Genomic DNA, 56,198 nt, shown 5'->3' with positions numbered 1-56,198 from the left:
CGAGGACCTGCGCGGTGAGCGCAAGCGCCGGCGCGCGCGCAAGTACCTGAGCGTCGATGAGCAGTGCCTGCTGCAGCTGCTGGAAGAAGACAGCGCATAGATTGCCCCCTCAGACTGTTCATATTGTGGACGATAGTTCCTCTTTTCCTCATCCATCGAGCACTTGAGCTTAGTTTATTGAGGCCTTTCCCCGTCTTGGCTAGGTTCATTGGTAATGACGAGCGCTTCCACAAGGTGGACGTAGGAGGAAACCATGGCAAGCAAATTCCGGCAGGACGCCACAGCGGCCCTGGCCGAGGTCGTCCAGGACGGGATGACCATCGCCGTCGGCGGCTTCGGTCTGAGCGGGATACCCACCCGATTGATCACGGCACTGCGCGATTCCGGGGCGAAGAACCTGACCATCGTGTCGAACAATATGGGGGTAGACGGCAAAGGCCTGGGCCTATTGATCGAAAATCAGCAGGTCGCCAAGGTCATGGCCTCCTACGTGGGTGAAAACAAGCTGTTCGCCCAGCAGTTCCTTTCCGGCGAGCTCGAGGTGGAGTTCGTTCCCCAGGGCACCCTTGCCGAGCGGCTGCGCGCCGGGGGTGCCGGGATCCCGGCGTTCTACACGCCCACCGGTGTGGGCACCCCGGTGGCAGAGGGGAAACCGGTCATGGAGTTCGACGGGAAGCCGGCCATCCTCGAACGTGGAATCGTTGCCGACATCGCCCTGGTGCGCGCCCACCAGGCGGACGCGGAAGGCAACCTGCGGTACCGGATGACCGCGCGGAACTTCAACCCGCTGGCCGCCATGGCCGGGAAGTACACGTTCGCCGAGGCCGAGCACATCGAGCAGGACTACCTGGATCCGCAGCTGGTGGACACCCCGGGGATCTTCGTGCAGTGCCTGGTCGAGGCGGACCAGATCAAGGACATCGAACAGCGCACCGTGCGGGTGCGGCAGGAGGCATGAGCATGTGGACCAGGGATGAGATGGCAGCCATCGCCGCCAGCGAGCTGGTGGACGGGCAGTACGTCAACCTGGGGATCGGCATCCCCACACTGGTGGCCAATAACCTGCCCGAAGGCGTGTCGGTAAAGCTGCAAAGCGAAAACGGCCTGCTGGGCATGGGACCTTTCCCCTACGCGGGCGAGGAGGATGCGGACCTGATCAACGCCGGCAAGCAGACCGTCACCGTGCTGCCCGGCGGCAGCTTCTTCGACTCCGCCACCAGCTTTGGAATGATCCGCGGCGGCCACGTGCAGACCGCCATCCTCGGCGCACTGCAGGTGGCGGGCAACGGGGACCTGGCGAACTGGACCATTCCCGGCAAGCTGGTCAAGGGCATGGGCGGGGCCATGGACCTGGTGGCCGGCACCCCGCGGGTCATCGTGATCACCGACCACGTGGCCAAGGACGGCACCCCGAAGATCGTGAAACATTGCGACCTGCCGCTGACCGGCGTCGGCGTGGTGGACCGGATCATTACCGACCGCGCCGTATTCGACATCGAAGAAGGGCGGCTGATCCTGCGCCGCCTGGCAGAGGGCGAAAGCCCGGAATCAATCAAAGACATCACCGCAGCAAAGTTCAGCATCGACCTTGAGGAGTCACAGGCAGCATGAGTGTAAAGATCGCCGGATACGCCCGCACCCCCTTCATGCGCTTCAACGGCGCACTGGCCGGCGTTGAGGCCACCGAGCTGGGGGCGCACGCGGCCAAGGCGGCCCTGGAACGCGCCGGGGTTCCGGCCGAAAAGGTTCAGTACGTGATCGCCGGCCAGGTGCTGCAGGCCGCGGCCGGGCAGAACCCGGCCCGGCAGAGCGCGGTCGGGGCGGGGATTGGCCTGGACGTCCCGGCCATCACGCTGAACGCGGTATGTCTTTCGGGCACCGAGGCCGTCGTGGCGGCCACCCGGATGATCAACGCCGGGGAGGCCGACATCGTCCTGGCCATTGGGCAGGAATCAATGTCATTGGCACCCCACGCACAACGCGCGCGGGCCGGTACCAAGTACGGGGCCATCGAAATGGTCGACACCCTGGAGTTCGACGGGCTGACCGACGCGTTTGAACGTCGTTCCATGGGCGCCTCCACCGAGGAGCACAACCAGAAGCTCGGGATGACCCGTGAAGCGCAGGACACCCTGGCCGCCGCCTCCCACCAGCGGGCCGCGGCCGCCGCCCAATTCCTGGCCGGGGAAATTGCGCCGTTGACCATCACCACCCGTAAGGGGCAAAGCGAACACGCCGCCGATGACGGGGTGCGCCCGGACACCACGGCACAGTCCCTGGGCAAGCTGCGCCCCGCCTTCGCCAAGGAAGGAACGATCACCGCCGGGAACTCCTCGCAGATCACCGACGGCGCGGCGGCCCTGGTGCTGGTCAGCGACAGGGCCGTCACCGAGCTCGGCTTGAAGCCGATCGCCGAGATCCTCTCCCACGCCTTCGTGGCGGGCCCGGACCGCACCCTGCACGAGCAGCCGTCCAACGCCATCCAGGCCGCGCTGCAGCGCACCGACTACACGACCGCAGATCTGCAGGCCGTGGAAATCAACGAGGCCTTCGCCGCAGTGGGGGTACGCTCCACCGAGCAGCTGGGACTGAGCGAGCAGATCGTGAACCGCCATGGCGGGGCGATTGCGCTGGGCCATCCGATTGGCGCCTCCGGCGCGCGGATCATCGGTACCCTGGCCCGCCAACTGCAGCAGCAGGGCGCCGGAGCCATCGGTGCCGCCGGAATCTGCGGCGGCGGCGGTCAGGGCAGCGCGGTGGTGCTGCGCGCGGTGTAGCCGGAGCACACACCTCTACAAGCCGTTCCATGCTGTACGCATCTTCACGCCGTGGATGCGTACAGCTGTGTGCTTCCTGACTCATTCCAGACTCTTCCCATTAACCCCTGCGCTTTCGCTACAGTGCATCTCAATCCAGGTCCTTCTTGAAGGAGATGAAATGTCCAGCGTCAAGCATGATGTTGTGGTTATCGGCGGCGGAAACGCCGGCATTTCAGTTGCGGCGAGGATGTTGCGCAAAGGCAATCTGGATGTCGCGATTGTCGAACCCCGCGACCAGCACTTCTTTCAGCCCTTGTTCTCCCACATTGCCGCTGGTGCCGCAAAGATGAGCGAGGCGGTCCGCCCCCAGCATTCTGTAATGCCCAAGCAGGCGCGGTGGATTCAGAACCGGGTCACCCATGTTCAGCCCGAGGAAAATTCGGTGCTGCTGGCAGATGGAACGCAGGTTGAATATAAGCAACTTATAGTCTGTCCCGGGCTGCAGTTGGACTTCAACGCCATCCCGGGACTTCCTCAGGCCATGGATGGAGTGACGGGCAGCTCGGACTATGATCCTGCACTCGTCACCCGAACCTGGTCAATGATTGAGGAGTTCTCCAAGGGCACCGCGGTATTTGTGCAACCGCCCGGACCCGCCAAATGTGCGGGTGCCGCCCAGAAGGTGGCCTACATGGCCTGCGATTATTGGCGTGCTGCCGGGCCTCTGGCGGACATTGAAGTACACCTGGTGGTTCCCTCCCCCACAGTATTCGGCATGCCTGATGTGGACGCCGAGCTCAACCGAAAAATCCGTGAGTACGGCATTGAACTGCACACCTCAAGTACCCTGGAGTCGGTCAATGCAGAAACACGTTCCGTGAACCTGGACGCCGGAGCGGAAAAGGTGACCCTTTCCTATGACCTTCTCCATGTAGTGCCGCCCCAGTCAGCCCCCGACTGGCTGAAAGCTACTGACCTTCCCCGTCCGGAAACTTATGGGGGATTCGTCGATGTCGATGATCAACATTTGCGCCATCGCAGGTATCGGAATGTCTGGTCGCTAGGGGACGCCGCCGGCAGCTCGAACTCGAAGTCCGGCGGAGCGTTGCGCAAGCAGACAAAAGTCGTCGCACTGAACGTGCTGGACGTCTTGGCCGGCAAGGAACCGCGCCATTCGTACAACGGGTATTCGGTGTGCCCCTTTACATTGAGCCGGGGAACAGCATTCTTTGCCGAGTTCGATCAACAGTACCGGCCCATGAAGTCCTACCCGGTATTGAAAATGGCCAAGGAACGACGCTGGCAGTGGGTCATGGACCGGTGGATTTTTCCCCAGATCTATTGGCACATGATCCTCAAGGGTCGCGCGTAGCCTCCCGACGAACGCGCAGCGCGATCAAGGCGAGAGTTGTTCGTAGTCCAACAGCCATCTGCCTTGAACGTCCTGGCACTCGGGCTTCGTTTACTGCTGGACGAACTCGTGCAGGCGGTCGGTATTCAGTTCCAGGATCTGCCCGTTCAGCACGTGGGGGTGCGGGGTGTCAGAAAGCGCGCCGAGCACCAGCCGGATCAGGGTCCCGTGGCAGACAATCACCACACGGGAGTCGCTGTTCTCTGCAACCAGCTTGCGCAGGGCACGCACGGCCCGGACCACAACCTCATCCTCGGGTTCGGTCTGGGCCATCAGCTCTTCAAGTTCGGCGGCACTGAGCCCATCGGTGCTGCGGCCTTCGGCAGCACGGTAGTCGCGCTCCACCAGGTCATCGACCTCCAGGATCCGCCAAATGCCCAGGTAGTCGGCGATGATTTGGGCGGTCTGATGCGCGCGGACCAGCGGGGAACACACAACCAGGTCCCAGGGGCCTTCCTTGGACAGCTCTACCCCTGCGCGTTCGGCCTGTTGTCGCCCGGTCGAATTCAACGGTACGTCGCTGCGGCCCTGCAGCCGGTTGGCCACATTCCAGGCGGTTTCGCCGTGTCGAACCAGAACCCAGCGTTCCTCAACCGGCTCGTGTTCCTCGCTCATGCTGTCTCCTGCCTTTGTCCCAGACGGGCCGGTAAACGATGCCGGTCAACGTCACTACTGCGTTCTGCGGACGGCCGGCAGGCCGTCGCTTCCGCGACTGAAGCGGGCCTGGTCCCGTGGACCGGGCCCGTCTCCTATGGTGATTTGACCATATCGGCTTTGCCGAGACTAGCGGTAGCTCGTGTCACCGCTCTTTCAGGAACCCTCCACCGACGCCTGCTCCCAATGCCGCAACAGTATGCCGCTGAGGATGAGACGCCGCAACGATGTCTGCTTGCGCTAGATCAGGCGGGAACAGGAGCGGCCCTGAAATCTCAACGACCACCGCGCGCCGCACGCACTGTTTGATCCACGTGTTCAGGGTACTTAGTAGTGATACCGCACCTGCAAGATCGTCACTGCGTGGTCATCAGCAATATAGGCGAGCCGATTGACTGCATCGATGCGCCGCGACCATGCGCCAGCCAAGGCGTGTTTTAGGGCTTCGGGTTTGCCGATCCCTTCAAAGGGCTCATCGCCCAGGATGTCTTCGATCAGCGCGTTGATGCGCTTGAGCGTTTTTCTGTCTTGGGTTTGCCAGTAGAGATAGTCTTCCCATCCCGCTTCAGCCCATGCGAGCACTCTGTCGCTCATGGGTCAACGAGCCCATGCTCAGTTGAGTTTCCTTCCTGCGCTGTTTTAAACGCTTCAAGCAGGCGCAGTGCGTTCTTGGGAGACCTCAGCAAGTAGCTTGTCTCAACCAAAGCGTCATATTCGTCTTTCGACATCAGGATCGCCGAGCCCCGCTTGGACACAATCTCAACTTCCGTTTGGTCAAGATTGACCTTCTCAACCAACCCAAACAAATCACGACGCGCTTCACTCGCTGTTATCGCCACAACCCCTCCTAGTCGTACCAGGTGTGGTACCACTCTGGGATCGCTTGGACAGCTCTCAGAGCAGACATTTCTTGGGCAAAGTGTTGGTACGCCGGCGCCAAGCACCTTTGCCTAGTACCGGCTCCAGCCGTCGTGGTGCGTAGTCTCACGGCGCGCAGCCGGTCAACGGACTACTCTTAAGGGGAGAAATCTTTCCCCGCATTTGTAGGAGCCCCTCCATGACCGGCAGCAAAGTTGTTTCCTTCGGCCACTACCAGCCCGATCGGATCGTGCCGAACTCCGAGCTGGAAAAGCTGGTGGAAACGAGCGACGAGTGGATTACTCGCCGCGTCGGGATCCAAGAACGCCGCTGGGCCGGCGAGGGTGAAAGCGTGGACTTCATGGCCACCGAGGCCGCCAAGATGGCCCTGACCAACGCGGAGGGCATCGAGGCCAGCGACATCGATCTGGTCGTGGTGGCCACCTGCACCGCCCTGGACCGCACCCCGAACATGGCAGCCCGGGTGGCACTGGCCCTGGGCATGGAGCAGAACCCGGCCGTCATGGACGTGAACACCGCCTGCTCGGGGTTCAACCACGCCCTGGCCACCGCCCAGCACGCGATTATGGCCGGCAGTGCCACCAAGGCCCTGGTCATCGCCTCCGAACGACTGACCGACGTCACCGACTTCACGGACCGCACCACCTGCGTGCTCACCGCCGACGGCGCGGGCGCCGTGGTGGTGACCGCCTCCCAGGAGCAGGGCATCTCCCCGGTGCTGTGGGGCTCGGTGCCGCAGATGTCCGATGCCGTGCGCATTGAGCACTCGAACAACGACAAGTTCGCCCAGAACGGGCAGAGCGTCTACCGCTGGACCGTCACCCAACTGCCGAAGATCGCCAAGCAGATCATCGAGCGTGCCGGACTGGCCCCGGAGGAGATCGGCGCGATCGTGCTGCACCAGGCCAACCTGCGCATCATCGAACCGCTGGCCGAGAAGATCGGGGCCCCGAACGCACGGGTGGCCACCGACGTGGTCTACTCCGGTAACACCTCGGCCGCTTCGGTGCCGCTGGCGTTGTCCAAGATGATGGCCGACGAGCCGCTGCCCTCGGGCACCAAGGCCCTGCTGTTCGCCTTTGGCGGCGGGCTGACCTACGCGGGCCAGGTCATCACCATTCCGTAACCAGCACCGCGCAGACGCCGGGCCTCTGGCCGGTCCGGTGTCTGAGTTGATTGGAGGGCCCCGCGTGGAGATCCTGAGCAGCCGGGTGCTGCTGCGCCCGGTGGACCCGGTGGCCACCCAGCATTTCTACCGGCACACGCTCGGGCTGGCGGTGGCCCGCGAATTTGGTCCCGCTAACGCACCGGGCCTGGTCTTCCACCTGGGCAACGGGTTGCTGGAGGTTTCCGGAGCGCGCACCGCCAGTGAGCCGTCCTCCCTGCAGTTGTGGCTGCAGGTGCGACAGGTGGGCGAGGAGGTGCGGCGGCTGCGGACCGCCGGGGTGAAGGTGCTGCGCGAGCCGCGCACCGAACCGTGGGGACTGATTGAGGCCTGGATCCAGGACCCGGACGGCACCCGCATCGTGCTGGTGCAGATTCCAGAGGATCACCCGCTGCGTCGGGATCAGCGTAGCTAACGCACCGGCGGCCGGGCCGATAGCCAAACTAGGCGATGGGCGTGGACACCAAGGGTGTCCACGCCCATCCTCGTGCCGCGTTGCGTTCAGGACTTTAGAAGGTGATGACCGGCTTCAGCGTCGACCCGTTCGCCGAGTCGGCGAATGCCTGGTTGATGTCGGCGAAGTCGTACTTCTTGATCAGCTTGTCGAACGGGAACAGGCCCTGCTGGTGCAGGCTGACCAGTCGGGGAATGAATTCCTTCGGTACCGCGTCGCCCTCGATGACCAGGTGCAGGTTGATCCCGGCCAGCAGCTGCGTGCCGATATCCACCTTGGCCTCCGTCCCAAGCTTCGCGGCCCCAACCAGCGCGCCGTGCCCACGGGTCGCCAGTGAGTTCGACATCTGAGTGAAGACCATCGGCACGCCGGTGGTGTCCAGTGCGAATTGGGCACCGCCGGCGGTGATTTCCTTGATCGCCGCGGCCGGGTCGGTCTCCTTGGAGTTGACCACGTGGGTTGCCCCGAGCTCCTTGGCCAGTTCCAGCCGCGAGGGGACGATGTCCACCATGATGATCGTGGTGGCACCCGCGGCCTTGGCGGCCATCATTCCGGCCATTCCCACGGCTCCGGTGCCGAAGATCGCCACGGAGGAGCCGGGGGTCGGCTTTAGCACGTTCAGCACGGCCCCCGAACCGGTCATGATGCCGCAGCCCAGTGGGCCGAGAATGTCCAGTGGCACGTCATTGGGCACCTTCACCGCACCGCGGGCCGGGACGTTGGTGAACTCGGCAAACGAGGACTGGCCAAAGAAGTGCGAGCCAACCGGACCGTTTTCATCAGAGAAGGCCTTGGAGCCGTCCGGGCGCTGGGCGCCGAAGTTCTTGTCGTAGAAGCTCACGCAGTACATGGGGTGTCCGGCCACGCACTGTTCGCAGTGGCCGCAGTAGGCCGGGCCGATCACGACCTTGTCCCCCACGCTGAATCCCTCAACGTCATCTCCGACGGCTTCAATGATGCCTGAGCCTTCATGTCCCAGGACGACCGGCAGCGGGACCGGGTACCACTGGTCGCGGATTATGGCATCGGTGTGGCACACACCGGAGGCGACCATGCGCACCCGCAGTTCATCCGGGCGGGGCTCGTCAAGTTCGAGTTCACGGATTTCCAGGTCGGTTTGTGGGGCCGTGGCTACGGCTGCTCGGGTCTTCATGGACCGCCTCTTTCCTCAGGGTAAGGGCGCTGCCGGACGCGACCGGCAGCGCGGATGCCGGGTCCCGTGACGGCCTGGAAGCAACCACCGGTTCCGGCATGATTTCCATGCCGCCCCCAGCTGTTGTGCCCCGGCCCAACAGGACCCAAGCACAGCCTAAACCGTCAAGGTGAAATTTTCATTGACGCGTCATGTAATTGGGATGAAGCCCCTTCACGCGGCACGGGAGCGCCCACTTCCCCTGACCCCAGCGGCCATCGAAAAAGCCCTCCGGCCCGGCGTCCGCAGCGGTTGCGCATTCACCCGAGCCACGCTCACTTGGGACTTTGCGAACCCCTGCGGTCAGATTTGACGTAGGCAGCATCACATTGTCATACTCGACACCGTGAACCTGTCAGACAGCTGGACACCCGGACAGCAGCCGATCTCCCGCACCAGTGCCTCCGAGGCCGTTTTCCAGTCCCTGCGCACCGCCATTGAAGAACAGCGCATCCCGCTGGGCAGCAAGCTGGGCTCGGAAGCCAGCCTGGCCGCCGACTACTCGGTCAGCCGCTCGGTGATCCGCGAGGCCCTGCGCTCCTGCGCCGCCTTGGGCTTGACCCGCACCGAAACCGGGCGCGGCACCTTCGTGGTCTCCCACCGGCCCAACCGTGAACTGGTCCTTGGCGGGTTCTCCTCCTCCGACCTCTACGAGGCCCGGCCCCACATCGAGATCCCGGCCGCCCGGCTGGCCGCCGACCGGCGCACCGAGGAGGACCTCGAGCGATTGCGCGGGCTGATTGAGCAGATGGAAGTCGAAGACGACGCCGCCGCCTGGGTGGAATTGGACGCCGCCTTCCACGCCGCCGTGGCCCGCGCCAGCGACAACTCCGTCTTCGACCGGGTGGTGGGGGACATCCGTGATGCGATGGCCCGCCAGTCCGAGACCGTCAACCTGGTCACCGGCCGCCGCGGCCCCTCCAACCTGGAGCACCGGCTGATCGTCGAGGCGATCGCCTCCGGCGACGGGGACGCGGCAGGAGCAGCCATGGGTGAGCACCTGAGCAAGGTCCAGCAGGCCGTCTCGCTGATCGTGCGCAGCACCCCGTGAACCAGCCACCGAACAAGCCACCGCAAGCCCACCAGGATGAAGTGAACCAGGACGCCATGACCCCACCGCCTTCCAGCCAGTCCGCGACCGAGCAGGCCGCGGCCACCAGCCACCCCTCCCTGCAGGAACTGGCGGCCTCCGGGCTGCCCGGGCACGTTCCGGTCGCGGCGGTGACCCGCGGTGAGGCGATCGAGTCCGTGCACTACGGTTCGGCCGTGCTGCTGGACCCGCAGGGCCGGATCCTGGCCTCGCTGGGTGACACCAGCTCCCGCTTCTACCCCCGCTCGGCGCTCAAGCCGCTGTTCGCGGTGGGAATGCTGCGCGCCGGGCTGGAACTGGACGACGAACAGCTCGCCCTGGCCGCCGCCAGCCACTCCGGCTCCCAGCGCCACCAGGACGTCGCGCTGGGCACCCTGCACGCGGCCGGGCTGCAGGCGGCGGACCTGGGCAACTCCACCGACCTGCCCTACGGTCCCGCCGAGCGCACCGCCTGGCTGGCCGCCGGGGGCGCAGCCACCCAGCTGGCGCAGAACTGCTCGGGCAAGCACGCGGCGCTGCTGGCCCTGTGCAGGCTCAAGGGCTGGGACACCGCCACCTACCTGGCCCCGGGCCACCCGGTCAGCGAACTGCTGGCCGAGACCGTGCAGGAGCTGACCGGGGAACAGATCACCAGCGCCAGCGCGGATGGCTGCGGCACCCCGGTCTACCCGCTGAGCCTGCCGGCCCTGGCCCGCGGCTTCGCCCGGCTGGCCAACGCCCCGCAGGGCAGCGCCGAGGCCCGGGTGGCCGCGGCGATGCGCCGCCACCCCGAACTGCTGGCCGGGGAGTGCCGGGATGTGACGGCGCTGATTCGCGCGGTGCCCGGGCTGATCGCCAAGGACGGATTCGAGGGCGTCCAGGCCGTGGCCCTGGCCGACGGGACCAGCCTGGCGGTGAAGATCGCCGACGGCTCGGACCGGGCCCGGATGCCGGTGACCGCCAAGCTGCTGCTGGAGCACCTGGGCGGCGCGGCCCCCGCGGGGCTGCGCCAGCTGGCCAGCTCCCCGGCCTACGGCGGCGGAGAAGTGGTCGGCGAGCTGGCCGCACTGTAGCCGGCCGGTCTTTACCGCACCGGTGGCCTGCGGGCTTGTCCCGCCCCACAGTTTTGGCAGCGCGCCCGCGCTGCCCCATGAAGTTTCACGCAACAGATTTCACAAAGGAGTACATCTGCCATGTCCACCACCCTGCTGTCGGGACAGACTCGCACCGAGCATGACCTGATCGGTGACCTGGAAATTCCGGTGGAAGCCTACTGGGGCGTGCACACGCTGCGCGCCAAGGAGAACTTCCACATCACCGGCACCACCCTTGAGGGCAACCCGCACCTGATCAACGCGCTGGCCCGCGTGAAGCAGGCCGCCGCCCGGGCGAACCACGAGCTGGGGCTGCTGGACGCCGAACGCGCCCAGGCCATTGACCGGGCCTGCGAGGCGGTGGCCGGCGGGGCGCTGCACGACCAGTTCATCATCGACCCGATCCAGGGCGGGGCCGGGACCAGCACCAACATGAACGCCAATGAGGTCATCGCGAACCTGGCCCTGGAGATCCTGGGCCATGCCAAGGGCGAGTACCAGTACCTACACCCGAACGACCACGTGAACCTGTCCCAGTCCACCAATGACGCCTACCCGACCGCGGTGAACATCGCCACCTACTTCGCCACCCAGCCGCTGCTGGCCGCGATGCAGCAGCTGGAGGATTCCTGCCTGGCCAAGGCCACCGAGTTCCGCACCGTGGTGAAGATGGGCCGCACCCAGCTGCAGGACGCGGTGCCGATGACCGTGGGCCAGGAGTTCGGCGGCTGGGCGGTGACCCTGCGTGAGGACCGGGACCGACTGGCCGAGTCGCTGAGCCTGGTCACCGAGATCAACCTGGGCGCCACCGCGATCGGCACCGGGCTGAACGCCCCGGCCGGCTACGCCGAGGCCGCCTGCCGCCACCTGCGCGAGCTGACCGGCCTGCCGCTGACCACCAGCCCGGATTTGATCGAGGCGACCAGCGACGTGGGCGCGTTCGTGCACCTGTCCGGTGTGCTCAAGCGCGTGGCGCTGAAGATCTCCAAGATCTGCAACGACCTGCGCCTGCTCTCCTCCGGCCCGCGCGCCGGGCTCTACGACCTGCAGCTGCCGGCAGTGCAGTCCGGGTCCTCGATCATGCCCGGCAAGGTCAACCCGGTGATCCCCGAGGTCGTGAACCAGATCGCCTACCAGGTGGTGGGCCACGATCTGACCGTGACCATGGCCGCGGAGGGCGGGCAGCTGCAGCTGAACGCGTTCGAACCGGTGATCGTGCACTCGATCGGGCTCTCGCTCAAGCACCTGACCAACGGCTGCCTCACCCTGGCCGAACGCTGCATCGACGGGATCACCGTGGATGAGGCGGCGCTGCGCCGCGAGGTGGAGAACTCCATCGGCCTGGTCACCGCGCTGAACCCGCGCCTGGGCTACGCGGCGTCGACCTCGATCGCGATGGAGGCGCTGCACACCGGACGCGGTGTGGCCGAGCTGGTCCTGGAACGCGGCCTGCTCTCCGCTGAGGATCTCAATGAGCTGCTCTCCCCCGAGCGCCTTGCCAATCTTTCCGACTAATCCCCCCACCCAAGGATACTGATGGAGCATTCCACCACTGGGAACACCCCCGTTCCCGACGCCTCGCTGACCGCCGGCGACGCGGACTACCACAAGGGCCTTTCGGGCCGGCAGATGCAGATGATCGCGATCGGCGGGGCGATCGGCACCGGACTGTTCATGGGGGCCGGCGGACGGCTGGCGCAGGCCGGGCCGGGCATCGTGATCAGCTATGCGGTCTGCGGCTTCTTCGCCTTCCTGATCCTGCGCGCGCTGGGCGAACTGGTGATGCACCGGCCCTCCTCGGGCTCGTTCGTCTCCTACGCCCGTGAGTTCTACGGGGAGAAGGCGGCGTTCGCCACCGGCTGGCTGTACTGGCTGAACTGGTGCATGACCTCGATCGTGGACATCACCGCCGCGGCGCTGTACATGAACTTCTTTGGCAAATACGTGCCCTGGATCGGCGCGGTGCCGCAGTGGCTGTGGGCGCTGGCCGCCCTGCTGCTGGTGCTGTCGATGAACCTGATCTCGGTGAAGGTCTTTGGTGAGCTGGAGTTCTGGTTTGCGCTGATCAAGGTGGTGGCGCTGGTCGCCTTCCTGCTGGTGGGCTGCTACTTCGTGATCTTCGGGACCCCGATCGAGGGCCACCAGGTCGGATTCTCGTTGATCAGCGACAACGGCGGGCTGCTGCCCAGCGGCCTGATGCCGGTGCTGGTGCTGATGCAGGGCGTGGTGTTCGCCTACGCCTCGATCGAGCTGATCGGCACCGCGGCCGGGGAGGCGAAGAACCCGGAAAAGGTGATGCCCAAGGCGGTGAACACGGTCATCGTGCGCATCGCGGTGTTCTACGTCGGTTCGCTGGTGCTGCTCTCCCTGCTGCTGCCCTACACCGCCTACAAGGACGGCGAGTCCCCGTTCGTGACGTTCTTCGGCGCGATCGGCGTGCAGGGCATGGATGTGGTGATGAACCTGGTGGTGCTCACCGCGGCGCTGTCCTCGTTGAATGCCGGGCTGTACTCCACTGGCCGGATCCTGCGCTCGATGTCGCTGAACGGCTCGGCCCCGCGCTTTGCGGGGCGGATGAACAAGGCCGGGGTGCCCTACGGCGGCATTGTGATCACCGCGGTGATCGCCGTGTTCGGTGTGCTGCTGAACGCGATCGTGCCGGCCAAGGCGTTTGAGATCGTACTGAACTTCGCCGCGATCGGCATCATCTCCGCGTGGGCGATGATCGTGCTGTGCCAGATGGCGCTGGTGAAGAAGGCCCGCGCCGGCCAACTGCAGCGCCCGTCCTTCCGGATGCCGCTGGCCCCGGTCTCCGGGTGGGTGACGCTGGTCTTCCTGGCCCTGGTGCTGGTGATGATGGCGTTCGACAACCCGGTGGGCACCTGGACGATCGCCTCGCTGGCGATCATCATCCCGCTGCTGGTGATCGGCTGGTTCCTGTGCCGTGACCGGATCAACGAGATCGCCGCCGCCCGCCTGGCGGCCGAACGCCGGGTGCAGGAAGACGAGGCCGAACACAGCCGCCTCTAGGCTGGAGCGGCCCTTGACCCACCCAAGGGGCCCGAATCCGCAGTGCGCTGCGGGTCCGGGCCCCTTCGGCGTTGCTGCGGCACCACGGATGAGCCGGTGATTCTGGGAGAGTGGGCCAAGCCCTTCACTTTCACCCGCCCGCTTGGGATGCTGGGGCCATGACGCTCTTTAATCCCATTATCCGTCCAGGCCAGGCCCAGGCTGCCCGGGTCCTGGTGCAGGTAACCCCGGACTATCTGAGCCAAAAGTCCGGGTTCGATCTGGCCCTGTTGCGTGACTTCGAGGCCGGGCGCGTGGAGCTGGACGCCGACCAGCAGGAGAAGCTTCGCGCCGCCCTGGAGGGCCTGGGCGCCGTCTTCCTGCCCGAGGACGAGGAGTTCGGCCATGGTGTGCGCCTGAAGTTCAACTCCCGCAAGGCCCATTCGATTCGCACCTGGGAAGGTGAGGGCGGCGCGGCCCAGCCCGACGTCGTCTAGGTGCTGCGGGCCGTAACCCGGCACGGTGCACCGGTCCCGCGGCCAGTCGGCGCCCGAAGGGATCCTGCCTTCGGGCGCCGGCTGCAGGCATGCACGGCCTAGGCCGGACGCAGGCTGAGCATGATCTGCCGCACCGTCTGGTATTCGGGGCTCTGCACGATCTGGCGGGCCTGGTCCACGGTGACGTGGTCCTCGTCAATGCCCAGCAGTTCGGGCAGGTCCCCGGTGGATTCCATGACCGAATACAGGTCCTTCTTGGGACTGAAGTAGGACAGTGCCGGCTGCTGCCCGCGTTCGGCGATCATCTCATCGTTGATGAGCATGACCAGGAATTTCTCCTCGGTATCCCCATCGGATTCGGTGCTCACGTAGTGCTCGGCATAGAGGCTGGCCGGTTTGCTGAGCTTGGCCGGCAACGCCTCCTGTTCAATCTTGGTGCGCTGGTACGTGTCCATGTCTCCGTCGGTGTCCTCCGCGGAGTTGGCCTTGAACTCGATCAGGGTTCGGCCCTTCTCGTTCTTGACCTTCCACTCGGTGAACGGGTTGTCCATCGGATCCTCGTTCGGGTCGCAGTGCTCGCAGTCATCGGGAACGACGGTCCAGTCCTTCGGATGCTTGAAGCTCAGGCCCTGGGTGGAAAACTCCTGCCACTGCGACGTCTGGGTTTCGCTGGGCTGCGGGGTCTCACTGGTCGGGGTCTGGGTCTGGGTTGGTTCACTGGACGGGGATGCGCTGCTCGGCGGTGCCGAGGTGGTGGGGGATGGGGTGGCCGGGGCCGAGGTGGGCGAGGGGCCCGGGTCGGCCGGGGTGGTGTTGCAGGCGGCCAGCAGGAACATGGCGGCCGCGGCGCCACCAAGGTACAGGGCGGGGGTCTTTCTCGGATTCATGAAAATCGCCTCCTGGATCCACCTTGCCCGAGCCCCGGCGCAGTTCCAAGACCCAGGGACCGGATTCCGCGCGAACTCCATGAATCGGTGCGGAACCGTTATGAGTCAAGCCCGGGGTAACGAAACCGGAAAGCTGGTCTCTTTGACGCGTGGACTAGTGCCAAGGCGTATTCGGTGGAATGATGTGTGAGGTGGAACACTCTAAGCATTCATTTCATAATCTGGATTCGTATATCGCACTGCAGCGCCTGAACGGGCTGCGCCTCTCCCCCGACGGCAGCCGGCTGATCACCACGGTGGCCGCACTGAACGAGGAAGGCACCAAGTACCTGAACTCGTTGTGGGAGCTGGACCCGGCCGGCCGGCAGCCGGCGCGCCGCCTCACCCACGGGGAGCAGGGCGAATCCCAGCCCCGCTTCAACGCCGCGGGCGACCTTTTGTTCGTGGCCAAGCGTTCGGAGAAGGAGGACGCGACCGCCGGGGTGTGGCTGCTGCCCCGCAACGGCGGCGAAGCCCAGCTACTGGCCGAGCACCCGGCCGGGATCGACACGTTCACCACGCTGCCCCACGCCCCGGCCGGACGCCGCGAGAACCTGGTGATCACCGCGCACTCGTTGCCCGGGGCGCGGGACATCGAGGAGGAAAAGGCGCTGCGCGAGCTGCGCAAGGACAAGAAGGTTGATGCGATCCTGCACACCGGCTACCCGGTGCGCTACTGGGACACCGATTTGGGTCCCCAGCGGCCCAACTACTACACCGCGTCGGTCAGCCAGGACCCCGCCACACCGGCCGAACTGCACAACATCACCCCCGGGGCCGGCGGGCACCTGCTGGAGGCCGGGATGGACGTGGCCCCCAACGGCCAGTTCCTGCTCACCGACTGGAGCCTGCCCGAAGGCCGGGGAAGCATCCACACCGGCATCATGCGCATCGACCTGGAGACCGGGCAGCGGGAGCTGCTGCTGAGCCCGGATGAACGCTACGAATACGAGATGGGCAGGATCAGCCCTGACTCCACCCAGCTGATCTACACCCGCGCCGAACGCTCCACCCCGCAGCGCCCGGTGCACCCCACGCTGTGGCTGATGAACCTGGACAGCGGGGAATCCCACCAGGTCGCCGTCGGCTGGGACCGCTGGGCCAGCTCCATCACCTGGCTGCCCAACGGCACCGGGGTGCTGCTCACCGCCGATGACACCGGCCGGGCCCCGGTGTTCCACCTGGCCCTGGAATCGGACAAGGTCACCCGGCTGACCACCGAGGGCGCCTACAGCGACGTGGCGATCTCCCCGGATTCACGTTCCGCCTACGCGCTGCGCGCCAGCTACGAGTACCCGGCCGAACCGGTGAAGCTGGACCTGGCGCACATCTCGGCGCTGGAGGAGGGCGAGCAGGTGCAGCTGCAGGAGCTGGATTCCCCGGTGCAGCGTCCGCAGCTGCCCGGCACCCTGCAGGAGGTGGACACCACCGCCGCGGACGGAACCAGCATTCGCGCCTGGCTTGCGGTGCCGCATGAGGCCGGAGCGCAAAATCAGGCGCCGCTGCTGTTGTGGGTGCACGGCGGGCCGCTCTCCTCCTGGAACAGCTGGAGCTGGCGCTGGAACCCGTGGCTGCTGGTGGCGCAGGGCTATGCGGTGCTGTTGCCGGATCCGGGGCTGTCCACCGGGTACGGGCAGGAGTTCATTGCCCGCGGCTGGGGCATGTGGGGTGAGCATCCCTACACGGATCTGATGGCAATCACCAACGCCGCGGAACAGCGCCCGGAGATCGACGCCAGCCGCACCGCGGCGATGGGCGGCAGCTTTGGCGGCTACATGTCCAACTGGATCGCCGGGCAGACCCGGCGTTTCAAGGCCATCGTCACCCATGCGAGCCTGTGGGACTTGGACGGGTTCGGCCCGACCACCGATGCGGCGTTCTACTGGGCCCGGGAAATGCAGCCGGAAATGGTCACCAAGTACTCGCCCAGCCGGTACGTGAAGCAGATCCGCACCCCGATGCTGGTGATCCATGGGGACAAGGACTACCGCGTGCCCATCGGCGAGGGCCTGCGGCTGTGGTACGAGCTGCTCTCCCTATCCGGGCTGCCGCAGCAGGCCGACGGTTCGACCGCCCACCGCTTCCTGTACTTCCCGCAGGAGAACCACTGGATCCTCTCCCCGCAGCACGCCAAGCTCTGGTACCAGGTGGTGATCGGCTACCTGGCCGAACATGTGCTGGAGCACGAGCCCCAGCCGCTGCCCGAGGTGCTGGGGCTGCGGCCCCCGCAGAACCCGGAACCCCAGCAAGACTAGGCCGGCTCCGTCCCGGCCCCGGCGGCATGGCCCGGGGCCGGGCCGGCTACTGCCGCACGGCGCGGCGCACCAGCTGGGCGTACACCTCGGGGTCATCCTCATCGACCACGAGGAACCCTGCACCGGGCTGGCCAACCTGGCGCATCGTGATGCCGGGGTTGTGGCTGCTGCTGCCATCGGGCAGGAAAAAGTGCGGGCTTCCCTGTACGTCTTCGCGGCAGTCCAGGTAGGTGCGCATCATCGCTGCCCGGGCCCGGCCGGTATCCAGTGCCTCGCGCAGCCGGTCCACATCGACCCGGTCGCAGTCCGTGGCAATGTCCAGGATTTCGTGGCGCATGCTGATGCACCGGCTGTCGCGCCAGAACCCCAGGCGCAGCGCCATGTCCAGCTGTTCGGCGGCACGGGCGGACTGTTCCTTCGCCGCGTGCACCGCTTCATTGGCCGGCAGGCTGGTGACCGGGTATTCGGAAGGGTCCCGCTGCCAGGGCTTGAACCCGAGTTCCTCGGCCAGCGCGCCGACAACCGGCTTTTCCCCTTCAATGATCTTGGTGTTCAGGGCCATCCGGTTTACGTCCTCCAGCAGGAACAGCTGGGGGTCCAGCGTCAGTTGGTCTTCCAGGCCCGCCGCTTCACGGGCCTGGTAGAAACGATGGAAGGCAAGGGTGGACCAGCCGCACATCACATCGGTGAAGGCGACCACGGTGCCCGGTGATACTTGTGGTGGTGTCATCTGCCCAGCGTGGCAGGATCCCGCCGGCAGGTCACCGGTGTTGCGGCAATTGGCAGGTTCGCCCGGCACCCGTCCCCCGGCAGCGGTGGACGGGTGCCGGCCTGGCCTCCAGAGAGCGCCGGATCAGTCCAGCAGCAGCGCCGGTTCCTCCATGATGGCCGCGACGTCGGCCATGAACCGGGCCGAGAGGTCCCCGTCCACCACGCGGTGGTCGAAGGAGCCGCCCAGGGTGGTGATCCAGCGCGGCACCACTTCCCCGTCCACGACCCACGGCTTCTGGCGGATCGTGCCGAAGGCGACGATCGCCACCTCACCGGGGTTGATGATCGGGGTGCCGGTATCGATGCCCAGCACGCCAATGTTCGTGATGCTCAAGGTGCCGTTGCGCATGTCCTCCGGGGCGGTCTTCCCGGCCCTTGCTGTGGTGGCCAGCTCGTTCAGCGCGATCGCCAACTCCCGCATGGACAGGTTCTGCGCGTCCTTGATGTTCGGCACCAACAGCCCGCGCGGGGTGGCGGCGGCGATGCCCAGGTTCAGGAAGTGCTTCTGGTGGATCTCCGCGCCGTTCTCGGTCTCCACCCAGCTGGCGTTGACCGAGGGGTTGCGGGCCGCCGCCCAGATCACCGCGCGGGCCAGCACCAGCAGCGGGGAGACCTTGATGCCCTCGAAGTCGCGGGACTTCTTCAGCCGGGCAATGTATTCCATGGTCCGGCTGGCGTCCACGTCCACGAAGATGGACACGTGCGGGGCGGTGAACGCCGAGTCGACCATGGCCTTGGCCGTGGCCTTGCGCACCCCGCGCACGGTGATCCGCTCGATGCGGGTTTCCTGACTGGCGCCCTTCTGCCAGTACAGCGGTGCCGCGTCGCGTTCAGCCGCGCGCTGGGCGTTGTAGCTGTTGACGTCTTCCCGGGTGATTTCCCCCTGGGTTCCGGTGCCGACCACGTCCTGCAGGTCAATGTTCAGTTCCTTGGCCAGGCGCCGCACCGGCGGCTTGGCCAGCACCCGGTCCATGAAGTTGGCGACCGCGGGCTTGCGCTTGTCCACTTCCCGGGCGACCGCGGCCCCCAGGCCCTGGGCGCGGCGCGAAATCTGGTCGGCCAGGGCGGCCGGGGCGCTTTCGGCGCGCACCGCGGCGGTGCGCTTGCCCGACTCGCTGGGCGCCGGGCGGTTCACCCGCTGGCGGCGGTGCGAGGCGTCCGCGGTGGGGCCGGAGCCGACCAGCGGGCCGGGTTCCTCGCTGGCCACCGGGGCGGCGGTGGCCAGGGCCTCGGCCGGTTCCGGGGTTCCGGTGGGGGCCGGTTTGTTCCCCTCTTCGTCGATGGTGATCAGCGGGGAGTCCACGGCCAGGGTTTCCCCCTCGGCGGCGTGCAGCTCGGTCACCACCCCGGCGTAGGGGCTGGGCAGCTCCACCAGCGACTTGGCGGTTTCGATCTCAACGAAGACCTGGTTGACCTCCACGGTGTCCCCCACCGCGACCTTCCAGGCGGCAATGTCGGCTTCGGTCAGTCCCTCGCCCACATCGGGCAGGTTGAAGGTAGTCATGATTTTCTCCTTGGACCGTTTCTAGTATGCGAAGGAGCGGTCGAGCGCTTCGAGCAGCTTGTCGATGTCGGGCAGGTACTGGGATTCCACCTTCGAGATCGGGTAGGGCATGTGGAACCCGCCCACCCGCAGCACCGGGGCCTCCAGGTACAAGAACGCCCGTTCGGTGATGCGCGCGGCGATTTCCCCGCCCAGCCCGCCGAAGGTCGGCGCCTCATGGGTGACGATCAGCCGTCCGGTCTTCTGCACCGATTCGGTGATGGTGTCAAAGTCAATGGGTGAGAGTGAACGCAGGTCGATGACCTCGACCGAGCGCCCGTCCTCCCGGGCCGCCTCGGCGGCGGCCAGCGCGACCGGCACCAGCGGACCGTAGGCGACGATGGTGGCGTCCTCGCCGGGGCGCACCACCTGGGCCTTGAAGGCGTCCAGGGTCGGGGTTTCGGTGTCCACCTCGCCCTTGAGCCAGTAGCGGCGCTTGGGTTCCAGGTAGATCACCGGGTCCTGGCAGGCGGCGGCCTGCTGGATCATCCAGTAGGCGTCGTGCGCGTTGGAGGGGGTGATGACCCGCAGCCCGGCGGTGTGCACGAACAGGGCCTCCGGGGATTCGGAGTGGTGTTCAATGGAGCCGATGCCGCCGCCGTAGGGGATGCGGATGACCACCGGCATGTTGATCCGCCCCTCGGAGCGGGTGCGCATCTTGGCCAGCTGGGTGGTGATCTGGCTGAAGGCCGGGAATACGAAACCGTCAAACTGGATTTCGGCCAGCGGGGTGTGCCCGCGCAGGGCCATGCCCACGCTGGCGCCCACGATGCCCGCCTCGCCCAGCGGCGAGTCGATCACCCGGTGGGCCCCGTACTTGCCCTGCAGTCCCTCGGTGATGCGGTAGACGCCGCCGAGTTTGCCGATGTCCTCACCGATCAACACGGCGTGGTCATCGTTTTCAAGGATCTTGTCCAGCCCGGCGGTGATCGCCTTGGCCAGGGTCATGGTGGTGCTCACGGTTACTTGCCCTCGTTTCCGGCCTGGTCGGCGAATCCTGCTTCATACTCCAGGTGCCATTGCAGTTCTTCCTTCACCAGCGGGTGCGCCTCGGCGTAGACGTGCTCGAAGACCTCGGCCAGGGACGGGACCGGGAAGGCCATGGCGTCCTTGCGCACCCGGGCGGCCATCTCATCGCCGTCGCGGGCCAGCTGTTCGAAGAACTCGTCATCCACCAGCCCCTGCTCGCGCAGGTAGGTTTCCAGGCGGACCAGCGGGTCCTTGGGATCCCAAGACTGCTCCTCCGCGCTCTGGCGGTACTTGGTCGGATCATCGGCGGTGGTGTGCGCGCCCAGGCGGTAGGTGATCGCCTCTATGAGCACCGGGCCCTTGCCGCTGCGCGCGTGCTCCAGCGCCCAGCGGGTGGCGGCCAGCACTGCCAGCACGTCGTTGCCGTCCACCTGCAGGCCCGGCATCCCATAGCCGGCGGCGCGCTGCACCAGCGGCACCTTGGACTGGACCTCGAACGGCACGGAAATGGCCCACTGGTTGTTCTGGCAGAAGAAGACCACCGGGGCGTTGAAGCTGGCGGCGAAGACCATGGATTCGTGGGTCTCACCCTCCGTGGAGGACCCGTCACCGAAGTAGGCCATCACGGCCTCGCCCTCGGTGGCGCGGCGCTGCTCATCCCAGTCGTGCTGTTCCAGATTCACCGCCATGCCGTATCCGGTGGCGTGCGGCAGCTGGGCGGCGAGCACCATGGTGTACATGTGGAAGTTGTTCTCCCGCGGATCCCAGCCCCCGCCGGAGATGCCGCGAAAGAGGCGCAGCATTTCGGAGAAGTCGACGTTGCGGGTCAGCGCCACCCCGTGTTCGCGGTAGGTGGGGAAGATGTAGTCCTCCGGGCGGGTGGCCCGGCCCGAGGCGATCTGCGCCGCCTCCTGCCCGCGCAGCGGAACCCAGAGGCACAGCTGCCCCTGGCGCTGCAGGGCGGTGGCCTCCGCATCGAAGCGGCGGGTGAGGGCCATGTCGCGGTAGAAGTCCCGCAGCATTTGCTCGTCCACATCCTGCAGGTAGGCATCGTAGAACTCATGGGAGTGCCGTTTGCCGTCCGGAGTCAGTAACTGGATGAACTCCTGATCCGATGCCTCGGCTGCACTAGAGGGCATGCGTTTCCCTTCAATCAAATATGCCTCATGCGGAATACATTCCGCATGAGACATATACGGCTTGTCCTGGGATCAAGCCTAGCGGCACCCTCGTGCCAATTGCGAGATTTGGCGCGGTTCTACGGGGTTAGCAATCCCGCATTCTCGCGGCATAGTTCCAGGAAGCGGTCGTTGGCCTCGACCTCGCCAATCGAAACCCGCACCCCTTCACCAGCGAAGCCGCGCACCGAGAGCGCGCGTTCCTCGGCCAACGCCACGAACTGCATCGTCTGCTCCCCCAGCGGCAGCCAGACGAAGTTCGCCTCGGTCACCGGGATCTTCCAGCCCAGCTCCTTGAGCCCGGCCACAACCCGTTCGCGTTCCTCCACCAGCGAGTCCACCCGGGCCATCACCTGGTCTAGGTGCTTCAGCGAGGCGATCGCCGCCTGCTGGGCCACGCTGGAAACCGCAAACGGGGTGGCGACCAGGCGGATGTAGTTGGTGATTTCGGGTTGCGAGATCGAGTAGCCGACGCGCAGGTTCGCCAGGGCATGGGCCTTGGAGAAGGTGCGCAGCACCACTACGTTGCGGTGCTGCTGGTAGGTCTTCACCCCGTCCACCGCCTGCGAGTCGCGCACGAACTCGGTGTAGGCCTCGTCCAGGACAATCAGCACATTCTTCGGAACCCGGGCAATGAAGTCATCGACTTCCCCCTGGGTCAGGATCGGACCAGTCGGGTTGTTCGGGGTGCACAGCAGAATCACCGAGGTGTTCTCGTTGATGGCCTCGGCCATGGCCTGCAGATCGTGGCGGCCGTCCTCCAGCAGCGGCACCGGGACCGGAAGTGCTCCGGCGGTCTGCACCACGATGGGGTAGGCCTCAAAGGAACGCCAGGCGAAGATCACCTCATCTTGGATTCCGTCCTCGTTGGCGCCGGCGAAGGTGGCCAGGATCTGGGTCAGGGCACCGAGCGACCCGGCGCCGGTGACGATGTCCTCGGCCGGCACGCCCAGCATCGGGGCCAGCTGGGAGCACAGCTCGGTGGAGGCGGTGTCCGGGTAGCGGTTGATGTAGGCCTCGGCGGCAATGGCTTGGCGAACCTCCTCCAAGGGCCCGAAGGGGTTCTCGTTTGAGGCCAACTTGTAGGGGGTCAGCCCCGGCACCTGCACCGGCGGCTTCCCTGCGGCATATTTCGGCAACCGGGCAACCACGGGACGGGGCTGCACCGGATCATGGGTTACGGGGTTCTCACTCATGAAGCCAGCTTATCGGTGCGCAGCCCCAGCGGGCATGGTGTTTTTCCAGCTCATACCCCGGTGAATGTGAAAAGCTAGTGCCATGAGCTTCCTGCTACGAGTCATCGTCAACGCCTTGGCCTTGGCCGCCGCCGTCTGGGTGGTTCCGGGCATCAACGTCATTCCCGCCGAGGACACCACGTTCTCGCGGGTCATCGCCTACCTGGTTGTCGCGCTGGTCTTCGGGCTGGTTAATGCGCTGATCCGCCCGGTGATCGCCTTCCTGTCGCTGCCGCTGACCTGCTTGACGCTGGGGATCTTCACGATCATCATCAACGCCGGCATGTTAATGCTCACCGCCTGGCTGACCCAGTTCCTACCGGTGGGGCTCAGCGTCAACGCCTTCTGGTGGGACGCGATTTGGGGCACGATCATCGTCTCCATCGTCTCGGCGATCCTGGGGCGTTTCGCCCTGATTGAACGGTAGCCAGCGGCCCTAACGCGGTGGGGCGATCTGCCCGAGCTTGCGGTAATTCTCGTCCCTACGAGTGGGCGTCTTGGGACGTTCCGGTGGGATGCGTCGCAAGGTGAACCCGCGCAGCTGCATCGGACCCGGTTCAAAGCGCAATCCGCGCAGCACCGGGGATAGATCCCGGGCCGGTTGCCGCTGTAGCTGCCGCAAATGGTTCCCGTAGTTTTGCAGTGTATGCCCGGGCCCGAAGGTGCCCTTGGGCAACGCCCCGGGGTTCTCCGGCCCACGAAAGGTCACCGTCAGCTGCCGGGGCCGGCGCCGGTTGGCGCGCCCGTCCAGCCCGGGGACCGGGTCGGAGGCGTCCTCCACGTGCAGCGCCATAATCTGCTGCGGCAACTGCACGTTGCCGATCGGTGCTCCGAGGGTGAGCACCGCTTGGACTTTGAACTTCTGACCAATCAGCGGGTTCTTGGCAAGGTTCACCGCGTGCACCCCGCCCTGGGAGTGGCCGCTGAAGATGATCCGGCTGCCCTCCCGTGCACCGCTTTGCCGCAGCGCCTGCAGGACCGGAGGAATATAGTTCCCGGAATCCTGGCCCAGCGAATCCAGGATTCCCCGGGCGTCAAAAGGGTTCTGCTCCCCAAGCTCGCCGTGGGTGCCCGGAAGGATCACCACGAAGGTTTCCTCACCATCCTGCAAGGTCTTGCCGACGAGGATCCGTGACTCCTGGCGCAGCACCTCGGCCTGCAGCCGGTAGTAGCCCTCCAGGCCCCCGTCCAATTCCAGGGGAGGCAATGCTTCGCTGTGCCGGATCCGGATGGACTGCACTGGCAGCTGCTGATTCCCATCCAAGACGCGGGTGAGGTCTTCCAGGAATTCATCCACTTGGCGCTGGTGCGGGTCGGGTTGATTGAACGGGTCAAGCGGGGCCCGCAGCAGCACTCCGAGCAGTTCCAGCATCCGCTCGGTGCTGTCCCGCGGCGGGCTGCCCCGGGTGCTCCACCACTCGCCGACGAATTCGGTGATGGTGCGCGGTGAACTCAGCAGCGCCAGCAGGGTGACAACCCGGTGCTCCGCGGCCCGGGCGTTGTCCATCGCCTGCCCCACCCTTGTCCCCAATTCCCCGGCATTGCCCTGGGCGTCGTTGGCGGCAGCCGTGCCCTGCTGCACCAGCTCGGCCAGCTGGGTCAGATGCACCAGCGGTGGGACCAGTCCGGCCTGGGCCGCAGTGAGCCTGGCCTCGGCGGCGCTGAGCAGGATCCTGCCCTGGGTGGAGCCCAGCAGCTGCTGCACCCGGTGCAGCGCCTCGGCGGCGCGGGCACAGCCGTGTGCGGCGGCCGCGTAATCCTTTTCGCTGTAATTGATCTCATAGCCCATGGCTACGCCGCCAGCTGCAGCCGCAGGATCCGGGTCTCCAGTTCATCAAGTTCGCGGCGGGCCGCAAGGAGCTCGTCCTGGGTTTGGGTGATGTGTCCGCAAAGCCGGTTGATCTCCGCCGCAAGCTCGCCGCTGCGCCGGATGAAAGCCTGCCCGGTCTCGGTGTGCCATGTCAGGGCATGGATTGCCGTTAATTCGCGGATCGCCAAATCAGCGGCTTCCCGGGCCTCGGCCAGGGCGGCCCCCACCGAATCCAATGTTGCGTTGAACATTGCCGTGCACCTCCAGTATGAAAGTTCTGCGGGCCTCACCTCCCGTTCTGACCCAGCATGGGTGCTGCCCGCCGTTGCGGGCGGTCCCATCCCGCGGGTTGTGGAGGGTCTGGGGCGGCGTAAAAGATGTGCTTGGCCACAAGTGATGAAAGAATATGGGCATGTCTGAGAATGCGCGCACTTCCCTTGCAAATGAACCGTTGGCACTTGGTGCTCTCGACGGCCGCTACCGTTCGGCGGTCGCCCCGCTGGTCGACTACCTCTCCGAAGCGGCCCTGAACCGCGACCGGGTCCATGTTGAGATTGAATGGCTGATCCACCTCACCGATCATTCGGTGTTGCCCGGGACCTCGCCGCTGAGCGATGAGCAGAAGACCGCGCTGCGCAAGATCGTCACCGACTTCAACGCCGACTCGGTCAAGGAACTGGCCGAGATCGAGGCCGTGACCGTGCATGATGTGAAGGCCGTAGAGTACTACATTGCCAACCGTCTGGAGGGCATCGGCATTGCTCAGCTCAAGCCCCTGGTGCACTTTGGCTGCACCAGCGAAGACATCAACAACCTCTCCTACGCGGTGGGCATCAAGGGCGGGATCGAAAACGTCTGGCTGCCCGCGGCCCGCGACCTGGTCGCCCAGCTGACCAAGATGGCCGAGGAGTCCCGCGAGGTGCCGATGCTTTCGCGCACCCACGGCCAGCCGGCCACCCCGACCACCCTGGGCAAGGAACTGGCCGTGTTGGCCTGGCGCCTGACCCGTCAGCTTCAGCGCATCGCCAAGACCGAGTTCCTGGGCAAGATCAACGGCGCCACCGGCACCTACGCCGCCCACTACGCCTCGGTGCCCGGCGCCGACTGGCAGCAGGTGTCCAAGTCCTTCGTCGAACACCTGGGCCTGACCTGGAACCCGCTGACCACCCAGATCGAGTCGCACGACTGGCAGGCGGAACTGTACGCGGACATCGCCCGCTTCAACCGGATCCTGCACAACCTGTGCACCGACATCTGGAGCTACATCTCCATCGGCTACTTCGTGCAGATCCCGGTGGCCGGGGCCACCGGTTCCTCCACCATGCCGCACAAGGTCAACCCGATCCGCTTCGAGAACGCCGAGGCGAACCTGGAGATCTCCAACGGTGTGCTCGACACCCTGGCGGCCACCCTGGTCACCAGCCGCTGGCAGCGCGACCTGACCGATTCCTCCTCGCAGCGCAACATCGGCACCGGGGTGGGGCACTCGCTGCTGGCCATCTCCAATGTCGCCAAGGGCCTGGATCGTCTGGATGTTGCCGAGACCGTGCTGGCCGAGGACCTGGACCACAACTGGGAGGTGCTGGCCGAGGCCATCCAGATGGTGATGCGTGCCGAGGCCATCGCCGGGGTCCAGGGCATGGACAACCCGTACGAGCGGCTGAAGGACCTGACCCGCGGACACCGCGTGGATGCCGCCCGCCTGAAGGAATTCGTCGGCGAGCTGGGGCTCTCGGCAGAGGCCGAACAGCGTCTGCAGGCGCTGACCCCGGGGACCTACAACGGGATCGCCGCCCAGCTGGTGGATCACCTGAAGTAAACCCGGCAGCAGCCGTTAAGACCCGTGGGCCGGGCGCCTGTTCTCAGGCGCCCGGCCCACGGGTTTCCTCCGGGTCTCGGAGTTCTCACGGGCCGGACCCGCGCCGCTTACCGTTCCTCGACCTCGGCCTGGAACCTGCGCGGCTCCGGCAACGGCAGCGCCCCGGTCTGGATTTGCTGGAGTTCCTCCTCGGTGACCACCGGTACCTCGTACCCGTCCTTGTCGACCAGCTTTCCGGAGGCGAAGTAGTCCCCGTCCAGCAGGCCGCACACTTCTTCCTCCCGCACCATGCGCGGTGGGGCGGCGGCAAACACGGAGGCGTCCTTGGCCGGGGTCCCGAATTTCATCTCGTTGAACAACAGGTTCAGCAGCACGGCCATCAGGGCGGCCGAGGAGATCCCCGAGTCGAAGATGGTGGCGAACCATTCCGGGAAGTTCTGGTAGATGCCGGGACTGACGATGGGCAGGCAGCCAAACGCGATGGATGCGGCGACCACCACCAGGTTCAGCCCGTCATACTTCACGCTGGACAGGGTGCGGATGCCCGAGGCGGCCACCGTGCCGAACAGGACGATGCCTGCGCCACCCAACACCGGTGCCGGCACCGCGGCCACCACCCGGCCCAGCACCGGCAGCAGGCCCAGGACCACCAGGATGCCGCCGCCGGCGGCCACCACGAACCGGCTGGTGACACCGGTGATGGCCACCAGGCCCACGTTCTGCGCGAACGCCGTCTGGGTGAAGGTGTTGAAGATCGGGGCCAGCACCGAGGAGGCCATGTCCGCGCGCAGCCCGTCGGCGATGCGCTTTGAGTTCACCTTGGTCTTGGCAATCTCACCCACCGCCAGGATGTCGGCAGTGGTTTCGGTCAGGGTCACCAGCACCACGATGGTCATCGAGATGATCCCGCCGATTTCAAACACCGGCCAGCCGAAGGCCAGCGGCTGCGGGAAGGCGAAGAACGCGCCCTCGCCGACCTTGGAGAAGTCCGCCATCCCGGTCAGTGCCGCGATGATGGTGCCGATGACGATGGCCAGCAGGATCGAGAGCCGGGAGATGCCCGGGGAACCGATCTTGGACAGCAGCAGGACGATGGCCAGGGTCAGCGCGGCCAGCCCAATGTTGGCCAGGCTGCCGTATTCCGGCGCACTCGCGTCCCCGCCCATGGCCCAGTTCGCCGCCACCGGGGTCAGCGACAGCCCGATCATCGTGATCACCACGCCGGTGACCACCGGCGGGAAGAACCGGATGATCCGGGCGAAGAACGGGGCGATGATGAACCCGATGAGCGAGGCGACCAGCACCGCGCCGAAGACCGCGGGCATGCCCCCACCGCCGTTGACGATGGCCACCAGGGTGGCGACCGAGGCGAAGGAGACCCCCTGCACCAGGGGCAGCTGGGCCCCGAAGAACGGGATGCCAATGGTCTGCAGGATGGTGGCCAGCCCGCCGATGAACAGGCAGCTGGCCACCAGCACACCGATTTCGGCGCTGCTCAGGCCGGCGGCCCCGCCAACGATCAGCGGCGGGGCGATGATCCCGCCGTACATGGTCAGCACATGCTGCAGACCATAGGCGAAGCTGCGGCCCAGCGGCAGCTTCTCATCTTCCGGGCGTCTGCCCTTGATGTCCTTGCCTTGTAGTGCACCCACTATGACCTCCTAGTGATGGTGGTGTGGTTGGTGATGACGGTGAATGGTGAAGACGGTAGAAGGGGTGTTGCCGGTGTTTTTGGCATCGCCAAAGAGCGCACGGCTCCTCAAGGCCGGGCGTTGAAGACGGGTTATTGGGTTTTCAGCAGGCCGCTGGTTGTTCGGCCCTTGGGTGGCTGTCCGTGTGGGACGTTGGTTCTGTGGCGTTGGTCGGTGCTGCCGCCCGGCTGAGCCGGGCCAGCAGGTCGGCGGCGACACTGACCGCGATGGTGGCCGGGGTTTTCCCGGCCACCTGCGGCAGCCCGATGGGGCAGTCGATTCTTTGGATGTCGTGCTCTTCATGGCCGCTGGCCGCAAGGTTTTTGCGGAATCGCTGCCATTTGGCATTGGAGCCGATCAGCCCCACCGAGCCGAGGTCCGTGCGGCGCAGGGCCGCATCGCACAGGTGGAAGTCCTCGGCGTGGTCGTGGGTCATGATCAAAACGTGGGTTCCGGCCGGCAAGCGGGTCAGGACCTCCTCCCCCAGCAGCGCCGGCTGGGCGTGGAGGCGGGCCACCGGGGGTTCCAGGGCCGCCAACTGCTCCAGCTGTTCGGGCCGGGAGTCGCTCAGGTACAGTTCCATGTCGTGGCGGGCCAGGATCCGGGCCAGTTCCATGCCCACGTTCCCGACCCCGAAGATCGCCACCGCGGTGGGCACCGCCTGGGGTTCAAGCAAGATGGTCACCTCTCCTCCGCAGCACTGCCGGCCGTAGGTGGCCGGGGCCTTGTCGTTTAGCCGCAGCGTGAACATCTGCGGTTCGCTGCTCCCCTCCGCCAGCAGCTGCCGGGCCCGGGTGATCATGCTCATCTCCAGGTTGCCGCCGCCGATGGTCTGGAAGATCGCCTCGGCGGTGACCACCATCTTGGCCCCGGCCTCGCGCGGGGCGTGACCGCGCACGGCTGCGACGGTCACCAGCACGGCCGGGGTGCGCTGCTCACGCAGCCGGGACAGATCCTGGATCCAGGTCATGGCGTCAGGCTCACCGCCGGGGATGCGGCGCGCTGGCGGACCGCGTCAATGGCCCAGTAGACGGCTTCCGGGGTGGCCGGGGAGGCCAGCTGCACCCCGGTTCCGGCAGCGGCGAAGGCCGCGACCGCCTGGCGCAGCGCCTCCCGCACGGAGAAGGCAAGCATGAACGGCGGTTCACCCACCGCCTTGGAGCCGTAGACCGCCCCGTCCTCGTGGGACTTGTCCAGCAGGGCCACATTAAAGGTCTCGGGCATTTCGGAGAAGCTGGGGATCTTGTAGGTGCTGGCCGCCTGGGTGGCCAGCCGGCCCCGGGTGGGCCGGTCGCTGGTGTCCCAGCGCAGGTCCTCCAGGGTGAGCCAACCCAGGCCCTGCACGAACCCGCCCTCAATCTGTCCCACGTCGATCATCGGGGAGAGCGAGTCCCCCACGTCGTGCACGATGTCCACGCGGCGCACCGTGTAGGAGCCGTCGAAGCGGCTGACCTCCACCTCGGTGGCGGCGGCCCCGCAGGCGAAGTACTTGAATGGCTCCCCGCGCATCGCGCCCAGGTCCCAGTGCAGCCCCTCCGTTCGGTAGAAGCCGGCGGCGGAGAGCTGGATGCGCTGGAAGTAGGCGGTGCGCACCAGTTCGGCCCATTCCAGGGTTTTCTTGGTGCTCAGGCCGGTGATGATCCCTCCCTGGAAGCGGACCTCATGGGCCGGCACGCCCAACTGCACGGCGGCAACCTGCGCCAGCCGGGCCTGGATTTGTTCACAGGCGTCCTTCACCGCCCCGCCGTTCAGGTCGCTGCCGGAGCTGGCTGCGGTAGCCGAGGTGTTGGGCACCTTGTCGGTGCGGGTCGCGGCGATGCGCACCGTGGACAGCGGCACCCCCAGGCTGGTCGCGGCGACCTGCAGGATCTTTTGGTGCAGGCCCTGGCCCATCTCGGTGCCGCCGTGGTTCACCAGCACGGTACCGTCCTTGTAGACCAGCACCAGGGCCCCGCCCTGGTTGAAGGCGGTGAGGTTGAAGGAGATCCCGAACTTGACCGGGGTCAGCGCCAGCGCACGCTTGGTGTGCTCAGTGCCGGCATTGAATTCGGCGATTTCCTTTTCCCGGCGGACGATATCTGCCTCGTCGAGTACCTGCTGCCACACGGCGTCGATGCGCTCGGCGTGGCGCACCGGCTGGTAGTAGGGGGTGTCCTGCCCCTGGGTGTAGAAGTTTCGCCGGCGCAGCTCACGCGCCGGGATCCCCAGCTGCGGTGCCACCCGGCCCAGGATGTCTTCCATGATGAGCATGCCCTGCGGCCCGCCGAAGCCGCGGAACGCGGTTTGGGAGGTCTTGTGGCATTTGGCCACCCGCCCGTGCACCCGGATGTTCGGGATCCAGTAGGCGTTGTCGATGTGGCACAGCGCGCGGGTGAGCACCGGTTCAGACATGTCCAGGCTCCACCCGCCATCGGAGGTCAGCGTGGCATCCAGCCCCAGGATCCGGCCGTCCTGGTCGAACCCGATCTTCCAGCTGGCGTAGAAGCCGTGGCGTTTGCCGGTCATGGTCATGTCCAGGGTGCGGTCCAGGCGCACCCGCACCGGCCGACCGGTGAGCAGCGCCCCCAGCCCGGCCAGGGCCGCATAGCCGTGGGACTGCATTTCCTTCCCGCCAAATGCCCCGCCCATGCGCAGCACCTGAACGGTGATCTGGTGGGCCGGCAGATCCAGCACGTGCGAGACGATGTCCTGGGTTTCGGTGGGGTGCTGGGTGGAGGACTGGATCATCAGCTGCCCGCCCTCATCCACGTAGGCCAGCGAGTTCTGGGTTTCCAGGTAGAAGTGTTCCTGCCCGGAGAACTCAAAGTCCCCCTCGAACACGTGTGCCGCCTCCGCCAGCGCGGCCCCGGGCTCACCCTTGTTGATCACCGGCTGGATGCCATGGAAACTTTCGGCGGCAATCGCCTCGGACAACGTGATCAGCGAGGGCAGCGGCTCGTAGTCCACCGCAACGGCGGCGGCCCCGGCCTTGGCGGCCTCCAGGTCTTCACCGAGAACCCAGGCCACCGCCTGACCGTAGAACATGACTTCTTCGGGTGGGATCATCGGCTCGTCATGCTTCGTGCCCTGGTCGTTCACCCCGGGGATGTCCGCGGCGGTGATGACCCTGACCACACCCGGGACCTTCAGGGCCGGGGTGGGGTCCAGGCTCAGGATTCGGGCGTGGGCGTGGGTGGACTGCACCGGGTAGGCGTGCAGCACGCCGACCATCCGCTGGTACAGGTCATCGGTGTACAGGGCGGTGCCGGTCACGTGCGCGAGAGCGGATTCGTGCGGGTGGCTTTCGCCGACAATGGCCCCGGTGGGGCGCTGCGATAGCTGGCTCATGAGTGGTGCTCTCCCTTCGAAGCTGGGGTGCGGCCAAGCTGCTGGGCAAAGAAGCGCTCCAGGGAGGAGCCGAGCATGGCCTTGCGGTAGTTTGAGCTGGCGCGGTGATCATCCATGGGGGTTCCCTCCTGCGCCATGACCTCGGCCGCGGCGTGCAGGGTCTCCAGCTGCCAGGCGCGGCCTTCGAGCATGGCCTCGGTGGCGGTGGCGCGCAGCGGGGTGGCGGCCACCCCGCCCAGCCCGATGCGGGCCTTGGTGATGACCCCGTCCTGGACGTCCACGGCATAGCCGATGGCGACGCTGGAGATGTCGTCGAAGCGGCGCTTGGCGATCTTCTGGAAGGAGGTCAGCGGCGCCAGCGGCGACGGGATGCTGATGGCGGTGATCAGTTCCTCGGGGGCCTTGACAGTTTGTCGGTACCCGGTGAAGTACTGGGACAGCGGCACCATCCGCTGCCCGGCGGTGGAGCTGAGCACCAGTTCGGCCTCCAGGGCCAGCAGCGCCGGCGGGGTGTCCCCGATGGGTGAGCCGGTGCCCAGGTTGCCGCCGATGGTGGCCCCGTTGCGGATCAGCCTGGAGGCGAACTGCCCGAACAGCTGGCCCAGCAGCGGGACGCGCCCGGCCAGCCCGCGTTCCAGTTCGCTCAGCGTGCAGGCCGCGCCGATCACGATTCGGTCCTGGCGCACCTGGATCTGGCGCAGTTCGGCCAGCCGGTCGATGGCCAGCAGCGAGCGGGCCCGGGCTCCCTTCAGGTTGACCTCCACACCCCAGTCGGTGCCACCGGCAATGGGCAGCACGTCGGGTTCCTCGGCCAGGATCTGCAGCGCCTGCTCCAGGCTGGCCGGCCGGCGATAGCGTCCGGGTTCACCGGTGGGGGTGTCGGCCCTATAAAGGTCGGTGACGGCCGGTGCCGGTGCGGCCTGCTGACGGCGCAGGGCCAGTTCGTCCCCGGCCTCCGGCTGCCCCAGCGCGTAGGCGGCGTCCCGGATCGGACGGTAGCCGGTGCAGCGGCACAGGTTGCCGGACAGGGCATGCAGGTCAAACCCGTTGGGCCCGCATTCGTGCTCGGCCAGCTGGCCGTCGTGTTCGGCGTTCCGGGACGGTTCGGCGCGTTCGGGGCGGTAGTATTCGGCGGCCATGCTGCATACGAATCCGGGCGTGCAGTAGCCGCACTGGGAGCCGCCGCGTTCGGCCAGCTGTTCCTGGACCGGGTGCAGGTCGCCCGGTCCACCCAGGCCTTCCGCGGTGAGCACTTCCTGTCCGTCCAGCGCCGCGGCCGGCAGCAGGCAGGAGTTCAGTGCGGTCCAGCGGGTGCCCTGCCCGTCGGGGCGGGCGACCAGGATGGCGCAGGCGCCGCATTCGCCTTCGGCGCAGCCTTCCTTGGCTCCGGTCAGCCCCTCGCCGCGCAGGAAGTTCAGCGCGTTGGTGTGCGGTGGGCCGGTGAATTCGCGGGCGGTTCCATTAACGGTGACCTGGCACCGGGTTTGTTCAGTGATCTCGGCGGTCATGCCGCTTGCCTCCTACTTCCCCAGAGAGGGAAGCACAGTGGGTGAAAGTGAGCTGGTGGTCATCTTCGCCGGGGCAACGCGTTCGGCGAAGGGGCAGGCAGCGGCCTGGGCACCAGTTGGGTGGCCGGAGTTCAATGACTCAACGGAAAACTGGCTGGCGGCGCGCTGGCGCCGTTAAGCTCCGTGGGCAATCTGTCCCTTCGCCCAGACAACGGATCCACCCATGACGGTCCTCCAAGAAATTTCGGATCGCGAGAAATCGATTTCAAACGATTGTTGTGAAGCATATCACAGCAGGCTTTGGTGCACCATGGTTCGCTGCTTCCGGAGGCGTTCGTGACGCCAGCGGCCTGCCGGCAGCGACGGCTTAGTATTCCGTGCGCACTTCCAGGCCATCCCAGATCTCGAACGGTTGCAGGTGCTCTTCGGCCTCGAACAGCTGGCGTTCCACCGGCATCAGGGAGCGATCCGAATCGGGGCCAAAGTAGTCATAGAACACCGCGTCATCGAAGCCGGAGCGTTCAGCGTCATGGCGGTCCGCGGCGAATACGACCCGGTCGACGCGGGCCCAGAGCGCGGAGGCCAGGCACATCGGGCAGGGCTCGCAGCTGGTGTAGAGGATGCAGCCAGCCAGGGTGAAGGTGCCCATTTGCTCGGCCGCGGTGCGGATGGCGACCACTTCGGCATGGGCGGTGGGGTCGTTGTTCGCGGTGACCCGGTTGACGCCTTCAAAGGTGCGCCCGTCGGGCGCCAGGATCAGCGCACCAAAGGGGCCGCCGCTGTTTTTGACATTGTTGCTGGCGATGTCAATGGCCATTGACAGGTACTTCTGGTCGGCAATGGTCGCACTCATCTGGGGCTCCTCGCGGCTCGTACGGCAGGCCGACATGCCGCCGGAAACGGACAGCAACTCAGCCCACCAACTCGGTAGGTTCAACAGCATGCCCGGTAGATAGCCCCTGATCCGAGGCCCGCCGTAGCCATGATCCGAGGGTAGCAGTCCACTGTGAGCCAAGCCATATTGTGTCGTTCCCTCGCTTCGTCGTACCGGTGCACACCCGGGCGCATGGCACCGGCACGGCCAGCGGATGAACGCCAGATGGACGCTGACTGCCAGAGTCCCGCCGGTGCTTGACCTGTCGTGCACCCAGTGGAAAACATGGCCTTGGGTGCCCGCTAAAGGCGGCACCGCGCGACCAGGCCGGTGAACCGGCCGGGGATGACCCGGCGGCGGGCTTCCCGCGGCGATCCGGCAACAAACCGATCCGAGACATGAAGTCCCGCATTCTTAATGTTGGGCCTTCCCAGGGAATTAGGGAGCGAATCATGAAAACCAGTGCCACGAAGAAGACCACGACAGTGCTCACGTTCGCGTTCGCCACTGCCTTGCTGGCCTCCGGATGCTCCGGCAACACCGGTGACAGCCCCGAACCAACGACGGCCACCAGCAGCCAGGAGGCGGCACCCAGCACCAGCGCGTCCCCCACCGAAGATGCCTCGCAGTCCTCCGCCTCCCCGACCGATTCGGCCACGCAGAGCCCGGAATCGCAGAGTCCGGGTTCGCAGAAGAGCGACCTGTCCCAAACCAGTTTCGACACGTCCTGGCAGGATGCGGTGGACAGCGCGAAGAAGAAGTTCTCCGGCGAGGTCTCGAAGATTGAGCTGGAGGCCAATGACGCCGGACGGTATGCCTACAAGGTCGAGATCATCAACGACACCCAGAAGTACGAGACCCACATTGATGCGAACTCCGGGGAAGTGATCAATGAGGAAACCGATGACCTGGATGATGATGAGCGCGGCACCGAGAAGGACAAGAAGCGCCTGGACCTGGACAAGGTCGTCTCCCTGGACGATGCGATGAAGACCGCACAGCAGGAACAGGCCGGGGCGGTGAACAAGTGGAAGCTGGAGGGCACGTCCGCCGGGCCGCGCTACGAATTCGACATCACCCCGGACGGCGCGAACGAGGACCGCGAGATCAAGGTCGATGCCATCAGCGGAAAGCTGGTTCCCGGCGACGACTAAGCCCCTAGGAGTCAGGTTCCCCGCCGCCGGCGATGGGCCGGACCAAGGGAACGTACCCACTGCCCACACAGCCATGCCCTGTTCCCCTTGGGGACAGGGCATGGCTGTGCCTTTGACCGCTGTTGCCGCTCGCCTGGCCACGGGCCCGACACAGAACCGGCCGGGCGCCCTTGGCAAAACGGCGCAAATGCGCTAGCTCTTCAAAGCCGCACTCTCTTCCAGCGTCGAAGCGCTTGTTTGCGGGGAAGCAGCAGTGTCCCTCCCCGCCCGCCCCGGCACCGCGCCGGCCCGCCTCGCGCTCCCCGCAGGACGGTGACCTTAGAACTCTCCTAAAGCGCTCCCCGCCGATTGGCGCAGGGGGCTAGCTTGTTGGCGGGATGAAACGGAAGCCGCGGAGCATCCCGAAAAATCCATCGGCCATCGGGGACCGAGACCAGTAATCGGTACGGTCCGGCCGCAACAGCAGGCGCCAGCAGCAGGAAGGGAAGGAAGCCAGTGACACAGCACCGGAGCGCAGAGGTGGGCACCGCCACCGTCCCCAAGGGCGCGCTGCGCACTGCGACCGAGGAGCAGGCGGTGCACGAATACCTGCCGCTGGCCGACGGCATTGCCCGGCAGATGGGCCAGCACGGCCCGGACCTGGAGGACCTGATCCAGGTGGCCCGACTGGCCCTGGTCAAGGCGGCCCGCCGCTTCGACCCGCGTCTGAACTCCAATTTCGTGGCCTTCGCCCGCCCCACCATCACCGGGGAGCTCAAGCGCTACCTGCGCGACCACTCCTGGGTGATCCAGCCGCCGCGCGAAGTCCAGGAGCTGCAGATAGAAATTCGGCGTGAACATCCGCTGCTGTGCCAGGTGCTGGGCCGTGAGCCGCGTCTGGATGAACTGGCGGCTCACCTGGGCCAGCCGATCCCCCGGGTGGCCGAGGCGGTGGTGTCCCAATCGGGCCGGCACCCGGATTCGCTGGATGTGGTGCACAACGGGCGCACCTTGGAAGAACAGCTGCCCGATGCCTGCAATGACGAGTTCGCGGCACTGGATGATTCACTGATGCTTTCCGGGGCCCTGCGTCAGCTGGACCCGGATGAGAAGCTGATGCTGCGCCTGCGCTATTTCGAGGACGAAAGCCAGCAGCTCATCGGTGAACGGATGCGGATGAGCCAGGTGCAGGTCTCCCGGGCGCTGGCCCGGATCCTGCAAAAGCTGCAGCGCCACATCCTTGCCCAATTTCCGCACACCGCCGGCGAGCGCGGCACCCCGGCACGCCAGCACCGGCCCCGGGTCGCCTAAGGGCGGCGCCGCACCACCGTGGCACCACGTGAGCACCGCCGGGAATTGCATCCGGCCCTCCCGGACCGGGGCGCAGCCCGGATCCGGGCCGCCGAGCACCTGGCCGACCGGCTGGATAAGCCCATGGGCTTGTTGGGGGTGTTCTTCCTCTTTGTGGTGCTCGGGCAGCTGGTGGTCACCGAACCGCACTGGGCCCAGGCGTTGGCTGTTACCGGCTGGATCTGCTGGGTCGTGTTCGTCCTGGAGTTCCTGTTGCGCGCCTATATCGCCCGCTTCCAGGCAACGTTCTGGCGGCACAACTGGTGGCAGGTGTTGTTCCTGCTGGTGCCGTTCCTGCGTTTTGTCAGGGCCCTGCAGGCGGTGCGCACCCTGCGGGTGGCCCGGCTGGGCGGGATCGTATCCGCCGGGGTGCGCGGCTCCAGGTCGGCCGGAAGGCTGCTGAGCAGCCGGATCGCCTGGCTGGCCGCGTTCACCGCGATTGTCATCCTGGCCGCCAGCCAGCTGCTCTACGCAATGGGCTCCCGTACCCAGTACTCCACGGCATTGTTTGAGACCGCCATGGCCACCATCACCGGTTCAGGCATCAGCGCCGATGACCCCTTCTCCCGGATCCTGCAAGTGGTGCTGGCCGTGTATTCGGTCGCGGTGTTCGCCACCCTGGCCGGGTCGCTGGGCGCGTTTTTCCTGCGCAGCGAGGAAGCGGCCGAGCGGAACAAGGGCCAGGAGCCGGAGCAGCGCTAGGTCCGGGCCCCGGACGGCGCTTAGCTGCCCGGCAGTATCTGCGCGCGCCCGGCGTCCTGCAGGATCCCCAGCCCCCGCAGCGCGTGGATGACATCTTCGCTCTGCACCGCCAGCAGGGCCGGGTCGGGGTCGGTGGCGAAGGTTTCCCCGCGGCGCAGGCTCTCATCGGTGAGCACCACGTGCGGGCCCGGGGGCGGGCCCCAGGAGGAGACCGGGGCCGGGCCAAAGAGCACCACGGAGGGCACCTGGTAGGCGGAGGCCAGGTGGGCGGCCCCGGTGTCGGCCGAGACCACGCAGGCAGCCTCGGCCACCAGGGCGGCAAACTCGTCCAGCCCCAGCGTGCCGGCCAGCACCGCCTGTTCCCCCAGCCCGCAGGCCTCCGCCACGGCCAACGCGCGCGGACGTTCGGAGGAGCTGCCGGTGAACACCACCTGGTGCCCGGCCTCGTGCAGGGTGCCGGCGACCGCAGCGAAGCGCTCCACCGGCCAGTGCCGGCTGCCGTAGGCGGCGCCCGGGTGGATGACCACGGCCCCGGGGGCCAGGCTGGGCGCGGCGGGGCGCAGCAGCAAATAGTCGGCCGGGTCGGATGGGATGCCATGCCACTGCACCAGCTGGCTCCAGCGCACCCGTTCGTGGGCGTCCGGGTCCCATTCCGGGCCCTGCTGGCCGTCGGCCCGGTGACCTATCACCCGGTTGGCCTCCAGGGCGGCGATGCGCGAACGGCTCTCCAGGCCGTTGCCGTGCAGGTTCACCGCCACATCCACGCTGCCCGGTGCCCGGTCGATGGGCACGTCCAGGCCGTGGGTGTCCAGCAGCTCGATGCCGCCCACCAGGTCCACGATGGGGCGCAGCCAGGACTGGGCGGCATAGGTGATCCGGTGTTCGGGGAAGGCGCGGCGCAGCGCCCGCAGGGCCGGGACCGCGACCAGCAGGTCGCCCAGCTTCAGTGCCCGCAACACCAGCACTTCATCCTTCTTCTCACCCACCGGATGCTCCTTCCACGACGCTTGAGTACAGCCCAATCCGTGCGGCATTTCCCGACGATCCGCCGCTGATCGGCACCGGTTTGTGCCATACGGTTTCAGGCAAATCCCAAGGGAAGCACACATTTCCTAAAAATTCACAGAAGCTGGGAGAACCCAAAGAAGTTCTTCTCGGCTGATTATCCCCCGGTGTGACGGGTACCTCAGGTCGTATGGGCAATGAAACAGTTTTTCCCCGGGCGGTGCTCTTCGACCGCGATGACACGCTGGTCGTGGACGTGCCGTACAACGGCGACCCCGATCTGGTGCGGCCGGTGCCCGGCGCCGGGCAGGTGCTGCAGGCGCTGCGCGCCGCCGGGGTGCGCTGCGGGGTCATCAGCAACCAGTCGGGCATCGCACGCGGGCTGATCAGCGCAGAGCAGGTGGCCGCGGTCAACGCCCGGGTCAGTGAACTGCTCGGCCCTTTTGACACGTTCCAGTTCTGTCCGCACGGCCCCGAGGACCGCTGCCGGTGCCGCAAGCCCGCCCCCGGGATGGTGCACCGGGCGTGCGAGGAACTGGGGCTGGAGCCCTGGGAGGTGGCCGTGGTCGGGGACATCGGCGCGGACGTGGCGGCGGCCAAGGCCGCCGGGGCACGCGGGGTGCTGGTGCCCACCGCAGTCACCCGGCCCGAGGAGGTACGCGACGCCGACCTGGTGGCCGGCAGCCTCGCCGAGGCCATGCGGCTGCTGGGCGGGATCCCGGCCCCGGCCGACCAGGACGCGGGAGGCCGGGCATGAGGCGGGTACTGGTGGCCCGGCTGGACTCGGCCGGGGACGTGCTGCTCAGCGGACCTGCGGTGCGCGCCGTCGCCGCCGCCGACACCCGGGTCAGCTACCTGTGCGGCCCGCAGGGCCAGGCCGCGGCCCGCTCCCTGCCGGGAGTGGATGAGGTCTTCACCTTCAACAGCCCCTGGATCACCGCCCCGGCACCGGCGGCCACCGACGAGCACCTGCAGCCGTTGCGTGACTTCCTGGCCGAACGGCAATTCGACGAGGCGCTCATCCTCACCTCCTTCCACCAGTCCCCGCTGCCACTGGCGCTGCTGCTGCGCCTGGCCGGGGTGCCGCGCATCACCGGGGCCTCGGTCGACTATCCCGGCTCGCTGCTGGATGTGCGGTTGCGCCCCGGCGAGGACTTTGCCGAGGACCAGCCCGAGGCTTTGCGCGCCCTGGGGATCGCCGAGGCCGCCGGCTACCGGCTGCCTGCCGGGGATGACGGGGCGCTGGCGGTGCGGGACATCCCCGATACCCGGCACCTGACCGGAACCAAACCCTATGTGGTCATCCACCCGGGTGCCGCCGTACCGGCGCGCACCTGGCCGGCCCTGCACCACGCGGCGCTGGTGGAGCTGCTGGACGCGGCCGGCTGGCTGCCGGTGGTCACCGGCGGCCCCTCCGAACGCCAGTTGACCGCCACCGTGGCCGGCACCGCCGGACTGGACTTGGGCGGGGCCACCGACTTCCACACCCTGGGCGGCGTGCTGGCCGGGGCCGAGGTGGTGGTCACCGGCAACACCGGGCCCGCGCACCTGGCCGCGGCCGTGGGCACCCCGGTGGCCAGCCTGTTCTCCCCGGTGGTCCCGGCGATCCGCTGGGCGCCGTACAAGGTGGCGGTGGAGCTGCTCGGGGACCAGCAGGCGCCCTGCGCGCTGAGCCGGGCCCGCGAATGCCCGGTCCCGGGCCACCCCTGCCTGACACAGGTCACCCCCGAAGAGGTGTTCGCCGCGGTGCAGCGGCTGGTTTCCGGCGTCGCGTCCTTCACCACGCGCCGCCAGCTGCGCCGCAGCAACGAGGTCGTTGAGAACGAAAGGAAGAGATCGTGAAAATCCTGATCTGGCATGTGCACGGCGGATGGATGGACTCCTTCGTGCACGGACCGCATGAATACCTGGTCCCGGTCAACGCGCAGCGTGACGCCTGGGGGCTGGGCACCGGGGGCCGGGACTGGCCGGCCTCGGTAAGGGAAGTCAGCCAGGAGCAGCTGGCCGAGGAACGCATTGACGTGGTGGTGCTGCAGCGGCCCGAGGAGCTGGCCGAGGTGCACCGGCTCACCGGCCGGGCGCCGGGCAGCGAGCTGCCGGCGGTCTTCCTGGAGCACAACACCCCCAAGAGCGGGAACGTGCCGAACTCGGTGCACCCGCTGGCCGAACGCAGCGACATCCCGATCGTGCACGTCACCCACTTCAACCGGCTGTTCTGGGACTGCGGGCGGGCCCGCACCCTGGTCATTGAGCACGGCATCGTGGACCCGGGCTACCAGTACACCGGCACGAACCAGACCCTGGGGGTGGCGATCAACGAACCGGTGCGCCGCTGGCGGGTCACCGGCACCGACCTGCTGCCCGGCTTCGCGCAGATCGCCCCGCTGGAGGTGTACGGGATCGGCACCAAGAAGCTGCCCGAGGCCCTGCAGCTGCCCGAGGGGCAGCTGATCATCCGCGGGGACGTGAACCCGGCCCAGCTGCACGGGATGCTCGGCCAGGCCCGCGCCTACCTGCACCCCTTCCGCTGGACCTCGCTGGGCCTGGCGCTGCTGGAGGCGATGCACCTGGGCATGCCGGTGCTGGCGCTGGGGGCCACCGAGGCGTTCCGGGCGGTACCGCCCGAGGCCGGGATGGTCAGCAGCGACGTGGCAGAACTGCAGCGCACCGCGCGGGTGCTGCTCAACGACCCGCAGGAGGCGGTGGCCCGCGGCCGGGCGGCGCGCGAATTCGCGCTGAAGCACTACGGCCTGCAGCGGTTCCTGACCCGCTGGGACACCGTGCTGGCCGAGGTGGGCGATGTGCGTTCCACGCAGCTTGCCGAAGAATTGACGGAAGGATCAACCCCATGAAAATCGCAATGATTTCCGAGCATGCCAGCCCCCTGGCCGCCATCGGCGGCGTGGACGCCGGAGGGCAGAACGTGCATGTTGCGGCGCTGTCCACGGCGCTGGCCGAACGCGGGCACCAGGTGAGCGTGTACACCCGCCGCGATGATCCGCAGCTGCCCGAACGGGTACAGGTGTGCCAGGGCTTCGAGGTGGTGCACGTGGATGCCGGGCCGCCCGAGCCGATCTCCAAGGACCTGATCCTGCCCTACATGGGGGAACTGGCCCGTGCGGTGGCCGCCGACTGGGGCACCACGCCCCCGGCGGTAGTGCACGGGCACTTCTGGATGTCCGGGCTGGCCGCGCTGCAGGCCGCCCGGCTGGCCGAGGCGCCGGTGGCGGTGGCCCAGACCTTCCACGCGCTGGGCACCGTCAAGCGCCGCCACCAGGGGGCGGCGGACACCAGCCCGGAGGAACGCTCCTGGATGGAGCCGGCCGTGGCCCAGGATGTGGACTGCATCGTGGCCACCTGCTCCGACGAGGTGTTCGAGCTGCGCGCCATGGGCGCCGAGGGCCAGCGCATCTCGATCGTGCCGTGCGGGGTGGACACCGACCTGTTCACCGCCCAGGGCCCGGCCGAGGCCCGCGGCCGGCGCTACCGGATCGCCAGCATTGGCCGGCTGGTGCCGCGCAAGGGCGTGGCCACCGTCATCGCCTCCCTGGCCGAACTGGCCAAGCTGGGCATCACCGACATTGAACTGGTGATCATCGGCGGGGCCGGCGGAGCCGGATCCCTGGAATCCGACCCGGAGGCCGCCCGGCTGCGGGACCTGGCCAACGAGCTGGGCGTGGGCGCTCAGGTGATCTTCCGCGGCCAGCTGCCGCGCGAGCAGATGCCGCAGCTGATCCGCAGCTGCAACGCCGTGGTCTGCGACCCCTGGTACGAGCCCTTCGGCATTGTGCCGCTGGAAGCGATGGCCTGCGGGGTGCCGGTGATCGCCAGCACCGTGGGCGGGCTGGTGGACACCGTGGTGGATTCGGTCACCGGGCTGCACATCCCGCCGCGGGATGAGGCCGCCCTGGCCCAGACGCTGCAGCGGCTGCTGAACGACGAGCAGTTCGCGGCCCGGATGGGCGCGGCCGGCCGGGAACGGGCGGTCACCCGCTACAGCTGGCAGCGCATCGCCGCCGACACCGAACGGGTGTACGGCCAGCTGGTCTCCCGCCCCTCGGCGGCACGCGATGAACGGATGATGGGAAGGGCACAGTAATGGAACAGGCAGTCAACGCGGCAATCAACCTGGACACGGTGCGCGCCCCGCAGGCGGCGCGGCTGGTCACCGGCCACCTGGACGCGCTGGCCCCGGCGGTCAGCTCACTGCGCGGCTCGGCTGGCACCCTGGCCCGCTGGGGCACCGTGCTGGCCCAGAAGCTGGCGGCCGGGCAGCGGCTGCTGGTCGCCGGCAACGGCGGTTCGGCCGCCGAGGCCCAGCACCTGACCGCCGAACTGGTGGGCCGCTTCGACGGGGAGCGCGGGGCCTACTCGGCGATCTCGCTGCACGCCGAGACCTCCGCGTTCTCGGCAATCTCCAACGACTACGGCTACGATCAGTCCTTCGCCCGTCAGGTGCGGGCCCACGGACGGGAAGGGGACGTGCTGCTGCTGCTGAGCACCAGCGGACGCAGCCCCAACCTGCTGCAGGCCGCCCAGGCCGCCCGCCAGGCGGGCCTGGCCACCTGGGCGCTGGTCGGCCAGGGCCCCACCCGGCTCTCCGACCTGTGCGATGAGAGCGTGGAAATCCAGGGCCCCTCGGCCAACGTGCAGGAATGCCACCTGGTGGCCATCCACGCGATCTGCCGGGTCTTCGACGCGGCCATCGCCGCGCATGAGCGTGAGGCCTCGAAGGGAGCGTGGCAGTGATGCGTATCGCCGTCGTCGGTGACCTGCTGCTGGACCGCGACCTGTCCGGGCAGGCCACCCGGCTCAGCCCCGACGCCCCGGTGCCGGTGGTCGATGTGCAGGATGACAGCTACCGGGCCGGCGGCGCCGGACTGGTGGCCAGGATGCTGGCCGGGGACGGGCACCAGGTGGTGCTGGTCTCCGTGCTCGGGGATGACGCCGCCGCGCACCGGCTGCGCGGGGCGCTGGCGGGCCTGGAACTGGCCTGCGGGCCCTCGGGGGCACCGACCCCGGTCAAGAGCCGGGTGCGCGCCAACGGCCAGGGCGTGGTGCGCTTTGACGAGGGCTGCGCCCTGCCGCCGGTGCCGCAGGCCACCAGCACCATGCTCGGGGCCATCGCCGGGGCGGACGCCGTGGTGGTGGCCGACTACGGGCGCCGGGTGGTGGAGAACCCGCGCATCCGCGCCGCCCTGCAGGCCAAAGCCGAAACCCACCCGGTGGTCTGGGACCCGCACCCGGCCGGGGCCCGGCCCGTGCCCGGCTGCAGTGCGATCACCCCGAACCACTCAGAGGCCCTGAAGTTCGCCGGCGCCCTGGGCACCGAACCGGCCCAGGAACCGGCCGCGGCGGCCGCTGCGCTGCACACCGAGTGGGGGTGCCCGGTCGTGGCCACCCTGGGTGAGCACGGCGCCCTGCTGCAGCACCAGGACGGGCAGCCGGTGCGGCTTCCCGCCCCGCAGGTCGGCGCCCACGACCCGTGCGGCGCCGGGGACCGGTTCGCCTCCGCGCTCGCGGTGGCCCTGGCCGAGGGCCAGGAGCTGCCCGAGGCGGTGGCCACCGCGGTGGATGCCGCCGCCGGGTTCCTCGGTTCGGGCGGGGTCGCGGCGCTGGGCGAGCTGCCGGCCGCCACGGCGCAGCCGATGGCCGTGGGCACGGTGGCCGGGGAACCGGACCCGTGGCGGGTCATTGAACAGGTGCGCGGTGCAGAGGGGACGGTGGTCGCCACCGGCGGCTGCTTTGACCTGCTGCACGCCGGGCACACCCGGACCCTGCAGCAGGCCCGGGCGATGGGTGACTGCCTGATCGTGCTGCTGAACTCGGATGAGTCGGTGCGTCGGCTCAAGGGCAGCACCCGACCGATCATTGCCGGAGACGACCGGGCCGAACTGCTGCTGGCCCTGGACTGCGTGGACGCGGTGGTGATCTTTGACGAGGACACCCCGCACGCGGTGCTGGAACAGATCCGGCCGGATATCTGGGTCAAGGGCGGGGACTACGACGCGCAGACGCTGCCGGAAACCCCGCTGATTGAATCCTGGGGCGGGCGCAGCGTGACCGTCCCCTACCGGGTGGCGCGCTCCACCACGTCGCTGGCAGCCGCGCTGGCCCGGGTCGGCTAGCCCCGACCCAGGATCAGCGGCACACGAATACCGAACAACCACTACCGCAAGGAGTTAGTTTTGTCCCAGGACAACCAGAAGCATAATCCCGGACGCGTACTGATCACCGGCGGCAGCTCCGGGCTGGGCGCCGCCGTTGCCAAGGCGGTCGCCGAGGCCGGCGGCACCCCGGTGGTGCTGGACATCCAGGCGCCGGCCGAGGCCCAGGCGCAGTACTACGAAGTGGATGTCACCGACCGTTCAGCGGTGGAGCACGCCGTCGAGCAGGCGGCCGCGGACGGCGGGCTGGACGCGGTGGTGACCGCCGCCGGCATTGACCGCTGCGGCAAACTGGATGAGGTCCCGGCGGACCAGTGGGAGCTGGTGCTGGGGGTCAACCTGCTCGGCACGGTCTCCACGGCGCGGGCCGCGCTGCCGCACCTGGAGAAAAGCCATGGGCGTCTGGTGACCATCGCCTCGACCCTGGCGCTGCGCGGGGTTTCGGATGCGACCGCCTACTGCGCTTCGAAGTTCGGGGTGCTCGGGTTCAGCAAGGCGCTGGCCGCCGAAACGGCCGGGCGGCTGGGGGTCACCACGATCATCCCCGGCGGCATGGACACCCACTTCTTCGATGACCGCACCGAGCAGTACCGCCCGGCGGACAACTCCCGGCTCAATGACCCCTCGCGGGTGGCCGGCGCCATCCTGTTCGCGCTCTCCCAGCCGCGGGGCTGCGAGGTGCGCGAACTGCTGATCTGCCACGAAGGTGAGGATTCCTGGCCGTAAAGAGCGGCCCCAACCACGCTCATTGAAGGCAAGGACGCAGCCCCGCACCCGTTGGTGCGGGGCTGCGTCCTTAACTGAAACAGACCGGCGGCTCAAGTCATTCTTTGCGTCTGCTTTGTGCCGGGTAATAAGTACGCTAGGTTGATCTTTGTCACGCGTTCACTTCAAGAGCACGCGATCGGCCGGGGCCTTTTCTTCCACCTTTCAAGGGTCGCAGTCCCAGCCGCTGTCTTTCCGTATAGAACAGGAAAACCATGACCTCTCGCGTCTCCGGAGCGCTCCTCTCCACCGCCGTCGTTTCGGGCCTACTGCTGTCGCCCGCTGCGGCGCAGGCCGACGAAACCGTGCAGTCCCCCACCGCAATTGCGGCCGAATCAAGCGCCCTCCAGGAACCGGCGGCCAATGCACCGGCCGCCCTTCCGGTGCCGTCGGAACCGGTACAACTGAGCGCGGTCGACGTGGCTGAACCGGTGACAGCGGCTGCCAGCGAGCAGGCCCCGCCGGAGAACGCGCCGGCTGAAGCGGCAACCGACCCGGCCGCTTCGCCTGAGGAAACCGCGGCACCAGCCGAGAACGGCACCGAGACAGAGCGCACCGAACCGGGACCGGCAGAATCCGTCGCGCCCACCGCTGCGGATCAGCCCACCACGGACCAGGCCCCGGCAAACGGCTCCGGGACGACAGATGAGGACAACACGCTGGTCACCGAGGTTCCCGGGTCCGCGGAGAAGAATGTCCCCGCCGCCCAACCGGAGGGTGGGCCGGTGCCGAAGAAGCAGGAAAAGCTGAACGAAGCACCGGAACCGGCCGCGGAAACCCGTGGGGATGACACAAGGAATCTTGCATCCCTCTTCGCGGCCAACGTCAATGGCATGACCTTCGCCGACGAGGACGCGTTCTGGGATTACCTTGATGAACGCTTCCCCCAGGTCGATGAAAATTGGACGGAAGAACAATGGGAGGCCTTCTTCAAGACTGCTCAGGGCCGGGAATGGGACCGTCTCGTCGATGAATACCTGGAACAGTCCAGCATCGAGGACCCGGACCTCTCCGATGAAGAACAGGCCTGGCTCGATGAGGTGCTGCCCCTGCTGCCGGAAGGCAGCGAAAGCTGGGACGAAGCACAGTGGGAGCAGTTCTTCAGCACCGATCAAGGCAGGGAACTGCTCGGGATCTTCCTCGGCGTCGAGTTCGATATGGTCCAAAGCGAGGCCGAGCTGAAGGAACTGATCGAAAGCTACCGGGAGCTCTTGGAGGGCGAGGACGCTGCCTGGTTTGAGGACTTCCTCGCCTGGTACTTCGGCGATCAGACCGAGGACGGCAACGACAAGGGCAAGGGTGAGGTGAAGCCCTCCAGCACTGCGTCACCACAAGCCGCCAAGACTCCGGAGGCCACGATCGTCGGCGCAGCCGTTGCGCACAAGGTCGACACCGAAGACGCCGCCGCTCAGGCCAAGGCCCCGGCAAGTGATGCCGCGCTGGCCGACACCGGGTTTGGCGGCGTGCTCGCCGCCGGTGCCGGTCTGCTGGTGATCCTTCTTGGCGGCGTGTTCCTGCGCCTGGCCCGGAAGAACACCGCCCGGTAGCGGCGTCGTTCCGCTAGCGGCACTTAATGACGCGGGGCGAAGCGGACCGGTAAACGGTTCGCTTCGCCCCGCGGTGTTCTCCTCTGCGTTTCCGGCTGCGGGCGTTGGCTACTCGGTCGCGCTCTGCAGCTGGCGTCCTGCCGAGAGCAGCTCGCCGCTGGCGGTCAGGTCGGTGATGTTCGCATAAACCTCATCCACGCTCACCGCAGCGGTCAGCGGGAAGGTGTGGTCGCAGCGCGGGGCATTCCATCCCACCTGGGTCACGTCGATGCCGCATTCCGGGCAGTGCGTCACCCAGCCCAGGTGCACCCGGTGGCGGCTGCGCTCCAGCGGGGCGGCCATGATCATGTTCCCGGCCCAGAAGATCCCCACGGTGGGGGTCCCCACCGCCTGGGCCAGGTGACGCGGCCCGCTGTCATTGCCCAGCATGACGTCCGCGGACTCCAGCACCCCGACCAGGCCCGGGAGGCTGAGCTTCCCGGCCAGCACGTGCACGGCCTCGCGCTGCTCGGCGGGCACCTGCTCCCAGATCCGCCGGCACAGTTCGGCCTCCGCCCCGGCACCGACCAGCAGCACCTGGTAGCCGTCGGTCACGGCCCGGGTGGCCAGGGCGGCGAACGACTCGACCGGCCACTGCCGGCGTGCGTCGGAGGCTCCGGGGTGGATCACCAGGCGCGGTGCCCGGCGCCCGGCGGCGTCCGGCAGGCTGCGGGCCAGTGCCTCCAACGCCGTGCGTGCCTCGTCCCGATCGTGTTCGGTCACCTCGATGCGCGGACTCAACGCGGTGGTGGTGGCCCCGGCCATCCCGGCCACCTCCAGGGCCCGAAGCACCTCGTGCTGGTAGTAGTGGTACGGGATGCTGCGTTCAAGTTCCGCCGCGTCCTCGGTGCGGGTGCCCACCGTGTGCTTCGCGCCCAGTTCCAGCAGGAAGGGGTTGGAGAACCGCCCCCCGCCGTGTACCTGCACGGCCAGGTCGAACTCGCGTTCACGCATCCTGCCCAGAAAGTCCTGCACCTGCTGCGCATCCGCGGCCGTGTCCCCGCTGCCGCCCGGGCGCACACCTTCGGCGAAGGGCAGCACCGCCACCTCATCCACCGGTCCGGGCCTGCCGGCCAGCAGTTCGGCATGCAGCGGAGTGCCCAGCAGCGTGATCCGAGCCTGCGGATAGGCCGCGGCCAGCGCATGGATGGCCGGCATGGCAAACAGCAGGTCTCCCAACCCGCCGCCACGCAGCACGGCGATGCTCCCAATGGATTCGAAAGGTGGGGCCACGGGCCCGACGGCGGTCTCGTTCATTATCTCCTTGCCTTTCCTGCCACACGTGCTCCCGGGGCGCATTCGCGCCGTCAGATGGGCTTCTGAGGGCATACCCTACCGCCGGGCGGAGGTTGGCAACGTGATCCTGAGCACTTGCCGGGAACTTGGGTCCGCGGTGACTGAAATGCCGCCAAGCGGGTACCTCAGCGGTAGCAGGGCCTTGTGGACACCTTGGGTGCCCAGGGCCGCTGAACCAGAGCTTTGAGAGCTGATTTTCTGACTGAAGGAGGAACGCGATGTCCACCGCTCCGGCACCAAGCACGCAAGCAGACCGCGACACCGGGCAAATGGTGATCATGGATCCGGCCACGGGCGAGCAGGTCGGCTCCCTCCCCATCGCCGGCCCCGAGGAAGCCCACCGGGCCCTGGCCGCCGCCCGCACGGCAGCCGCCGACTGGGCCGCCACCAGTCCTGCCGAGCGCGGCCAGCTGCTGCACCGGGCCGCGCAGGCCCTGGAGGACGCCGCCGAGGAACTGGCCGAGCTGAACCGCCGGGAAACCGGCAAGCCGCTGCAGGATTCCCTGGGCGGGGTGCAGGCCGGGGCCGCGACGCTGCGCCAGTACGCCGAGCTGGGCCCGGTGCACCGCGGGCACTCCCTGTGCGGTGACCAGCTGGCCACCAACTACACGGTCAGCGAACCGCGCGGCGTGGCACTGCTGCTCACCCCCTGGAACGACCCGGTCGCGGTGGCGGCCGGACTGATCGGGGCCGCACTGGTCACCGGCAACACCGTGGTGCACAAGCCGAGCGAACGCTGCCCACAGGTGGGCGCGCGGCTGGGTGAGCTGCTCGAACCGATCTTCGCCCCCGGGGTGTTCAGCACCGTGCTCGGGGATGCCGCCACCGGGCGGGTGCTGAGCGAGGCCGGGCAGGCGCAGGTGATCGCCCACGTGGGCTCCAGCGCCACCGGCGCCCGGTTGGCCGAGGTCGCCGCCGCCACCTCGGCGCATCTGATCCGTGAAAACGGTGGCAACGACCCGCTGCTGGTGGATGCCGGGGTGGACCCCCAGTGGGCGGCCGAGCAGGCCGCGCTGGGCTGCTTCGCCAACGCCGGACAGATCTGCACCAGCGTGGAACGCATTTACGTGCACCGGGACATCGCCGCCGAATTCTGCCGGGCCCTGACCGAGCAGGCCCGCCAGCGCAACGCCTCGGGCGACTTCCAGCCGCTGGTGGACGCCGCCCACCGCGAGGGCGTGCACGAACAGGTGCGCCAGGCACTGGCGAGCGGCGCGGTCGCCGCCGAGGGCGGGATGCTGCCCGAGGGACCCGGCGCCCACTACCCGGCCACGGTGCTGCTGCAGTGCGCCTCGGGCATGCGCGTCATGGACGAGGAAACCTTCGGGCCGATCGCCCCGGTGGAAGTCGTGGACGACTTCGAACAGGGACTGGCCAAGGCCCGCGCCGGACGCTATGGACTGGCCGCCAGCGTGCTCACCGCCGACATCGCCCACCTGCAGCAGGCGGTCGCCGGGCTGCCGGTGGGCACCGTGAAGGTCAACGCGGTCTTCGGCGGGGCTCCGGGCGGAGCGGCCGAACCCCGCGGGGACAGCGGCGCCGGCTTCGGCTACGGGCCGGAGCTGTTGGATGAATTCACGCTCACCAAGGTCGTCCACGTGAGCGCCCCGGAACGGAGGACCCCATGAAGTCGCCACTAGACCAACTGCACGCCCTGACCGAACAGGTCCCCCAGCTGCTGGCCGAGGCCGCCCCGGTGGTGGCCGTGGTCGGCGATGTCATGCTTGACGGCTGGTGGCACGGGGACATCGAACGCTTCTGCCGTGAGGCCCCGGCCCCGGTGGTGGAGGTCCGTGAACGCTCCTACGCGCCCGGTGGCGCGGCGAACACCGCCATGAACGCCGCCCGGCTGGGCGGGGCGGTGCGGATGCTGGGGCTGGTGGGCCGGGACCGGGCCGGCATCCGGCTGCGCCAGCTGCTGGAGCAGGAGGGCATCGACACCAGCGCCCTGGTGGAGCACGAGCAGGCGGCCACCACCACCAAGGACCGGATCATCGGCGGGGACCAGATCCTCTTCCGCCTCGACGAGCAGTCCCGCACCGTGCCCGCCGAGGCGCTGCAGGCGGTCGCCGACCGGGTGGCCGCGGCCGTGAAGGGGGCGGACGTGGTGGTGGTGTGCGACTACGATTCGGGGATGCTGCGCGGCCAGGTGCATGACGCGCTGGTGGCCGAGCTGGCCGACCGCGACCCGGACCAGCTGGTGATCATTGACGCCCATGACCCGCGCCCGTGGGCCGCGCTGGTCCCGGACCTGGCCACCCCCAACGCCCAGGAGGCCCTGGGCCTGCTGGGATGGGAGGGCCAGCGCCCGCAGGACCGGGTGGCGCTGCTGCGTGAGCGGCACATCGAGCTGCTGGCGCAGACCGGGTCCCGGGCGGTGGTGGTCACCCTGGACCAGGAGGGCACCATCTACTTCACCGCCAGCGGCCGCGAACACCGCACGTGGGCGCGGCCGGTGACCGAGAAGCAGGCCTCGGGGGCCGGGGACACGTTCGTGGCCGCCCTGTCGCTGGGCTGCGCGGCCGGGCTGCCGCGCAACGTCGCGCTGGAGCTGGCGCAGGCCGCGGCCACCGTGGTGGTGCACCGTCCGGGCACCTCGGTGTGCAGCACCGCGGACCTGCGGGCCCACCTGGGCGGCGCGTCACGGGTGCACTTCGATTCGGGGGATCTGGCGCAGGCCATTGCCCGGCACCGTGAGGACGGGCAGAGCGTGGTGCTGACCAACGGCTGCTTTGATGTGCTGCACCGGGGGCACACCAGCTACCTGGAGCAGGCCAAGGAGCTGGGTGATGTGCTGGTGGTGGCCCTGAACTCGGATGAGTCGGTGCGCCGGCTCAAGGGCGAGGGGCGGCCGGTGAATCCGGTCGCCGACCGGGCCGCGGTGATTGAGGCGCTCAGCTGCGTGGACTATGTCACGGTCTTCGACTCGGACACCCCGGTCCCGTTGATCCAATCGCTGCAGCCGGAGATCTACGCCAAGGGCGGGGACTACACCGAGCAGATGCTCGCCGAGAGCGCCAGCGTGCGCGAGTACGGCGGTCAGGTGCGGATCCTGGACTACGTCTCGGATCATTCCACCACCGGGCTGCTGCGCCGCATGTCCCAGCAGGGGGCGGCTGGCAACGGCGCGGCGGCCAAGGTCGCCGAACAGTCCCCGGAAGCGGGAGGCTGAGATGGCCGGCACAACCCCAAGTCTGCAGGTGTTGATTCCCAGCTTCGCGCGGGAAGCGGAACTGGCGGTCACCCTGGCCGGATTGGCCGGCCAGCAGGACTGTGAGTTCGGCGTGATCATCGCCGACCAGAACGACGCGACACCCGGGTGGGAGCACCCTGCGGTGGAGGCGATGGTCCGGGTGCTGCGCACCCAGGGCCGAACGGTCGCCCTGGAACGCAACCTGCCGCTCCGCGGCATGGCCCAGCAGCGCGACTTCCTGCTGCGCCGGGCCACCGCGGAACGGGTCCTGTTCCTGGACAATGACATCTGGCTCTCCCCGCAGGGGATCAGCCAGCTGCAGCAGGCCATGGACTGGGCCGGTTGCGGTTTCATCGGGGCCGCCGTGCAGGGGCTGTCCTACCTGAAGGACCGCCGGCCCCAGGAGCAGGAGCCGTTCGAGCTGTGGGAGCAGCCGCCGCGGCCGGAAAGGCTGCGTCCGGGGGATGCGAACTTTGAGCGCTGGACGCTGCACAACGCCGCGAACCTGTCCCACATTGCCCAGCAGCTGGGGATCGGGCCACAGCAGTGGCGGCTGTACAAGGTCGCCTGGGTGGGCGGCTGCGTGCTCTTTGACCGGGCGAAGCTCGAGGAATGCGGCGGGTTCGAATTCTGGCGCCAGCTGCCGGCGGCGCACGCCGGTGAGGACATGGTGGCCCAGCTGCGCGTCATGGAGCGCTTCGGCGGGGCCGGGCTCATCCCCTCCCCCGCGGTGCACCTGGAGTCGGAGACCACGGTGACCGACCGCTCCACCGAAGCGGCCGATGTGGTCCTGGATTCCCCGCGGCCCGTGAAGGGCTAGAACCGCGGCACAGGCAAAGACCCGGCCGACGGCACTGCTGCCGTCGGCCGGGTCCTTGCCAGCTGACCTGGCTGCCGGTCAGCGCTTGACGATCTTGAAGAAGGTGCTCGCCTCCCCGTCGGCCTTGTGCTCCTGGTAGAGCAGGGCCAGGCGTTCGGCGTCGAACTTGTCGAACCAGTCCTCCCAGGAAATGTGCTGCAGGGCGTCCTCCCCGGCGCCCCCGGGGAAGTCGAAGCGCAGGATGCCCGGGTCATCCGCGTCCCCGGTGGAACGCACGCAGGCAGGGCTGCCCTCGTTCTTCTCCACCCACTGACGAATCTCATCGTGGTCCACGGTGGTCTTCGATTCGGAAGCCATGTTCCCTCCTAGTACTCATCGGTGTTTGCCGCGGGCACCGGGGCGTGTGCGATGACAGTCGCGGTGCCCATAGGCGCCACGCTACGCAGGCGCGCGTCGCGCTGGCCACGACCACCGGGAACTTTTCAGGTTCACCGAACACCTCTGCTGGCGCGGTTTGACGCCCCCGATGACCCAACATGACACTTCATGCCTTGAATTGATACCCAGTTTCACTACTATGGAGTAATCACAGTTTGTGACTGGACTCACACTTTCATCCCGCAAGGAGTACCGATGACTCGCCCAGCATCAAACCTCACCATGTCCGTTGCCGCGATCCTCGCCGAATCAGCTACCCGCTTCGGCGAGCGCCATGCCATCACCATGAGCGGGGTGAGCACCACCTACGCGCAGCTGTGGGATGAGACCCGGGCATATGCCGGGGCCCTGCGGGAACACGGCATCACCGAAGGGGACCGCGTCGCGGTGCTGATCCCCAACGTCACCGACTTCGCGCGGGTCTACTATGCGGTGTTGTCCTTGGGGGCCGTCGTAGTACCGATCCACGCGTTGCTTAAGCGGCACGAGATTGCCTACGTGCTGGAAGATTCGCAGGCCACCCTCATGATCTGCGCCGCCCCGCTGCTGGGCGAGGGCAGCGCCGGCGCCCAGGCCGCCGGGGTGCAGGTCTTCAGCGTCATGGCCCCCGAAGAGCTGGGCTCGGACCGGTTGGAGGACCGGGCCCAGCGCGCGGAAGCGATCACCACCTATGTTCCGCAGCACCCGGAGAACATGGCCACCATCTTGTACACCTCCGGCACCACGGGCAAGCCCAAGGGGGCCATGGGTTCACACCTGGCCCTGGTGGAGCAGACCAACACCCTGCTGGTGAACACCATTGACATGCGCGCCGGAGACAAGATCTTCGGCGGGCTGCCGCTGTTCCACATCTTCGGGCAGACCGCGGTGCTGAACACCGGGCTGCGGGCCGGCAGCGAACTCATGCTGCTGCCCAAGTTCACCGCGCAGGGTGCCCTGGACCTGCTGCTGGATGAGGAAATCGACGTGTTCATCGGGGTGCCCACCATGTATGTGGCGCTTTTGGAGGCTGGACGGCAGCGCACCGACAAGCCGACCAAGCTGCGCTACGGGGTCTCCGGCGGCGCGTCGCTGCCGGTGGCGGTGCTCGAGGCGTTCGAGGCCCGCTTCGGGGCGCGCATCCACGAGGCCTACGGGCTGACCGAAACCTCCCCGGCCGCCACCTTCAACCATGTGGGCCGCGAACCGCGTCCGGGCACCATCGGCACCCCGGTGTGGGGTGTGGATGTGGAGATCGCCGACCCGCTGGTTCGCGATTCGATCAAGCTGCTGCCGCGCGGGGAACTGGGCGAACTGGTGGTCCGCGGCCACAACCTGTTCTCCGGCTACCTGAACCGGCCCGAGGCGACGGCCGAGGCCATGGTGGACGGGTGGTTCCGCACCGGGGACCTGGGAACGAAGGACGAGGATGACTACCTGCGCATCATGGACCGCACCAAGGACATGATCCTGCGCAACGGCTACAACGTCTATCCGCGAGAGGTGGAGGAGGTGCTCATCAGCCATCCCGAGATCTCCAACGCGGCCGTCTACGGGGTGCCGCACCCCACCCATGGCCAGGAGGTGGCCGCTTCGGTGACGCTGGAAGCCGGTTCAACCCTGGACGCCCGGAGCATCGGCACGTGGATCAGCGAACGGGTCGCCGCCTACAAGTACCCCCGCCACATTGAGGTCATTTCCGAGTTCCCGCTGGGTCCCAGCGGCAAAATCCTCAAGCGCGAGCTGGTGGCACGCCACGGCCAGGAGGACGCGCCGGGCCGGGGCACGCTGGCCGGGCAGGACAGCGCCACGGTTTAAGCCCGCCTGCCGGCCGGGACGGTTCGCACCCTGCGGACTGTCCCGGCCGGAGCGTGGCGTGAAGCAGTGTGGACCTTCAGGAATCCTGGCCCGCCCCGCCCTCGGGTCGGTGGGTGGAAAAATCGGGTCGGCGGTGTTCAAGGAACGCCCGGCGCCCCTCGGCCAGGTCCGTGCTGGCCGCGTTCTGCGCCCACAACCGCCGCCAGTGCTCCGTCACCTGCCCGTTTGCAGGACCCATCCCCATGACCTGCTTGGTCTGCCGGATGGAGAACGGTGAATTGGCCACCAGCCGCCCGGTCAGGTCCTCCAGCGCCCGCTCCATGCCGTCGGCCGGCACCAGGTCGGTGAAGAGATTCCAGTCCACGGCCTTCGCCGCGCTGATGGACGCGGCGCTGAACAGCAGGTAGCGGGCTCGGCTCTGGCCGACGCGGTCGCGCAGGCGCTCAATGCCGCGCCGCGGGTAGACCAGGTCACGGTTCTCATGGGCCTGCAAAGCGTCAGCTACTACGTCGCGCTGACCTGGGTTCCCACGATGCTGCAGGATGCCGGCATGGATGCCAGCACCGCTGGGTGGATGCTTGCCTACTCCGCCTTCCCCGGCATCGTGGCCTCACTGTTCACCCCGGCCCTGGCCGTGCGGGTGCGGGCCACCTGGCTGCCGGTGGTGTTGGCCGTGGCCCTGACCGGCGCCGCCTACCTCGGTCTGGCGTTCCTCCCCGCCACCGGCGCGCTGGTGTGGATGACGCTGCTCGGGTTGGGGCAGGGCGCCTCGATCAGCCTGTCGCTGTCCTACATTGTCTGGCGCTCACCCAACACCCATTTCACCGGCCACCTCTCCACCATGGCGCAGGGCTTTGGATACCTGCTGGCGGGCCTGGGGCCCATCGGCATCGGCGCGCTGCACGGGCTCACCGGTGAATGGGTCGTGCCGATCGGCGTCCTGGGCGTGCTGCTGGTGGCCCAGCTGGTGGCCGGCATCGCCGCCAGCCGTCCCCGGCTCGTGCAGGCCCGCGGATGGCAGGCTCCGGAATCGCCAACCCCGGCGGTCACCGAGCGCGTGGAAGCCTAGGTCCCTAACCGCCGGACAACCAGCGCACCGGGCACCGCTGGGCGGGGGCAACCGGGGTGTTGCGTGGCCCGTTCCCAGCCCGAGCGTCCCAGCCCTGGCTTGCCCTGCCCCGGGGTGATCGGCGGCAAGGCCAATGGGGGTTCCACCGGGGATGGCGTGTCACACTGTAACCGTGGACGCACAGATCATTTACACCATCCTTGCCGGCGTGCTGCTGGTGGTTTCCGCCCTGGGCACCATCTTCCCGGTGCTGCCCGGCTCCCTGCTGGCGATCCTGACCCTGCTGGGGTGGGGTTGGCTGCTGGGCAGCGCCGCCTCCTGGTGGGCGGCCAGCCTGGGCATCCTGATCGCCGCCCTGGGGTGGTCCGCCTCCGCGGTGCTCACCGGGCGCAAGCTCAAGCAACACCGGGTGCCGCGCGGCTCCATCTTCTGGGCCCTGCTGGGCGCGGTGATCGGCGCCTTCGTCATCCCGGTGCTCGGACTGTTCGTCGGCTTCGCGGTGGGCCTGTTCGCCGGCGAAGCCCGCCGCCACCGGGATCTGGGCACCGCCTTTGACTCGTCCTGGGCGGCGCTGAAGGCGATGGGCTGGGGCATCCTGGTTGAATTTGGGTGCGTGCTGTTGGCCAGCTCCATTTGGGTCATCGGCATGATCACCCACTTCGCCACCCGCTGATGCGGAACGGAAAACCGTCCTAGATCCAGCCGTTGTCCTGCGCCACCCGCGCCGCTTCGATCCGGTTCGCCGCACTGGTCTTGCCAATCGCACTGGATAGGTGGTTGCGCACGGT

The 56,198-nt window shown here is 67.7% G+C and carries 54 protein-coding genes (2 of these 54 cut by a window edge); 32 read left to right on the top strand and 22 right to left on the bottom strand.

What is annotated here, in order from left to right:
• The 5 genes from FDN03_RS07860 to FDN03_RS07840 form a co-directional block, all read left to right on the top strand.
• Nucleotides 1-100, top strand: partial view of a DNA topoisomerase IB gene (locus FDN03_RS07860; protein WP_138175725.1) — the 3' end only. It extends 917 nt beyond the left edge of the window; the window shows 100 of its 1,017 coding nt (coding positions 918-1,017); its start codon lies beyond the left edge, outside the window; the stop codon is at nt 98-100.
• Between the two features lie 153 nt (nt 101-253).
• Nucleotides 254-958, top strand: coding sequence for a CoA transferase subunit A (locus tag FDN03_RS07855; protein WP_138175723.1), 705 nt, complete (start codon nt 254-256; stop codon nt 956-958).
• A 2-nt stretch (nt 959-960) separates the two neighbouring features.
• Nucleotides 961-1,611 (top strand): 3-oxoacid CoA-transferase subunit B, encoded by a 651-nt coding sequence (locus FDN03_RS07850; RefSeq protein ID WP_138176141.1) that lies wholly within the window; start codon nt 961-963, stop codon nt 1,609-1,611.
• Nucleotides 1,608-2,777, top strand: coding sequence for an acetyl-CoA C-acyltransferase (locus FDN03_RS07845; protein ID WP_138175721.1), 1,170 nt, complete (start codon nt 1,608-1,610; stop codon nt 2,775-2,777). Before FDN03_RS07850 ends, FDN03_RS07845 begins: the two co-directional genes overlap by 4 nt.
• Nucleotides 2,778-2,937: 160 nt before the next feature.
• On the top strand, nt 2,938-4,131 hold the full coding sequence (locus tag FDN03_RS07840; protein WP_138175719.1) for an FAD/NAD(P)-binding oxidoreductase: 1,194 nt from the start codon (nt 2,938-2,940) through the stop codon (nt 4,129-4,131).
• 90 nt (nt 4,132-4,221) lie between these two features.
• Here the strand turns inward: FDN03_RS07840 and FDN03_RS07835 are convergent, their stop codons facing one another.
• The 3 genes from FDN03_RS07835 to FDN03_RS07825 form a co-directional block, all read right to left on the bottom strand.
• Nucleotides 4,222-4,785 carry a histidine phosphatase family protein gene (locus FDN03_RS07835; RefSeq protein WP_138175717.1) on the bottom strand — a complete coding sequence of 188 codons (564 nt, stop codon included), beginning with the start codon at nt 4,783-4,785 and terminating at the stop codon, nt 4,222-4,224.
• Nucleotides 4,786-5,151: 366 nt separating this feature from the next.
• On the bottom strand, nt 5,152-5,418 hold the full coding sequence (locus tag FDN03_RS07830) for a Txe/YoeB family addiction module toxin (protein ID WP_138175715.1): 267 nt from the start codon (nt 5,416-5,418) through the stop codon (nt 5,152-5,154).
• Entirely contained in the window at nt 5,415-5,663 is a 249-nt protein-coding gene (locus FDN03_RS07825) for a type II toxin-antitoxin system prevent-host-death family antitoxin (RefSeq protein ID WP_138175713.1), read from the bottom strand. The genes FDN03_RS07830 and FDN03_RS07825 overlap by 4 nt, the downstream gene beginning before the upstream one ends.
• 218 nt (nt 5,664-5,881) lie before the next feature.
• Between FDN03_RS07825 and FDN03_RS07820 the strand changes: the two genes are divergently transcribed.
• Both FDN03_RS07820 and FDN03_RS07815 read left to right on the top strand, forming a co-directional pair.
• A complete protein-coding gene (locus FDN03_RS07820) occupies nt 5,882-6,829 on the top strand; it encodes a beta-ketoacyl-ACP synthase III (protein ID WP_138175711.1) in 948 nt (315 codons plus the stop codon).
• 64 nt (nt 6,830-6,893) lie between these two features.
• Nucleotides 6,894-7,283, top strand: a complete 390-nt coding sequence (locus FDN03_RS07815) for a VOC family protein (RefSeq protein WP_054821144.1) — start codon at nt 6,894-6,896, stop codon at nt 7,281-7,283.
• Between the two features lie 94 nt (nt 7,284-7,377).
• On the opposite strand, the gene FDN03_RS07810 is transcribed toward FDN03_RS07815, so the two are convergent.
• Complete coding sequence (locus tag FDN03_RS07810; protein ID WP_138175709.1) at nt 7,378-8,475, bottom strand: NAD(P)-dependent alcohol dehydrogenase; 1,098 nt, start codon at nt 8,473-8,475, stop codon at nt 7,378-7,380.
• A 385-nt stretch (nt 8,476-8,860) separates the two neighbouring features.
• Between FDN03_RS07810 and FDN03_RS07805 the strand changes: the two genes are divergently transcribed.
• From FDN03_RS07805 to FDN03_RS07785, 5 genes are all read left to right on the top strand, one after another.
• Nucleotides 8,861-9,565, top strand: coding sequence for a FadR/GntR family transcriptional regulator (locus FDN03_RS07805; protein WP_212743881.1), 705 nt, complete (start codon nt 8,861-8,863; stop codon nt 9,563-9,565).
• A 56-nt stretch (nt 9,566-9,621) separates the two neighbouring features.
• Nucleotides 9,622-10,656 (top strand): asparaginase, encoded by a 1,035-nt coding sequence (locus FDN03_RS07800; RefSeq protein WP_138175705.1) that lies wholly within the window; start codon nt 9,622-9,624, stop codon nt 10,654-10,656.
• 120 nt (nt 10,657-10,776) lie between these two features.
• A complete protein-coding gene (locus FDN03_RS07795; RefSeq protein ID WP_138175703.1) occupies nt 10,777-12,192 on the top strand; it encodes an aspartate ammonia-lyase in 1,416 nt (471 codons plus the stop codon).
• 21 nt (nt 12,193-12,213) lie between these two features.
• Nucleotides 12,214-13,707 carry an amino acid permease gene (locus FDN03_RS07790; RefSeq protein WP_138175701.1) on the top strand — a complete coding sequence of 498 codons (1,494 nt, stop codon included), beginning with the start codon at nt 12,214-12,216 and terminating at the stop codon, nt 13,705-13,707.
• Nucleotides 13,708-13,865: 158 nt separating this feature from the next.
• Complete coding sequence (locus FDN03_RS07785) at nt 13,866-14,183, top strand: hypothetical protein (protein ID WP_138175699.1); 318 nt, start codon at nt 13,866-13,868, stop codon at nt 14,181-14,183.
• 98 nt (nt 14,184-14,281) lie between these two features.
• Here the strand turns inward: FDN03_RS07785 and FDN03_RS07780 are convergent, their stop codons facing one another.
• Nucleotides 14,282-15,070, bottom strand: a complete 789-nt coding sequence (locus FDN03_RS07780; RefSeq protein WP_138175697.1) for a hypothetical protein — start codon at nt 15,068-15,070, stop codon at nt 14,282-14,284.
• A gap of 191 nt (nt 15,071-15,261) precedes the next feature.
• On the opposite strand from FDN03_RS07780, the gene FDN03_RS07775 reads away from it, so the two are divergent.
• A complete protein-coding gene (locus FDN03_RS07775; protein ID WP_249354424.1) occupies nt 15,262-17,364 on the top strand; it encodes a prolyl oligopeptidase family serine peptidase in 2,103 nt (700 codons plus the stop codon).
• Nucleotides 17,365-17,410: 46 nt separating this feature from the next.
• Here FDN03_RS07775 and FDN03_RS07770 read toward each other — a convergent pair whose 3' ends face one another.
• From FDN03_RS07770 to FDN03_RS07750, 5 genes are all read right to left on the bottom strand, one after another.
• Nucleotides 17,411-18,094, bottom strand: a complete 684-nt coding sequence (locus FDN03_RS07770; RefSeq protein WP_138175695.1) for a DsbA family protein — start codon at nt 18,092-18,094, stop codon at nt 17,411-17,413.
• Between the two features lie 123 nt (nt 18,095-18,217).
• A complete protein-coding gene (locus FDN03_RS07765; RefSeq protein ID WP_138175693.1) occupies nt 18,218-19,639 on the bottom strand; it encodes a dihydrolipoamide acetyltransferase family protein in 1,422 nt (473 codons plus the stop codon).
• Between the two features lie 21 nt (nt 19,640-19,660).
• Nucleotides 19,661-20,626, bottom strand: coding sequence for a transketolase C-terminal domain-containing protein (locus FDN03_RS07760; RefSeq protein ID WP_138176137.1), 966 nt, complete (start codon nt 20,624-20,626; stop codon nt 19,661-19,663).
• A 14-nt stretch (nt 20,627-20,640) separates the two neighbouring features.
• Complete coding sequence (pdhA, locus tag FDN03_RS07755) at nt 20,641-21,786, bottom strand: pyruvate dehydrogenase (acetyl-transferring) E1 component subunit alpha (RefSeq protein WP_171021177.1); 1,146 nt, start codon at nt 21,784-21,786, stop codon at nt 20,641-20,643.
• Nucleotides 21,787-21,905: 119 nt separating this feature from the next.
• Nucleotides 21,906-23,021, bottom strand: a complete 1,116-nt coding sequence (locus tag FDN03_RS07750) for a histidinol-phosphate transaminase (RefSeq protein WP_138175689.1) — start codon at nt 23,019-23,021, stop codon at nt 21,906-21,908.
• An 82-nt stretch (nt 23,022-23,103) separates the two neighbouring features.
• Here FDN03_RS07750 and FDN03_RS07745 point away from each other — a divergent pair, with 82 nt between their 5' ends.
• Complete coding sequence (locus FDN03_RS07745; protein ID WP_138175687.1) at nt 23,104-23,487, top strand: phage holin family protein; 384 nt, start codon at nt 23,104-23,106, stop codon at nt 23,485-23,487.
• A 9-nt stretch (nt 23,488-23,496) separates the two neighbouring features.
• Here FDN03_RS07745 and FDN03_RS07740 read toward each other — a convergent pair whose 3' ends face one another.
• The gene (locus FDN03_RS07740) at nt 23,497-24,849 is read right to left on the bottom strand and encodes a hypothetical protein (protein WP_138175685.1); all 1,353 of its coding nucleotides are present in this window, start codon (nt 24,847-24,849) and stop codon (nt 23,497-23,499) included.
• Nucleotides 24,850-24,851: 2 nt separating this feature from the next.
• A complete protein-coding gene (locus FDN03_RS07735; RefSeq protein ID WP_054821497.1) occupies nt 24,852-25,121 on the bottom strand; it encodes a hypothetical protein in 270 nt (89 codons plus the stop codon).
• 161 nt (nt 25,122-25,282) lie between these two features.
• Between FDN03_RS07735 and purB the strand changes: the two genes are divergently transcribed.
• Entirely contained in the window at nt 25,283-26,689 is a 1,407-nt protein-coding gene (gene purB, locus FDN03_RS07730; RefSeq protein WP_138175683.1) for an adenylosuccinate lyase, read from the top strand.
• A 107-nt stretch (nt 26,690-26,796) separates the two neighbouring features.
• Here purB and FDN03_RS07725 read toward each other — a convergent pair whose 3' ends face one another.
• The 5 genes from FDN03_RS07725 to FDN03_RS07705 all read right to left on the bottom strand — a co-directional run bounded on the left by FDN03_RS07725 (nt 26,797) and on the right by FDN03_RS07705 (nt 34,068).
• A complete protein-coding gene (locus tag FDN03_RS07725) occupies nt 26,797-28,341 on the bottom strand; it encodes a nucleobase:cation symporter-2 family protein (protein ID WP_171021176.1) in 1,545 nt (514 codons plus the stop codon).
• 142 nt (nt 28,342-28,483) lie between these two features.
• Nucleotides 28,484-29,350 carry a xanthine dehydrogenase accessory protein XdhC gene (gene xdhC / locus FDN03_RS07720; RefSeq protein ID WP_138175679.1) on the bottom strand — a complete coding sequence of 289 codons (867 nt, stop codon included), beginning with the start codon at nt 29,348-29,350 and terminating at the stop codon, nt 28,484-28,486.
• The gene (xdhB, locus tag FDN03_RS07715) at nt 29,347-31,707 is read right to left on the bottom strand and encodes a xanthine dehydrogenase molybdopterin binding subunit (protein ID WP_138175677.1); all 2,361 of its coding nucleotides are present in this window, start codon (nt 31,705-31,707) and stop codon (nt 29,347-29,349) included. The genes xdhC and xdhB overlap by 4 nt, the downstream gene beginning before the upstream one ends.
• Nucleotides 31,704-33,215, bottom strand: coding sequence for an FAD binding domain-containing protein (locus tag FDN03_RS07710; RefSeq protein ID WP_138175675.1), 1,512 nt, complete (start codon nt 33,213-33,215; stop codon nt 31,704-31,706). The genes xdhB and FDN03_RS07710 overlap by 4 nt, the downstream gene beginning before the upstream one ends.
• 367 nt (nt 33,216-33,582) lie before the next feature.
• Nucleotides 33,583-34,068 carry a nucleoside deaminase gene (locus FDN03_RS07705; RefSeq protein ID WP_138175673.1) on the bottom strand — a complete coding sequence of 162 codons (486 nt, stop codon included), beginning with the start codon at nt 34,066-34,068 and terminating at the stop codon, nt 33,583-33,585.
• Nucleotides 34,069-34,541: 473 nt separating this feature from the next.
• Here FDN03_RS07705 and FDN03_RS07700 point away from each other — a divergent pair, with 473 nt between their 5' ends.
• From FDN03_RS07700 to FDN03_RS07690, 3 genes are all read left to right on the top strand, one after another.
• The gene (locus FDN03_RS07700; RefSeq protein ID WP_171021175.1) at nt 34,542-35,243 is read left to right on the top strand and encodes a PepSY domain-containing protein; all 702 of its coding nucleotides are present in this window, start codon (nt 34,542-34,544) and stop codon (nt 35,241-35,243) included.
• A 495-nt stretch (nt 35,244-35,738) separates the two neighbouring features.
• Nucleotides 35,739-36,533, top strand: a complete 795-nt coding sequence (locus FDN03_RS07695; RefSeq protein ID WP_138175669.1) for a sigma-70 family RNA polymerase sigma factor — start codon at nt 35,739-35,741, stop codon at nt 36,531-36,533.
• Nucleotides 36,534-36,551: 18 nt separating this feature from the next.
• The gene (locus FDN03_RS07690) at nt 36,552-37,274 is read left to right on the top strand and encodes a hypothetical protein (protein WP_249354422.1); all 723 of its coding nucleotides are present in this window, start codon (nt 36,552-36,554) and stop codon (nt 37,272-37,274) included.
• 20 nt (nt 37,275-37,294) lie between these two features.
• Here FDN03_RS07690 and FDN03_RS07685 read toward each other — a convergent pair whose 3' ends face one another.
• Entirely contained in the window at nt 37,295-38,260 is a 966-nt protein-coding gene (locus FDN03_RS07685; protein WP_249354420.1) for a glycosyltransferase family 9 protein, read from the bottom strand.
• Nucleotides 38,261-38,469: 209 nt separating this feature from the next.
• On the opposite strand from FDN03_RS07685, the gene FDN03_RS07680 reads away from it, so the two are divergent.
• From FDN03_RS07680 to FDN03_RS07645, 8 genes are all read left to right on the top strand, one after another.
• Nucleotides 38,470-39,036, top strand: coding sequence for an HAD family hydrolase (locus tag FDN03_RS07680; RefSeq protein WP_138175665.1), 567 nt, complete (start codon nt 38,470-38,472; stop codon nt 39,034-39,036).
• Nucleotides 39,033-40,121: a glycosyltransferase family 9 protein gene (locus FDN03_RS07675; protein WP_138175663.1), complete on the top strand. Its 1,089-nt coding sequence runs from the start codon at nt 39,033-39,035 to the stop codon at nt 40,119-40,121. Before FDN03_RS07680 ends, FDN03_RS07675 begins: the two co-directional genes overlap by 4 nt.
• The gene (locus FDN03_RS07670; protein WP_138175661.1) at nt 40,118-41,131 is read left to right on the top strand and encodes a glycosyltransferase; all 1,014 of its coding nucleotides are present in this window, start codon (nt 40,118-40,120) and stop codon (nt 41,129-41,131) included. The genes FDN03_RS07675 and FDN03_RS07670 overlap by 4 nt, the downstream gene beginning before the upstream one ends.
• Complete coding sequence (locus FDN03_RS07665) at nt 41,128-42,378, top strand: glycosyltransferase (RefSeq protein WP_138175659.1); 1,251 nt, start codon at nt 41,128-41,130, stop codon at nt 42,376-42,378. Before FDN03_RS07670 ends, FDN03_RS07665 begins: the two co-directional genes overlap by 4 nt.
• Nucleotides 42,378-43,028: an SIS domain-containing protein gene (locus FDN03_RS07660; protein WP_138175657.1), complete on the top strand. Its 651-nt coding sequence runs from the start codon at nt 42,378-42,380 to the stop codon at nt 43,026-43,028. Before FDN03_RS07665 ends, FDN03_RS07660 begins: the two co-directional genes overlap by 1 nt.
• Nucleotides 43,028-44,407, top strand: a complete 1,380-nt coding sequence (locus FDN03_RS07655) for a PfkB family carbohydrate kinase (protein WP_138176133.1) — start codon at nt 43,028-43,030, stop codon at nt 44,405-44,407. Before FDN03_RS07660 ends, FDN03_RS07655 begins: the two co-directional genes overlap by 1 nt.
• A 60-nt stretch (nt 44,408-44,467) precedes the next feature.
• Nucleotides 44,468-45,172, top strand: coding sequence for an SDR family oxidoreductase (locus tag FDN03_RS07650; RefSeq protein WP_138175655.1), 705 nt, complete (start codon nt 44,468-44,470; stop codon nt 45,170-45,172).
• A gap of 254 nt (nt 45,173-45,426) precedes the next feature.
• Nucleotides 45,427-46,758 (top strand): hypothetical protein, encoded by a 1,332-nt coding sequence (locus FDN03_RS07645; RefSeq protein ID WP_138175653.1) that lies wholly within the window; start codon nt 45,427-45,429, stop codon nt 46,756-46,758.
• Between the two features lie 108 nt (nt 46,759-46,866).
• Here the strand turns inward: FDN03_RS07645 and FDN03_RS07640 are convergent, their stop codons facing one another.
• On the bottom strand, nt 46,867-48,054 hold the full coding sequence (locus tag FDN03_RS07640) for a glycosyltransferase family 9 protein (RefSeq protein ID WP_138175651.1): 1,188 nt from the start codon (nt 48,052-48,054) through the stop codon (nt 46,867-46,869).
• 257 nt (nt 48,055-48,311) lie between these two features.
• Here FDN03_RS07640 and FDN03_RS07635 point away from each other — a divergent pair, with 257 nt between their 5' ends.
• Genes FDN03_RS07635 through FDN03_RS07625 form a run of 3 tightly spaced genes read left to right on the top strand, consistent with a single transcriptional unit; the run spans nt 48,312 to nt 52,106 of the window.
• On the top strand, nt 48,312-49,721 hold the full coding sequence (locus tag FDN03_RS07635) for an aldehyde dehydrogenase family protein (protein ID WP_138175649.1): 1,410 nt from the start codon (nt 48,312-48,314) through the stop codon (nt 49,719-49,721).
• Nucleotides 49,718-51,265 (top strand): D-glycero-beta-D-manno-heptose 1-phosphate adenylyltransferase, encoded by a 1,548-nt coding sequence (gene rfaE2, locus FDN03_RS07630; protein WP_138175647.1) that lies wholly within the window; start codon nt 49,718-49,720, stop codon nt 51,263-51,265. The genes FDN03_RS07635 and rfaE2 overlap by 4 nt, the downstream gene beginning before the upstream one ends.
• Nucleotide 51,266: 1 nt before the next feature.
• Nucleotides 51,267-52,106, top strand: a complete 840-nt coding sequence (locus tag FDN03_RS07625; RefSeq protein WP_138175645.1) for a glycosyltransferase — start codon at nt 51,267-51,269, stop codon at nt 52,104-52,106.
• Between the two features lie 78 nt (nt 52,107-52,184).
• Here the strand turns inward: FDN03_RS07625 and FDN03_RS07620 are convergent, their stop codons facing one another.
• Complete coding sequence (locus tag FDN03_RS07620) at nt 52,185-52,463, bottom strand: hypothetical protein (RefSeq protein ID WP_138175643.1); 279 nt, start codon at nt 52,461-52,463, stop codon at nt 52,185-52,187.
• Nucleotides 52,464-52,739: 276 nt separating this feature from the next.
• Here FDN03_RS07620 and FDN03_RS07615 point away from each other — a divergent pair, with 276 nt between their 5' ends.
• Nucleotides 52,740-54,341, top strand: a complete 1,602-nt coding sequence (locus FDN03_RS07615) for a long-chain fatty acid--CoA ligase (RefSeq protein ID WP_138175641.1) — start codon at nt 52,740-52,742, stop codon at nt 54,339-54,341.
• Between the two features lie 76 nt (nt 54,342-54,417).
• On the opposite strand, the gene FDN03_RS07610 is transcribed toward FDN03_RS07615, so the two are convergent.
• Nucleotides 54,418-54,834, bottom strand: coding sequence for an enoyl-CoA hydratase-related protein (locus tag FDN03_RS07610; RefSeq protein WP_171021174.1), 417 nt, complete (start codon nt 54,832-54,834; stop codon nt 54,418-54,420).
• On the opposite strand from FDN03_RS07610, the gene FDN03_RS07605 reads away from it, so the two are divergent.
• Nucleotides 54,823-55,410 carry an MFS transporter gene (locus tag FDN03_RS07605; protein ID WP_212743879.1) on the top strand — a complete coding sequence of 196 codons (588 nt, stop codon included), beginning with the start codon at nt 54,823-54,825 and terminating at the stop codon, nt 55,408-55,410. The two genes, FDN03_RS07610 and FDN03_RS07605, sit on opposite strands and share 12 nt — an antisense overlap.
• A gap of 172 nt (nt 55,411-55,582) precedes the next feature.
• Nucleotides 55,583-56,083: a DUF456 domain-containing protein gene (locus FDN03_RS07600; RefSeq protein WP_138175637.1), complete on the top strand. Its 501-nt coding sequence runs from the start codon at nt 55,583-55,585 to the stop codon at nt 56,081-56,083.
• A gap of 19 nt (nt 56,084-56,102) precedes the next feature.
• Here FDN03_RS07600 and FDN03_RS07595 read toward each other — a convergent pair whose 3' ends face one another.
• Nucleotides 56,103-56,198, bottom strand: the final stretch of a protein-coding gene (locus FDN03_RS07595) for a response regulator transcription factor (RefSeq protein ID WP_138175635.1). Its footprint extends 510 nt past the window's final position; 96 of the gene's 606 nt are visible here — the last part of the coding sequence; its start codon lies beyond the right edge, outside the window; its stop codon occupies nt 56,103-56,105.

The organism is Glutamicibacter sp. V16R2B1 (assembly GCF_005774635.1).
Classification (GTDB): Bacteria; Actinomycetota; Actinomycetes; order Actinomycetales; family Micrococcaceae; genus Glutamicibacter; species Glutamicibacter creatinolyticus.
The sequence above is the reverse complement of the archived record's forward strand: the minus strand, read 5'-3'. Positions and strand labels throughout refer to the sequence as shown.

Coding starts and splice junctions, on each gene's coding strand:
- FDN03_RS07745 (WP_138175687.1), top strand. CDS start 23,104: ATGAGCTTCCTGCTACGAGTCATCGTCAACGCCTTGGCCTTGGCCGCC.
- FDN03_RS07835 (WP_138175717.1), bottom strand. CDS start 4,785: ATGAGCGAGGAACACGAGCCGGTTGAGGAACGCTGGGTTCTGGTTCGA.
- FDN03_RS07785 (WP_138175699.1), top strand. CDS start 13,866: ATGACGCTCTTTAATCCCATTATCCGTCCAGGCCAGGCCCAGGCTGCC.
- FDN03_RS07615 (WP_138175641.1), top strand. CDS start 52,740: ATGACTCGCCCAGCATCAAACCTCACCATGTCCGTTGCCGCGATCCTC.
- FDN03_RS07855 (WP_138175723.1), top strand. CDS start 254: ATGGCAAGCAAATTCCGGCAGGACGCCACAGCGGCCCTGGCCGAGGTC.
- FDN03_RS07765 (WP_138175693.1), bottom strand. CDS start 19,639: ATGACTACCTTCAACCTGCCCGATGTGGGCGAGGGACTGACCGAAGCC.
- FDN03_RS07625 (WP_138175645.1), top strand. CDS start 51,267: ATGGCCGGCACAACCCCAAGTCTGCAGGTGTTGATTCCCAGCTTCGCG.
- FDN03_RS07770 (WP_138175695.1), bottom strand. CDS start 18,094: ATGACACCACCACAAGTATCACCGGGCACCGTGGTCGCCTTCACCGAT.
- FDN03_RS07645 (WP_138175653.1), top strand. CDS start 45,427: ATGACCTCTCGCGTCTCCGGAGCGCTCCTCTCCACCGCCGTCGTTTCG.
- FDN03_RS07845 (WP_138175721.1), top strand. CDS start 1,608: ATGAGTGTAAAGATCGCCGGATACGCCCGCACCCCCTTCATGCGCTTC.
- FDN03_RS07820 (WP_138175711.1), top strand. CDS start 5,882: ATGACCGGCAGCAAAGTTGTTTCCTTCGGCCACTACCAGCCCGATCGG.
- FDN03_RS07655 (WP_138176133.1), top strand. CDS start 43,028: ATGCGTATCGCCGTCGTCGGTGACCTGCTGCTGGACCGCGACCTGTCC.
- FDN03_RS07735 (WP_054821497.1), bottom strand. CDS start 25,121: ATGTTCAACGCAACATTGGATTCGGTGGGGGCCGCCCTGGCCGAGGCC.
- FDN03_RS07750 (WP_138175689.1), bottom strand. CDS start 23,021: ATGAGTGAGAACCCCGTAACCCATGATCCGGTGCAGCCCCGTCCCGTG.
- FDN03_RS07620 (WP_138175643.1), bottom strand. CDS start 52,463: ATGGCTTCCGAATCGAAGACCACCGTGGACCACGATGAGATTCGTCAG.
- FDN03_RS07760 (WP_138176137.1), bottom strand. CDS start 20,626: ATGACCCTGGCCAAGGCGATCACCGCCGGGCTGGACAAGATCCTTGAA.
- FDN03_RS07780 (WP_138175697.1), bottom strand. CDS start 15,070: ATGAATCCGAGAAAGACCCCCGCCCTGTACCTTGGTGGCGCCGCGGCC.
- FDN03_RS07640 (WP_138175651.1), bottom strand. CDS start 48,054: ATGAACGAGACCGCCGTCGGGCCCGTGGCCCCACCTTTCGAATCCATT.
- pdhA (WP_171021177.1), bottom strand. CDS start 21,786: ATGCCCTCTAGTGCAGCCGAGGCATCGGATCAGGAGTTCATCCAGTTA.
- FDN03_RS07680 (WP_138175665.1), top strand. CDS start 38,470: ATGGGCAATGAAACAGTTTTTCCCCGGGCGGTGCTCTTCGACCGCGAT.
- FDN03_RS07795 (WP_138175703.1), top strand. CDS start 10,777: ATGTCCACCACCCTGCTGTCGGGACAGACTCGCACCGAGCATGACCTG.
- FDN03_RS07830 (WP_138175715.1), bottom strand. CDS start 5,418: ATGAGCGACAGAGTGCTCGCATGGGCTGAAGCGGGATGGGAAGACTAT.
- FDN03_RS07660 (WP_138175657.1), top strand. CDS start 42,378: ATGGAACAGGCAGTCAACGCGGCAATCAACCTGGACACGGTGCGCGCC.
- FDN03_RS07850 (WP_138176141.1), top strand. CDS start 961: ATGTGGACCAGGGATGAGATGGCAGCCATCGCCGCCAGCGAGCTGGTG.
- FDN03_RS07790 (WP_138175701.1), top strand. CDS start 12,214: ATGGAGCATTCCACCACTGGGAACACCCCCGTTCCCGACGCCTCGCTG.
- FDN03_RS07635 (WP_138175649.1), top strand. CDS start 48,312: ATGTCCACCGCTCCGGCACCAAGCACGCAAGCAGACCGCGACACCGGG.
- purB (WP_138175683.1), top strand. CDS start 25,283: ATGTCTGAGAATGCGCGCACTTCCCTTGCAAATGAACCGTTGGCACTT.
- FDN03_RS07710 (WP_138175675.1), bottom strand. CDS start 33,215: ATGACCGCCGAGATCACTGAACAAACCCGGTGCCAGGTCACCGTTAAT.
- FDN03_RS07800 (WP_138175705.1), top strand. CDS start 9,622: ATGACCCCACCGCCTTCCAGCCAGTCCGCGACCGAGCAGGCCGCGGCC.
- FDN03_RS07810 (WP_138175709.1), bottom strand. CDS start 8,475: ATGAAGACCCGAGCAGCCGTAGCCACGGCCCCACAAACCGACCTGGAA.
- FDN03_RS07700 (WP_171021175.1), top strand. CDS start 34,542: ATGAAAACCAGTGCCACGAAGAAGACCACGACAGTGCTCACGTTCGCG.
- xdhB (WP_138175677.1), bottom strand. CDS start 31,707: ATGAGCCAGCTATCGCAGCGCCCCACCGGGGCCATTGTCGGCGAAAGC.
- xdhC (WP_138175679.1), bottom strand. CDS start 29,350: ATGACCTGGATCCAGGATCTGTCCCGGCTGCGTGAGCAGCGCACCCCG.
- FDN03_RS07840 (WP_138175719.1), top strand. CDS start 2,938: ATGTCCAGCGTCAAGCATGATGTTGTGGTTATCGGCGGCGGAAACGCC.
- rfaE2 (WP_138175647.1), top strand. CDS start 49,718: ATGAAGTCGCCACTAGACCAACTGCACGCCCTGACCGAACAGGTCCCC.
- FDN03_RS07740 (WP_138175685.1), bottom strand. CDS start 24,849: ATGGGCTATGAGATCAATTACAGCGAAAAGGATTACGCGGCCGCCGCA.
- FDN03_RS07705 (WP_138175673.1), bottom strand. CDS start 34,068: ATGAGTGCGACCATTGCCGACCAGAAGTACCTGTCAATGGCCATTGAC.
- FDN03_RS07605 (WP_212743879.1), top strand. CDS start 54,823: ATGGGCCTGCAAAGCGTCAGCTACTACGTCGCGCTGACCTGGGTTCCC.
- FDN03_RS07665 (WP_138175659.1), top strand. CDS start 41,128: ATGAAAATCGCAATGATTTCCGAGCATGCCAGCCCCCTGGCCGCCATC.
- FDN03_RS07675 (WP_138175663.1), top strand. CDS start 39,033: ATGAGGCGGGTACTGGTGGCCCGGCTGGACTCGGCCGGGGACGTGCTG.